Origin of the sequence: Phocaeicola fibrisolvens (assembly GCF_025567125.1) — a bacterium.
In the GTDB taxonomy this organism is placed as follows: domain Bacteria; phylum Bacteroidota; class Bacteroidia; order Bacteroidales; family Bacteroidaceae; genus Phocaeicola; species Phocaeicola fibrisolvens.
Window position 1 is genome coordinate 1 of sequence record NZ_JAOQJI010000014.1, and the last position, 57,671, is coordinate 57,671.

Consider the following 57,671-nt stretch of genomic DNA (forward strand, 5'->3'; position numbering starts at 1 on the left):
ATTCAAATCCGTTCTCCCCAAAATTACTCATAACAAATTGAATCTCAATAATTTCAAAGAACTACTATGATTTTTTAGTGGACACTAATGATTTCGGATTGCAATTATAGGGAGGTTCTACTGACTGGTAGGTCTCTTTCAGTTCCTCTATCTCTTCCGGGTGACACTTGATTGTGCACCGGTCGAACTGATCTATGTCGAAATAGCAAAACATTTTTCCGTTTACGTAGAAAGCGAGGAAAGAATGCTTTCCGTGAAAGAATTTCTCGAAAGGCGTTTTTTCCTCACTTCCCGGGAGGGAAAGGCAATAAGTTCGGAATCCTTCTATGTCCATATTTTTTGAGGATTTTCCGTTAATTCAGGTTACACAATGTTTTTGGCTTGGTTGAAGTCGTGATCCATGGGGCGGATAAACGACCAGGTGGAATGGATTACATGCCACTTGCCGTTCTCTTCCTTCTGGAACACTTCAATGCAATCATAGGCCATGTTGATTAGGTTCGTGTCGGCAAAAAGCTGGTAGGTCAGTACGGCCATGTCTTTGCCAATCTGCACACGTGGCACACGAAAATCGTAGCTTGGGGCGAACAGTTTGCCGTTGATGGTCTTCAGAAACTGGGCGATGGTTTCGTGGTCGTCAATCCGTTTGTCCGACACGCTGTCGAAATAAGTGAAGCTGCGTTTGGACCATAACTGCTCGTATCTGTAGTTATTCATCAAGGAATGGTGCCATAACCTGTGCTTATGTGAAAGGCTTGAGGAGGTTTACAAAAAACAGAGGCCACGACCTCCACGGTCGCGGCCTCTTTCTCAAACAACCAATAAGAAATAAGAGATAATCCTTTAGGGTGTGGATTATCTGATGAACAGCAGTTCTCTATATTTAGGAAGTGTCCACATCTGGTCGTCGACAATCAGTTCAAGCTTGTCGATGTGGTAACGAATCTGTTCCAGCATCGGAGTAATCTTGTCGTGATATTCAACGGCTTTCGCACGTTCGTCAGTAATCTTGTTGGCTACTTTACGTGCTTCTACCATTGTGTCTACGTGTTCCTTGATGTAAGAAGTGTGTTCTGAAATCTTACGGATGATAGCCAGGTTCTCGGCAGACAGCTTTTCGGCTTCTTCTGCAGGGAAAATCTGTTTCATCTTGTAGACATTGTCAATCAGTTTGCTCTGGTATTCAATGGCTACCGGAACTACGTGGTTCATTACCAGGTCGCCCAAAACGCGGGCTTCAATCTGGATTTTCTTGGTATAGGTTTCCCATTTCACTTCGTTGCGGGCTTCCAGTTCCTTGCGGGTCATGACGCCGGCAGATTCGAACATGCGTACGCTGTCTTCTGTCAGATACTGGTCGAAGATGACCGGACAGCTGGTTTCGCAGTCCAGTCCACGGCGTGCTGCTTCTTCTTTCCATTCATCGCTGTATCCGTTGCCGTCGAAGCGGATAGGCTTGCTCAGTTTGATGTATTTGCGTACTACCTGAATGATGGCTGAAATCTTCGGTTCGCCTTTTTCAATCAGTTCGTCTACTTCTTTCTTGAATTCTGTGAGCTGTTCGGCTACGGCTGTGTTCAGGGCGATCATGGCGCTGGCGCAGTTGGCTTCTGAACCTACGGCACGGAATTCAAAACGGTTACCTGTGAAAGCGAATGGAGAAGTACGGTTACGGTCGGTGTTATCAATCAACAGTTCCGGAATCTGCGGAATGTCGAGTTTCATACCGTGTTTGCCGCCCAAAGAAATCAATTCATCGGTTGCACTTTCTTCCATGTGGTCAAGCACTTTGCTCAACTGGCTTCCCAGGAATGAAGAGATGATGGCGGGAGGTGCTTCGTTGGCTCCCAGACGGTGTGCGTTGGTAGCGCTCATGATGGAAGCTTTCAGCAAACCGTTGTGACGATATACAGCCATCAATGTGTTGACGATGAATGTAATGAAGCGCAGGTTCTCTTCCGGAGTCTTGCCCGGAGCCATCAGCAGCGTACCGGTATCTGTACCGAGTGACCAGTTGTTGTGCTTACCGGAACCGTTGACACCTTTGAACGGTTTTTCGTGCAACAGTACGCGGAATCCGTGTGTGCGGGCTACTTTCCGCATCAAGGACATGATGAGCATGTTATGGTCTACGGCCAAGTTACATTCTTCGAAGATAGGAGCCAATTCGAACTGGTTCGGAGCTACCTCATTGTGGCGTGTCTTTACCGGAATGCCCAGTTCAAGAGCCTGGATTTCGAGGTCTTTCATGAAAGCAGCTACACGAGTCGGGATGGCACCGAAATAGTGGTCTTCCAGCTGCTGGTTTTTAGATGCTTCGTGACCCATCAGCGTACGTCCTGTCAGCAACAGGTCCGGACGTGCGGCATACAAACCTTCGTCTACCAGGAAGTATTCCTGTTCCCATCCCAAGTAAGCCATCACTTTCTTCACATTCGGGTCGAAATAGTGGCAAACGTCTACTGCCGCTTTGTTGACTGCACGGAGGGCTTTCAGAAGCGGAGCCTTGTAGTCGAGTGATTCACCAGTATAGGCAATGAAGATTGTCGGGATGCACAAGGTGTCGTCTACTACGAACACAGGTGAGGAAGGATCCCATGCGCTGTATCCGCGGGCCTCGAAGGTGTTACGGATTCCGCCGTTTGGGAAAGATGAAGCATCCGGTTCCTGCTGTACAAGGAGCTTTCCGGAGAATTCTTCCATCATACCACCTTTTCCATCGTGTTCTACGAATGCATCGTGTTTCTCGGCTGTTCCTTCTGTCAGTGGCTGGAACCAGTGGGTATAATGGGTGGCTCCCAGTTCTCCAGCCCATCGTTTCATTCCGGCGGCCACTTCATCGGCAATGTCCCTGTCCATTGGTGCCCCGTTGTCCATGGCATCCACCAGTCGGGCATAAACGGTGCTGGGCAGATACTTGAACATTTTTTCACGGTTGAACACGTATTTCCCGAAATATTCACTCGGACGGCCGTCAGGTACAGCCACGGGTTGCGGCTTGGCCTGAAACGCTTTTTCAACGACATTGAATCTTAAACTTGTCATCATACTTCAATTTTTTCATTAGTTGTTATTCAGTTATTCTGTTATTTGTCTTTTTGTGTTGCCGGAAAAGCCTGACAGTTGCTTTTCCGGCAGCAAAGAATCATTATCGGTTGTAGGCTGATTCCCCATGCTCATAAATATCCAGCCCTTCTTCCTCTACCCGTTTGTCTACCCGGATGCCTATCATCCTGTCTGTGACCTTGAACAGCAGATAAGTCATGACTGCGCTGAATACGATGGAAATCAAGGTAGCTGCCACTTGTATCCACAGCTGGTGCCAGTCACCGTAAAGGGCTCCTTCCGCCCCTTCTTCGCCTGTAATGAAACGGGTGGCGAAGACACCGGTCAGGATAGAACCGATGATACCGCCCACTCCGTGCACACCGAAAGCATCGAGAGTGTCATCGTATTTCAGCTTTGGCTTGATGACGGCTACCATGTAGAAACAGACTATCGGGGTTATCAGTCCGATGAAGAAGGCTCCCAGAATACCGGTGCTTCCGGCAGCGGGTGTGATGGCTACCAGTCCTGATACTGCACCCGTACAGGCACCTACGGTAGTCGGCTTCTTGTTGTAAATCCAGTCGATAGCCATCCAGGTAAGCGCAGCCACACAGGTAGCCAGGTGTGTCACCAGAAAGGCATTGGCGGCGATACCGTCGGCACAAAGGCCGCTTCCGGCATTGAAGCCAAACCATCCCAGCCACAGAAAGGCGGTTCCCATAAAGACGAAGGTGATGTTGTGCGGAGCCATGGGATGTCCAATCTTATAATCGCGCCGTTTCCCTATCAGTATGGCCATGACCAGGGCTGCGATGCCGGCATTGATGTGTACCACGGTTCCACCGGCAAAGTCGATGGCACCCATCTGCTGGAGAAAACCTCCTCCCCATACCCAGTGGGCCATCGGTATGTACACCAGGATGCTCCAAAGCACTGTAAACATCAGGAAACCGGCAAACTTGACCCGTTCCGCAAAAGCTCCCAGAATCAAGGCGGGAGTAATGACGGCAAACATACACTGGAAGAGTACGAACATCAGTTCCGGAATCCGGCCTGTAGTCAGGCTGGAAGTAGTGATTCCTTGCAGGAAGAGCTTGTCGAAACCACCGATGAAATGTCTCCAGACGCTGTCAGTCTCCATCAGGCTGCTGCCAAATACGAAACTGTAGCCGAACGCTACCCAGAGTATGCTGACTGCTCCTACGATGAGCAGACTCTGCATGATGATGCTCAAGACATTTTTCTGTCTGACCAGTCCGCCATAGAACAAGGCAATGCCCGGAATAGTCATCAATAGAACGAGCAGGGTGGCCACGATTATCCAGGCCGTATTCCCTGAATCCAGTATCATAGTTGTATTCATATATCAATTCGTTTTAGTTGTAAATGTATTGTATAGTAGCTTGTAAAACTTTTATTTCTCCTGTTCGGCATTGTAGAGGGCGATGTCGCCCCGTTCTCCGGTGCGGATGCGGATGGAATCTTCCACGGGGATGATGAAAATACGACCGTCGCCGATTTCACCGGTGTAGGCCGATTTCAGGATGGCCTGTACGGTTTTCTCCACATTCTTCTCACGCACCACAATGGAAATCAGGATACGTTCAATGGAACTGGTGTCATACACCACCCCACGATAGATACGTCCTTCACGGGTCTTCCCGATACCTCTTACTTCATAGTAGGAGAACCATTCGATGTCGGCGGCCAGCAGTGCCTCCTTCACTTCTTCGAACTTGGTCCTACGGATGATTGCTTCAATTTTCTTCATAATAACGTTGTATTTGTATTTTGTATTGTTGTTCTATTATCCTGTTTGAATCTTTTTTCCTTAAGCTTTAGCTAATACCTTGTCTCTCTTTTTTCCTAATCGTATGTTTCTATATTATTAAAAACTGAGTCCGAATACAAAATAGGCACCTTCAGTAGCCGGATTCCAAGTGGCTTGGGCAAATACCGGAAGTGAGAAGGAGTCGGTAAACTTGATTTCCTTCGTGGCTGTCAGGCTGATGTGGGATACCTCAAATCCGGTAGCCCCGTTGTTGTAGAAGCTGGTTTCCCATGGAGTAGCTCCGATTTCTGCCGACCATTCCAGGCCTCCCAGCTTGAAGGGAGCGGCGATGCTGAAGTAGGAAGAATAGGCCCGGTCGCCATTGGCTTTTACTCCGTCGGCCCCTGCAAAGTTGGTGTACCAGTTGACGGCCAGTACGCCAAAATCGTATCCCATCTGAGCTTCGTAAACGTGTGTTGTGTTGTGTGCGCCGTAGTGAAAATACTGCGGTCCGTTGTTGAACCAATAATCAGTAACCGATACACTGAATCCTCCGGTGCTGTAGCCTAAAGTCAGGTCGAATTCTTTGGTATCTTCTTTATCGATTCCCACAGAACCCCATCCTGAAAGGCTAAATCCTTTGTAGGACACGGAGGCAGAAGGCTGAATGCTGACATTTCCTAAGTCTTGTCCACGCCAGATATATCCGCTGACAAGGTCAGCACCGATGCTGGCTTCTACTTTGTCTTGAGCCATCGAAATGGCTGGAGCTCCCGCTAATGTGAGCAGTGCGACTCCGGTGAGATACATTCTTTTCATTTGCTTTCGTGTTTTTAGTTAATGTTTCTGTTTACTGTCTCTTTTATTCGCAATATCGTTTTGTCGTTTGTTTTTGTATTTTGCTTTCTTTTTGTTTTTCGATATGCAAATGTACTTCCTTTTAGACGTATATTTTAATAAATAACTCTCTTTTTTGTGTTATATTTTTTGCTGTGTCGGTTTTCTCTGTTTTTATGGGTATAATGTTTTAAATTGAAATATTTTATCCCTTGTTTGGTTTCATTTGTTTAATGTCATTTTTCTGTTCCAATTAAAAAATACCACGAAGGAATTGTTTTTGGCTGTGGAGAGCTGTGTCTCCAGCTGTTTTTTCTGTACTTTTGTGGCGTTTTAATCATACAATTTTATGTCGTCATCTATCTATTTGTTCAATCCGGACTATGATATGGCCATGGCCAATTTTACTCCCTATTATAAAGCACCGGCAGAAATTGTCCGTATGGCTGCCGATTTCTCCGTACTTCCGGTATGGTTTGCCGAGCCTGGATGTGGAATAAAGGTCGACCAGTTGGAACGGGTGGAGCTTCTTGCCCGCCAGTTGTCTGAGACCTGTCAGGAGGAAGAGGGGCGTTGTAAATGGCGGCAGTTTGTTTTTTCATTCAGTTGGACGGAGAAATGGGTATCAGCTTCTTTTCTTCCGTGGGGATGGACGCCTTGTCTGGTTCATCGCTTACGGTTGGAGGGAGTGGAAGAGCAGTTTCTTCCTTCTCTGGAGCGGCTGCGTCAGATTCGTTATCTGTCTTCCCGTCAGCGTTGTCTGGAGGTGTTTCCGGCTTTTTCTGGTTGGGAGGGAGTTTGTGGTGAGATGAAAGCCTGTCAAAGCCTTTGTGAGGTAGAAGATTTTATCAAAGAAAGGAAACAGGTGATATTGAAGGCTCCCTGGTCGGGAAGTGGACGAGGACTGTGGAAGGTCTCTTCTGAAAGTTGGAATACGCAGCTGGCCGGATGGGCTTCCCGTATTATGAAGGTACAGGGAGTCTTAATGGCTGAACCGATTTATGACAAGGTGGCTGATTTTGCTATGGAGTTTTTGATGACAGAAGAAGGGGAGTTTCGCTTTGTCGGGTATTCTTATTTTGATACGGATGTGCATGGCAATTATAAGGCAAATCGTTTGATGAGTAATGCAGCGATAGAAGAAGAACTTTCACATTTTGTTTCTTTGGAACTGCTTTGGCAGGTGAGGAGTTGTTTGGAAGAGGTCTTGAAAAAAATGTTGGGGAAAAGTTACCAAGGCTATTTGGGGGTAGACATGATGGTATGTCGTATAGGGCACGGCTATCGGATACATCCTTGTGTGGAAATTAATTTGAGGATGAATATGGGGGTGCTCTCCCGAATTCTGTATGACAGGTTTGTACATCCTTTGTCGGAAGGAGAATATGTGGTAGAGCATTACACTCGTGAGGAAGAAGCATTCTCCTTTCATCGGGAAATGATGGAAAAATATCCGTTGAAGTGGAAGAATGGAAGAATTTCAGCCGGCTACCTGCCTTTGACTCCGGTGCGTGAGGATACTCGGTTTCAGGCCTATCTGAAGGTTCATGAATAGGTTTTCTGCATAAAAAAAGTCCGGAAGGATTTCCGGACTTTTTCTTATTCTATGTGTGAAAGTGATTAGAAGAAGAGATAGCGTTTGTCTTCTACTTTTGCTTTCTGATACAAATCATTAATCAACTGGCTTCCCACAATACGTACGGCCATGTTGTTCAAAGTAGCTTCTTCTTGTTTTGCGTCGAACTTCTCATTGCCCTTATCTTTGGCATATACCTGAATCATGTATACTCCAGCATTACCCTTGATGGGGGCGCTTACCTGATTGACTGCAGTCTTGGAAGCTACGGCACCGATAACCGGTTCGCTGGCGCGTGTCACTGAAATATAAGCCGGTGCGCTGAATGTAACGTGTTTTACAGAATCGCTCACTGCATCTTTCATACCTTTTACCTGAGCGATAGAGTTGTATTTCTTCATTTCGGCCATGAGCTTGTCGGCTTTCTTGTCGCGGCGGATTTCACTTCTCAGCATTTCTGCCACTGAATTGACGTCGCGGTAACCTGCTTCGTGAATCTTGTCAAGAGCGACTACCATCAGGTGGTCGTTTTCACCACATTCATACAGCGGAGAAACTTCACCCGGTTTGGCGGCAAAAATCCATTTCAAGGCTTCACGAGTAGAACGTACGCCACCCACGTAGTGTTCTGCACTGGAAAGATCGGTACGCGGAGTCAGCGTGTAGCCGCTTTCTTCTGCATTCTTGACCATAGAATCGATTGTAGTGTTCTGTGCTACGAACTGACTGAATTTGTTGTAAGCCGCATTGTAGGTTTCTTTGCTGAATTCAACCGGACGTTTTACTACAGCGACTTTATATTTGGTCTGCATGCTCTTCTTGTTCATTACCTGCAGAATCAGGTTAGCCTGTCCTATGTTGACGTTTGTCAGTTCATCTACCGGCTGGTTAAGCAGTGTATTGATGAACTTGCTGTTGTCAGTGTCCAGTTCGGCACCTTCCCAGCTTTGTGAATTCACCCATGTGGCTTCGCCTGTCTGTCCGTAGATTTTGGCTACAGCGGCAAAGTCAGCTCCACCTTTCAGTGCATTGTAGATACTGTCGGCCAATGTCTTGGTCTTTTCTTCTGTGTCGGCATATACCTGAATCTGGCGGAACTGGATAGAATCAGGAGAAGAAACTTTAGCCAGTACCTTGAAGGCATTGTAAGAATCGTCGGTCTGATTATAATAAGGACCATACACTTCGTTTACACCTGTTGAGTCAAGGCGTGAAGCAACGTCGGTCGGGAATACAGATTTGCTGACAGGTACGTCTGAGTAGTTTACAGAAGAACCTGTAGAACGAACGAAGGTACCGAAGTCGGATGTGGTAGTGGCCAGCTGGTTGCTGTATTCTGTCACTTCTTTTTCAACGGCTTTGCGGTCTGCATCCGACGGAACGACTTTTACATCGATGTAACGGATGTCACGAGTCTCTACCAGCTGTTTGAACTGTTCTTTCTTTTCGTTGTAGCGGTCCTTGATTTCGCTGTCAGAAACCTGAATGGTTGAATCGTTGATAGAACTGTAAGGAATACCGGCCAGCAGCAAATCGCTCTGTTCTGTACGAGCTTTGAAAGCGTCTTCAGCAGATACCGGGTTTGAGATCAGAGATTTTGTAACCAAGTTCTGGTATTTCTGAGCCAGTGTACTTTCGGCCAGAGTCTTTTCTACAAACTTCCAGAAAGCACCCATCTTCTGGTAATATTCCACGTATTGTGCCGGCATCTTGCTGGCATCCAGGTTTGCATAGTCTACCAGGAATTTTTTCAGCATATCTTTATCGAACATGCCAGTCTGAGGATTCCGGAACGGAGTCTGCATCAGCAAGGGGTGAGTACCTTGTTCGATGATGGCCTGAATTTCTGCATCTGTTACTTTCAGACCCAGTTTTTTAGCCTGTTCAGCAATCAGTTTGTTGTTGACGTAGCTCTGCCATACCTGATCTTTGACGTTGTTCAACTGATCCTCTGTGAGAGAATTCAGTCCGTTGGTCAGTTTGATGACTTCACTGAGCTCATCTACCATTTTCTGATAATCTTGTGCACTGAGAACTTCCCCGTTCACTTCTCCTACGTCTTGTTTGCCTTGATGCGGCTGGAGCACTTTCCAAGCGTCTCCTGCGATGAATGCAAAAAGGGCAAGACCGATAACGATGACCAACAAGGGTCCTTTGCTTCGAATTTTTTGTAAAGTTGCCATTTAAAGTTATTATTTTTTTGTTTATTGTTTTTATCTTTCTGTTATTAGCGCACGAAGATACAAAAAATACTGTTTAGTCGCTATTTTCTGTCAAAAAAATGCTTATTTCTGCACGAAGAGCTTGACCAGTTCGATTCTGGTTGCACTCACTTTGATGATTTTGAAAGTGAATTGGTCGGTTTTTATCACTTCATTCACTTTCGGAATGCTTTGACATTCGTTTAGGATGAGGCCTCCGATGGTCTGGTAGTCATCGCTTTCCGGGAGGTTGAGATTGAAGGTTTCGTTGGCTTTCTCAATTTCCATCCGTCCGGAGAGGATGTATTCGTTGTCGCTGATTTTTCGCGCTATAACGGAGTTGGTGTCGTGTTCGTCTTCAATGTCTCCCAGAATTTCTTCGATGAGGTCTTCCAGTGCGACGATGCCCGATACTCCTCCGAATTCATCTACAACCACAGCCAGGGAGCGTTTCTGTTGTTTGAAAATCCGCATGAGTTTATGGGCTGCCATTGTTTCCGGCACGAAGGGAATTGTACGGATGTTGTTCTGCCATTCATCGGCTCCTTTGAACATTTCTGAAGAATGGATGTAGCCGATAATGTTGTCGATATTGTCTTTGTAAACAATCACTTTGCTGATACCGTTCTCGATGAAAACCTTTTTCAATTCATCCAGTGGAGTGTCTACCTCTACCGCAATGATTTCGGTACGCGGTATCATACAGTCGCGGATTTTTACATTGGAAAAGTCGAGGGCGTTGCGGAATATCTTGATTTCATTGTCAATTTCGTTTCCTTCTTTAGCTTCCTCAATGCTGCTTTGGATGAAATAGTCCAAATCGACTTTTGTAAAAGCTTTTTCCCGGTCTTCTTTGTTGGTCCGGATACCTACCATGTGCAGAATCCCAGTGGAGAGCCAGGAAGAAAAACGGCTGATGGGGTAGAGTAGGATGTAGCATGCAAAAGTTGGCAGGCAGAATATTTTCAAGGTCGCATTCGGGTTGATCTTGAAAAGAGTTTTGGGCATAAATTCCCCTGTCACAAGTATGATAAGGGTTGAAACGATGGTTTCGATGGGTACCAGAATGGCTTGGTTGGTAATGACCCCTGCCAGGATATATTGTTCAATCAGCTGGGCCATCAGAATACCATAGATTACCAAGGCGATGTTGTTGCCCACCAGCATGGTGGAGATGAAATTATTGGAGTGACGGTAAAATACCGAAAGGATGTGAGATGAGACATTGTTCGTTTTCTCCATCTCGAAACGCAGTTTGTTGGAAGAAACGAAGGCTATTTCCATTCCTGAAAAAAAGGCGGAAAAAACCATGGATATAAGTAGTTGAATGATAAGTCCCATAGTGATTGATTATTTCTATCTGGGAGTTTGGGTACTGTCTGCCGGAGCTGGGTTGTCTTCGACTGTGAAAATACCCGTATTGTTGTAGATTTGATATTCTGTCATTTGTTGGTTGGACTCAAAACCATATCCCGTCAAGACTTTGTCTACCTGCTCGATGCGGATAAACTTGTCGGAATAGATTTTTTCCTTGTCCTGATCCCAAAACATCAGTTGGGTGTCGAATTTGTCACCTCGCTGGCTTTGGATATGTACATTTCCACGCAGTTCCCACAATTTCTTGGGCTCATAGTAATAAGCCGTATCTGCCTTGATGCTGGCATCTACATGAAAAATGCTGTCAAACTTTTCAAGATAAATGCCTTTTTCAAAAGCCCAGAAAGGAGGATTGCGATGGCTGTAGATTAGCCACTCAGCAGTAATGATTTTGTAGCGTATCATGCCGGAGTCGGAAATGAGTGTCGTTACACCTATGGTACGCATGTCCGGCAAGGAATCGCTTTCCTTCACGGCAGAAGCCAATTGCTGCTCTTTTTTTCCGCAGGACGGAAAAAAAAGAAACATAACAGTTACCCAAACGGTAACTGTTATGCTTATAGATAGTTTGTATAGGTTCTGTTTTTGTCTGCTTGACATACAATTATCTGATGGTTGTAGTTTCACCGATCCATCCGCCGATTGTGACAGAGTTACCCTTCTTCAATCCCAGGAAGAAGAGGTCTTCATCTTTCGGAGTGTGTCCGGCATACGTGTTGATCAACTTCTGAGCTTCTTCAGCTACACTTGGATCTACGCTCTTTGCACGCTGCAGTTTATCGATGGCTGCAAAGTAAGTACATTTGTTCAATGCAGCTTCGTCGCTCCAGTTAGGACTGGATGCATACATTTGTGCAATCAGAATATAAGCCTTACCATATTTGCTGTTGAATGAGAGCGCTTTGTTGGCATACTGTTTAGCCTTGCTCAACTGTTTCTTACTGAACAATACGACAGCTGCACTGTATGCATAGTCTGCCTTTTTGTCAGCATCTTCTTCCAAGCTGATGGCCTGATCGAAGTACTGTACACTCTTGTCCAAGTCGCCTTTCTTATAATACATATAAGCACATCCGGCAGCAGTTGCGGCAGTCGGTTCAATGGCATGAGCAGCTTCAGATGCTACGAAATAAGCTTCTTCTTCCGTACATTTCAGCATCTGCATGACATTGATAACCTGTTTCAAGTATTCAAGATTTGTCTTGTTCTGGCTTACTTTCGGGCCATAGATAGCTTGCAGGTTTTCACAGCTGGCAGCACCACTGTTGATGAAGTAAGCGTCTACATTGTCTTTTGCTGTTTTCAGCAGTTTTTTGTCTCTTTCTTTTGTTGCAGCTTTCAGCGCTTCATCGGCGTAGCCAGAAGTGGTCAGATAATCCTGGATAAACTGTTCTTTGTGTGCGTCATCTATTTTCAGTTTTCTAGATGAAACATCCATCAAATCCTGAAACATGAAATAGTCGGATGCTGCTTTTTCCAAATCTACAGCTTCTTTGGCCATTTCATAAGCTTTGTTTACGTCCAGGTTAGCTCCCGAGAAAACGATATAATCGTGAGCTTTCATGCCCAGGATAGAACCTTTTGTCATCGGAGTTTTTACCAGTTGGTTCAGTCCGTCAAGGTATTTGATACGCTGGTCGTGTACGGCCATCAGTTCGTCCAAATACTTCTTCTGTTGTGCGGCATCCTTGGAACTGGCAATTAATGCGCGTAAAATCTTGGCTCCATTTGTATAAGTACTAACCTGAGCCAGAGGGGCTTCCGTGAATACGGCCATCCACGGTTTGTATGCGTCAACAAAGTTGTCAGTTTTTACATATTCACTGTAAATACTGATGTTCTGTAAGCAACGGAGACTGTCTTCGCCATGTCCGAAACGTGATCCGTCTTCTACTCCTTTCTGTGCGAAAGTAGCTGTTGCGCTCAATGATAAAGCACACAGCATGGTAAACATTTTCATTTTCATCGTATGTAAGATTAGTTGTTCATTGTGTTTATTTTTCTCATTAATTTACTCTCCACTTCATGAACCAGTGTTCATTGAAAGTCAATCCGATTTTCAGTACAAAACGGTTTTCAGAAAGCATGTCACTTACGTCAGTGGCTGCATGAACATATTGTCCTGTAATGCTCAATACGGTATTCCGCTGGTAGAGTTTTAACGGCAAGCCCAATCCGAAGTTGACTCCGTATTCCTTAGGGCCTTCTATCATGTTCTGAGAATTAGCCGACATCGGTATCCGCAGATTGGAATTCGTATAGTAAAGTCCTGCTCTGTAGCGGATGCGGCTGAAATAATTCCGTCCGAATTCTTTCGGCATGAATTCCGCTCCCAAAGAGACTTTGGAACGGTTCTGATACATATCTGTGCGGTTGTTGTATTTCACTCCTTCCCATTTCTGGAATGTGTAATCCATTTCAACGGTTAAATTTTTCTTGTGCTTCCACGCAAGTCCGACACCATATATATGAGGTATACCGTAAGAATCATTGATTTGTTCTTCATTTACAACCGAGTAGCTGGTTCCATTCGTAATCTGTGTGCCTTGCGTGTCATGACCGTTAAGCACGTGTCCTAAGCTGTATGTAACTCCCAGAGTCAGCCAGTCTTCCTTTCGGATGGGTTGCGTATATTGGATGCCAAAAGTGGCATTATAACTGCTTACCGACAGGCTGTTGTATGTAATAGTTTGGTCACCTCCGTTGCTGAGGGTGGCGGCAGTCTGGTAATTCAATTTGCCATACAAGTATCCGAAGTTGGCTCCGATGGAGAGGTTGTCAAGAATCTTGAATCCAAGTCCGCCAAAGATTTGTTGTAATCCTCCGTCTCCATAAAAATTATTGGAAATGGTGACGTCGTTGTTGTTTCCTATTTCTTTGGTGCGGGTGAAATTGTATCCCACTGTCGAGAAAGGAGTATATCCGATTGTCATGGCCAGTTTGGGATGCAGTCTGAATTGCATGGCTAGATAGTCAAAGCTGGAGTTTTTGGCATTCGATTTGTATTTTCCTTCCTGAAAGTTCGAACTTTTCAATGACATTCCGGCATCAAAAATGAAAGAGAGAGAGTCTACGGCTGTATAAGACGCAGGGTTCATGGCATTTATATGTTCGCTGGTGCGGAGGGCATAGCCTACTCCTCCCATGGCGGCATTGTTTGTGAAGCTCTGATCAAACATGTCACCCAGTCCATAACGCGTGTAAGGTGAGTTTGTGCTTATTTGCGCACATACGACTGTAGAGCTTGCTAGGAGCCAAGAACCAATGAGTATCTTTTTACTTGACATTATAATTCAATATTCTATTTAAACCTTTCAATACTAAAAATCTATCTGCAAAGATGATACTTTTTAAATTTGTATCAAAAGAAAATTTATCTCCTCCAGTTAAAAAAACCAAAAGGTCGGGATATTTCTTTTGCAGAAGAGTGATATAGCCAATTATTTCAAATTCTATTCCTTTGATGACTCCAGAGCGGATTGCAGTTTCTGTATCGTAGCCGAATTCTGGAGTTTCCCCTTTCCTTTCGATGAGAGGGAGTTTGTCGCAGCAGGCATTTAGGGTCTTGAACCGGGTGTAGATGCCCGGTGAAATGTTGCCTCCCAGATAATTTCCTTCTGCATCGATGAATTCATAGGTGAGGGCAGTACCTGCATCTACTACAAGCAAATTCCTTCCCGGCGACAGATAATTGGCTCCGACAACAGCAGCCAGACGGTCCATTCCCAAGGTCTCAGGAGTTTTGTATAAATTACGGATGGGGACAGGGGTCAAATGGTTAAGTTCAATGATTTCAAATGGAACTCCAGCCAGTTGACGGCGGATGGTATTGCTGAGAGTAATGACCGATGCGATGATTCCTCTTTGAATGGGGTATTTGTTGCATAACATCGACAGCCAGTCCAAGGAATGATTGGATCCCCTTAAAACTTCCACCACCTTATCACCATCGAATACTGCCAGTTTTGCTACAGTATTGCCGATATCAATTACTAAATTCACTTTTTCCTCGTTTATTTTGTTTGCAAAGTAACGTAAAATTTAAATATCTCCACTCATAAAACTGATTATTTATTTCGTTCTTGTGGGAGAATCAATGTATTTTTGCATGCGGAAAAAGGATATTATGAATTATTCAGACTTTGGAAGGTAGGCTTCCGGATGCTGGACAGATGATTATATGAATTATGAAACGGAAATTTATCTTTCTTTTGTGGATTTTGGGTGTGGTGTGTACTGTTCTGCCTGTAAAGGCTACGGAATCGGGCCGGCAAAGTATGGTAGAATCTTTTCGGGCGGACAGCATCCAGTTCAGTTTGCTGACTTGTGCACCGGGAAATGAAATCTATGAACTTTTCGGGCACACTGCAATTCGTTACCAGAATTTCTCTCGTGGGGTCGACCTGGTTTTTAATTATGGGATGTTCAGTTTCAATACTCCTAATTTTGTTTATCGTTTCATAAAGGGAGAGACAGATTATCAGTTGGGCATTATGCCTTATCCTTATTTTGAATCGGAATATGCATTGAGAGGATCCTCGGTTTATCAACAGGTATTGAATTTGAGGCAGCCGGAGAAATTGAAGTTGCTAGAGTTGCTGGAAGAAAATTATCTTCCGGAAAACCGAATATATCGTTACAATTATTTTTATGACAACTGTACCACCCGGGCGCGCGACCAAATAGAAAATAGTATTCAAGGGAAAGTCATCTACCCTTCCGTCGATTGGATAAAGACATTCCGGGGGATTGTGCATGAGTTTACCCAGGACTCTCCGTGGGATCAGCTGGGTATTGACTTGTGCCTGGGAGCCGAAGCCGATAAGCCGGTGGATATCCGGAAGCAGATGTTTTCTCCTTTTTATATGCGCTATTTTGCGGAGGGGGCATATATACAAGAAGCCAATGGAGAACGGCGTCCACTGGTCTTGCGGGAGGATAAAATCGTGGATGTGGAACCGTCCGTGGCTTCTTCTTATTGGATTACTCCGATGGGGGCTGCCATCCTGTTCTTAATCCTTAATGTGGTAATAGGTTATGTGCAATGGAAACGAAAGTCTGTTTTCTGGGGATGGGACATTGTATTGTATGCGGCACAAGGGATAGCGGGCTGCATCATTGCTTTTCTTTTTTTCGTATCCTCTCATCCGACCGTGGGGACAAACTGGCTGCTGATTTTGTTTAATCCTGTTCCGTTATTATACCTTCCTTTTATGGTGTATAGGGATATAAAACATAAAAAAGACGCATATCACCTCTGTAATCTGGTGTATTTAACACTTTTTATGCTGTTTGTTCCGTTTTCACCACAAGATTTTAATTTAACAGTATTACCTTTGGCACTCGGTTTGCTGGTAAATGCTGCAAGCCATGTATTAGTATTGAATAAAAAATAATGAAAGAACGCATACTGACATCTTTATTGACCGTATTTGTCATTACGGGAATGCAGTCTCAGACTCCCTCTGCGGCTCCGCGTCTGGTGGTAGGATTAACAATCGACCAGTTACGGGCAGATTACATTGAGGCTTTTTCTGCATTGTATGGGGAAAGAGGCTTTAAGCGTTTATGGAAAGAGGGACGTATATATGCCGATGCAGAGTATGATTTCATTAATGTAGACCGTTCTTCGGCTACAGCTTCTATCTACACCGGAACTACACCTTATTATAATGGAATTCCTGCCAATCGGTGGATGGACCGGAACACTTTGCGAATTGTGAAATCGGTAGACGACCCGAACTTTATGGGCGTTTATACTTCAGAAAGTTCTTCAGCCAAGTTGTTGCAATGTTCTACCTTGTCGGATGAATTAAAGGTGGCCACTCAAGGAAGGGCTGAAGTATATTCTATTGCACCTACACGTGAAATGGCTGTACTTGCAGCCGGTCATGCGGCCGATGGAGCCTTCTGGTTGAACGATGAAACCGGTAAATGGGGTGGAACGACTTATTATGGTGACTTTCCTGCATGGGTAAGCAGCTATAATGACAAGGAGGGGCTCGATTTTCGGATTAACAGTGTAGAATGGCTTCCCTATCTTCCGGTTACTTCTTATCAATATATCACTACGGAGAATAAACAGCTCAACTTTAAACATAACTTTTCGGATGAGCGTCTGGAAAAATATAAAAAGTTTAAGACGAGTCCCTATGTGAATGATGAAGTGAACCGACTGGTAAATGCCTGTTTGAGTGGTACGCAGGTAGGCCGGGATGGAGTGCCGGATTTGTTGACATTGTCTTATTATGCCGGAAATTATGACCATAAACCCAATTCGGAGTATGGCATGGAAATTCAGGATATGTATGTCCGTTTGGACAACAGTTTGGGTGATTTGCTGGATCTGATTGATCGAAAGGTCGGACTTCGTAATACGCTGTTTTTCATTACTTCAACTGGATATACCGATCCTGAACCCGCCGATCCTGTACAGTATAAGATTCCAGGTGGAGAATTTTATATCAAGCGATGTGCTGCATTGCTGAATATGTATTTGATGGCGATTTATGGTCAGGGTCAGTATGTGGAAACTTATTATGACCGCCAGATTTACTTGAATCATAAGTTGATTGAAGAGCGGAAGCTGAATTTGGTGGAAGTAATGACGCGTGCCTCAGAATTTGTTGTGCAGATGAGTGGGGTACAGAATGCTTATTCTGCTCAGCGTTTGTTGCTGGGGGCGTGGACTCCGAAAATTGAAAAGATTCGAAACACCTATAATCCGAACTGTTCAGGGGATATTTACGTAGAGGTGATGCCTGGATGGTCGGTGGTAAATGAATATTCCCAAAAAGTGGAGGTCGTTCGTGAAGCTTATGTCTCATCGCCTCTGATTTTCATGGGATATGACGTAAAGCCTGAAATTCTTTATTCTCCAGTAAAAATAACGTCAATCGTTCCTACGGTGGCTCATTTTATGCGAATAAGGGCGCCGAATGCTTGCTCTACAGCTCCAATGATTAATATTCGTAAATAAATATGATGACGAAGGGGGCGGATAACTCGCAATTTGGTTATCTTTGCACCGTTGAGATTAAAAAAACTTCATTTGAAAATAATAAAAAGAAATATACAATGGGATTTAATGAATTTATAAGCAAGCTGTTCGGCAACAAAGCAACTCGTGACATGAAAGAAATTCAGCCGTGGGTGGAAAAAGTAAAAGCCGTTTACCCGGAGATTTCCAAGTTGACAAACGACGAACTTCGTGCGAAGACAGAAGAATTGAAAAAATACATCAAGGATTCTGCCGCAGAAGAAAACAAGAAGATAGAGGACTTGAAGGCCACTATCGAAGCCACTGACTTGGAAAAGCGTGAAGCGATTTTCTCTCAGATTGATAAGCTGGAGAAGGAAGTGCTGGATAAATATGAAAAGGCATTGAATGAAATCCTTCCCACTGCGTTTGCTATTGTGAAGGATACAGCTCGCCGTTTGGCCGAAAACGAGGAACTGGAAGTGACCGCAACAGATTTCGACCGTGAACTGGCGGCTCAGGGACGTGACTTTGTCCGTATTGAAGGCGACAAGGCCATCTGGAAGAATCATTGGAAAGCAGGTGGAAATGAAATGACCTGGAACATGATTCACTACGATGTGCAGTTGTTTGGTGGAGTCGTTCTGCATCAGGGTAAGATTGCGGAAATGGCTACTGGTGAAGGTAAGACCTTGGTGGCTACTCTTCCGGTATTCTTGAATGCACTGACAGGAAATGGCGTACATGTGGTTACAGTCAATGATTACCTGGCTAAGCGTGACTCTGAATGGATGGGCCCGTTGTATATGTTCCATGGACTGAGCGTGGATTGTATCGATAAGCATCAGCCTAACTCTGAAGCACGTCGTCGTGCGTATATGGCAGATATCACTTTCGGTACCAACAACGAGTTTGGTTTCGATTATCTGCGTGATAACATGGCGATTTCTCCGAAAGACTTGGTGCAGCGTAAACATAATTATGCCATTGTCGATGAGGTCGACTCTGTGTTGATTGATGATGCCCGTACCCCGTTGATTATTTCAGGTCCGGTACCTAAAGGCGACCAGCAGTTGTTCGAAGTACTTCGTCCGCTGGTAGAACGTCTGGTGGAAGCTCAGCGTAAACTGGCGACTCAATATCTGGCCGATGCAAAGCGGTTGATTGCTTCCGATAAGAAAGAAGATCAGGAGGCTGGTTTCCTGGCATTGTTCCGTAGCCATAAGGCATTGCCGAAGAATAAGCCGCTGATTAAGTTCCTGAGTGAACCGGGTATCAAGGCTGGTATGTTGAAGACGGAAGAAATCTACATGGAGCAGAACAACAAGCGTATGCCGGAAGCGGTAGAGCCGTTGTATTTCGTCATTGATGAAAAACTGAAGAGTGTAGATTTGACTGATAAGGGTGTAGACTTGATTACGGGTAACTCACAAGACCCGACCCTGTTTGTTCTTCCGGACATCGCTGCTCAGCTGTCTGAACTGGAAAATCAGAAAGGTCTTTCTGATGAAGAACGTCTGGCTAAGAAAGACGAACTGATGACCAATTATGCCATCAAGGCAGAACGCGTGCATACCATCAATCAGTTGTTGAAAGCTTACACTATGTTCGAAAAGGATACCGATTATGTGGTGATGGACGGACAAGTGAAGATTGTGGACGAACAGACTGGACGTATCATGGAAGGTCGTCGTTGGAGCGACGGTCTGCATCAGGCTGTGGAAGCGAAGGAAGGAGTGAAGGTGGAAGCTGCTACTCAGACATTTGCTACCATTACATTGCAGAACTACTTCCGTATGTACCACAAGTTGTCGGGTATGACCGGTACGGCCGAAACAGAAGCTGGTGAGTTCTGGGATATCTATAAATTGGATGTCGTGGTAATTCCGACAAACCGTCCGATTGCCCGTATTGATATGAACGACCGCGTTTATAAAACCAAACGTGAGAAATATAAAGCCGTTATCGAGGAAATCGAGAAGATGGTACAGGCTGGTCGTCCGGTACTGGTAGGTACGACTTCTGTCGAAATCTCTGAAATGTTGAGTAAGATGCTGACCATGCGTAAGATTCCGCACAACGTATTGAATGCGAAACTGCATCAGAAAGAAGCGGAAATTGTCGCAAAAGCCGGTCAGAGCTCTACAGTAACCATTGCCACTAACATGGCCGGTCGTGGTACCGATATCAAGTTGAGTCCGGAAGTGAAAGCTGCGGGTGGTTTGGCCATCATCGGTACGGAACGTCACGAGTCACGTCGTGTAGACCGTCAGTTGCGTGGTCGTGCCGGACGTCAGGGAGACCCGGGATCTTCTGTATTCTTCGTGTCACTGGAAGACGACCTGATGCGTTTGTTCTCATCCGACCGTATTGCGAAAGTAATGGATAAGCTGGGCTTCAAGGAGGGCGAAATGATTGAACACAAGATGATTTCCAACTCTATCGAGCGTGCCCAGAAGAAGGTAGAAGAAAACAACTTCGGTATCCGTAAGCGTTTGCTGGAATACGATGACGTGATGAACAAGCAGCGTACGGTAGTATATACCAAACGTCGTCATGCCTTAATGGGAGAACGTATCGGAATGGATATTGTAGACATGATTTGGGATCGTTGCTGCAATGCGGTACAGCAGCCTACTTATGAGGATGCGCAGATGGAGATTCTGCAGGTACTGGCTATGGAAACTCCGTTTACAGAAGAGGACTTCCGTTCGAAGAAGAAGGATGACCTGGCAGAACAGACGTTCCAAAATGCCATGGCACTCTTCAAACGTAAAACGGAACGCATGGCTCAGATTGCCAATCCGGTCATCAAGCAGGTATATGAGGCACAAGGTCACATGTATGAGAACATCATGATTCCTATCACCGACGGCAAGCGGATGTATAATATCTCTGTAAATCTGAAAGCTGCTTACGAAAGTGAATCAAAGGAAATCGTGAAAGCTTTTGAAAAAGCGATTCTGCTGCATACGATTGACGATGCATGGAAAGAAAACTTGCGTGAGTTGGATGAACTGAAACACTCTGTACAGAATGCTAGCTACGAACAGAAAGATCCGCTGTTGATTTTCAAACTCGAATCTGTTAATCTGTTTGACAACATGGTCAATAAGATTAATAACAATACCATCTCTGTATTGATGCGTGGACAGATTCCGGTACAGGAACCGGAACAGGTGCGCGAAGCAGCTCCTGAACCTCAGACTCCCCGTCAGCAATACCGTGAGGAAAAGCAGGATTTGAACGATCCGGATCAGAGTGAAGCAGCCGGACGTGATACCCGCGAACAGAAACAGGAGCCTTATCGTGCGGAAAAAACAGTAGGGCGGAATGATCCATGTCCTTGTGGTAGCGGTTTGAAATACAAAAACTGTCACGGGAAAAATGCTTGATTGAGTATTGAATTCCATTAATACGCACGGGTTCTGTCGTTTTTACAGATTTTATTCATTAATTTAGAATAATCTGTAGGCACGATGGAACCCGTGTCTTTTTTATTTATTACTTTTGTTTTCAAACCAAAAACGTTGCAGATTTATGAAAAAATATAGATGGATTGGAATGTTGCTGGTAGCAGCTGTGATGGTTTCATGCGGAGGGGTGCAGCCTTTTGCTTTCGATCAACTTTATCCGGCAGAGGCTACTTTTCCTGAACAAGTGCGTACGGTAGCGGTGGTGAATCATGCTCCATCTATCCCTTCTCCGAAGAAGACTTTGCTTACCTTGGGTCGGATTGACGGAGATGGGAAGGTACTGGCGGAGGGCCTGGCCGGAGGTTTGGCCGACAGTCGCTATTTCAATCAGGTAATTATTTCCGATTCAGTGCTTGCACAGGAACAGAGTGGAGGAGAGTTGCTTCCCAGGTCTGTGGTCGACAGTCTGAGTCAGGTTCTGGGAGCTGATATGATTGTCTCAATCGACCGCATTCAGTTGTTGACCGAAAAAAAAGAAATTTATTATCCGGGGTTTGTCCCTATGACTGCACTCAGTTTGAAGATTCGTCCGGTGGTACGTGCTTATATTCCGTCTCGCTTGATGCCTGTGGTGACGTTGAATAAAGTCGACAGTTTGTTGTGGGATTTGAGCCCTTTGTTGTCAGACTACGACGTGGTGAACGATGCTTCCACTCATGCAGCTTATACACTGGTCAACCAGTTGGTACCCCATTGGAAGAATGTGGAGCGTATTTATTTTGACGGTGGCAATCCGGATATGCGTGATGCGGCGGTTTCTTTGCGGGAAGGAGACTGGGAAGAGGCCGGTCGTATCTGGAAGAATCTGTATGATTCGGTCAAGAAAGGAAAATTGAAATCACGTGCGGCCTTCAATATGGCCTTGGCATGTGAGGTGCAGGGACAGATGCAAGAAGCGGTTTCCTGGATAGAGAAAGCCCAAAAAAGTGCTTCTCCGGGTTCGTCTGAAGAACGTGCGGCGGTATTTTACTCCACTGTTTTGAAGGACCGGGCTAAGGATTGTCAGCTTCTGAACCTGCAAATGGGGCGTTTTAGCTACAAATTCAATTAATATTTTCTTGTTCGATTTATTTTTTTTGTACATTTGAGTACAGATAAAAGATATAGCCTATGGAAATGAGTGAACAATCACGTGTTGCAATAACTTCTGCTCTGAAAGAAGCTCTTTGCCGATATGTATCGGGAGGAGAGGAGTCTGTCGTTACAGACATTCATCTGCAACCGAATTCGGAAAGTGGAGAGCTGGTGATTTACGACGATGACGACAAGGTGCTTGCACGTACAATCATCAATGAATGGGTGGAGTATGATAGTGATGACTTCTATGCTGTAGTCGAACCGATTCTCCGTGCCGAACTGGAAGCCTTGAAGGCAACAGGTCTTCTGGAAAAGCTAAGTCTGATGAAGCCTTATTCATTTGTATTGGTGGATGAGGAAAAGGAAACGGTGGCCGAGCTGCTGCTGGTGGACGATGAAGAAACCTTGTTGCTGAATGATGAATTGCTGAAAGGACTGGACGAAGAACTGGATGCATTCTTGAAAGACTTGCTGGAACGTTAATCGTGGAATAATGGGAGAACGGATTACATTTCGTCGCAACGAAGGTTTGCGGAGCATACATCCTCATTGGAGAGGGAATCCAACTGTGAACGGAAAATTCTTTAACCGCCAGCATCGTTGGAAGCCCGGTGTAGGGAGTGTGCTGAAATGGCGTTTTTCTCCCAATCCTCAGCGGAAGGAAAAGCGGACCATCAAGTGGAATCCGAAAGTACATTATCTCACTTCTTTGGAAAGAGTGGTGGGTAACTCCTTAATCTGGCTGGGGCATAATTCTTTTTTTTTGCAACTGGGCGGCAAGCGTCTGATGATTGATCCCGTATACGGGAGTATTCCGTTTGTCAAACGGCGCAGTCAGTTTCCGGCCGATCCTTCTATCTTTCGGGACATTGATTACCTGCTGATTAGCCATGACCATTTTGACCACTTGGACAAGCCTAGCGTAGCCCGTCTGGTGGCTGATAATCCTCGTCTGAAGTTGTTTTGTGGACTGAATACCGGGGCCCTGATTAAAGGCTGGTTCCCTTCTCTTGAAGTGATTGAGGCAGCCTGGTATGAACAATATGTCGACGGAGATCTCCGTCTCACTTTTCTTCCCGCTCAGCATTGGAGCAAACGTGGAGTGAGCGACGGAGGGGAGCGTTTGTGGGGATCGTTCATGATTCAGGGAGGTGGCATTACCATCTACAACAGTGGAGATACCGGCTATGCACATCATTTTAAAGAAATTGCAGGTTTCTTTCCTCATATAGACTATTGTATGATTGGAATAGGGGCCTATAAGCCGCGCTGGTTCATGAAGCCCAATCATATCTCTCCGTATGATGCCCTGACTGCTTCGGCCGATTTGGGTGCACGGGTGACCATCCCCATGCACTATGGTACGTTCGACCTTTCGGACGAACCGTTGTTCGACCCGCCTCATGTGTTTGCCGCAGAAGCCAAGAAACGCGGCATGGCAGTCATCCTTCCTGAATTGGGAGAGATTGTGAAGTTACAGCCTCTTCGTTGAAGAGCGTATACAAAGACATAAAAAAAGTCCGGAAACCAACTTTTCTGAACAGGTCAGAAAACTGATTTCCGGACTTTCTATATGAGTCTGTTTGTTTCAAATCAATAATAATCCGCCGGTCATCGGCAGCGGGTTACTTCGTGTGAGTGTTTTCACTCAACATGACGTACCCCCAGATCATCGGATCTGCATTTGCAATTTTGTTTAGAATCTTTGTTACCTTTTTCATAACTATTACCCTTTCATTTGCTTTTTGGTTAGTACCTATATAATAATTCTAGTTTAGTTTTTCCGGGTGCTCTTCACAGAGGACCTTTCGAAGCTTTGTCTTTTGTTTTTGTTATCCTTAATCTTTTTATCCTTTCCTTCCGGTACCCTTTCGGGTTCCTTCGTTCGTTTTATTACACTGCAAAGGTAATGCCTTTTTTTTGAAAAACATGTTTTAAAGCATATAATTTTATTTTCCTCTTGTTTTATTGATGTAAATCAACCTAGGTAGTTGGTGCTGACAAATTGTCACTTTTGCCTGTCAGTATGGACTGACAGAATTGCGTTTTTAGCCTAAGAGCACAATGAAAATGGCAGTTTGACGGGAGTATAGACTTCTTGGAGGGGTTTATTCCGTTGCTTCTGCCTTTTCATCTCTTGTCAGTTCTCAATTTATCTTGGGAAAATGATAGGATTTTGTCTTTCTTCTGTTACAAAAGATATAGTTTTACGTTTACCTTTTTGAAAACAACTTGTACGACCGATTTAAGAAGCATGAGCAAAGAGACACTGACATCGACCTTCACTGATTTGAGAAAGAATTTTCTCAGATTGGCAATGCGTTTTCTTCCCAATAGAGAGGATGCCGATGACGCATTGCAGGAGGCTTTCTTCCGCTTGTGGAAACATGCAGACCGGATTGACTCGCGCGAAGAGGCAGAAGCTCTTACGGTTGCTACGGTGAAGAACCTGTGCATTGACGTCCTGCGTAAAAAGGAGCATCTGCCTACGGTGGAACTGGACGAACGCCGGGACGAATCTGTGACTGATTCGGCTGACGAGATTCTGGAGAAAGAAGAACGTTTCCGTGCGGTGGAACGTATCATTGCACAGAGGTTGACACCGCTTCAGCAACAGATTTTGCGGATGAAAGAGTATGAAGGGAGAAAATACAATGAAATAGCCGATATACTGGGTATGCAAGAACCGGCAGTACGTATGCAACTGTCGAGGGCGAGAAAGGAAATCAGAGAATGTTATTTAAAACAGATGGAACGATGAAAAAATACGAACGTACTATCCCACAATGGAAAGAACTGGCCAGACGTTATTTCGAGGCTGAAACAACAGAGGCCGAGGAGGAAGCGCTGGCACGCTTTCTGGCTACTCCTGCCGCGCAAGTCAAGGAATTCGATGAACTTCGTGCCGTGATGGGGTATGCCGCTACCGGACGTGCCCTATATGGCAGGCGGCGCACACGAGGCATGCGGTTGCGGTATTATGCGGCGGCAGCAGTGGCAGGTCTCATCGTACTGACCACTGCCTGGCAGTTGACGGAAAGTGCAGATGTATGTGTGGCTTACATCAACGGACAGCGCTGTACCGACAAGGAAGTGGTGCTTTCCGAAGCCCTGAAGTCGATAGAAAAGGTGAGTCACCGCTCTTCCGAAGAAACAGTTCAGAGTCAGTTGTCGGATATATTCCAGACGCTGGAAGAGGGAGAAACGGAATCGGTTGACAAGGAATGAATAGAATAATAGGAGAAGACGATATGATAAGACGAAGGATTATACTATGGATGTGCCTGCTGGCTGTGCTGCCCGTGTGTGCACAGAAAGGAATGCATGTGGAAGACTTGTTTGGGAGTCGCTTCAAGCACGATAAACAGGCCGTGGAGGTCCTTATCAAAGGAAGGGAATTGAAAAAATATCATCTTACACTTTTCCGCAGCCTGACGATAACCGATGAACCGGTTGTGTCGGAAGAGATAGAGGCATTGGTAGGCTTGGATGCCCAAACCGCAGTCGACAAGGAAGTGGGTAAGGTCGGGAAGAGGCTGTACTACGGTTTCTACTGCTTTCCGGCACAGGACGATAACTACCGCTATCTGTTTTATCGGAATGCTGCGGTAGCTCCTGGCAGCAGCAAGAAGATGGAGGTGACCGTGGTGTATATGGAAGGAAAAATCACGCTGGAAGAGTTGAAACGGATGTTTAAATAAAGAAAAACAAACAAAATACGATAAGAAACATGAAAAAATGATTTTGCTGGTGGTCACCTTGCTGACCGCAGTGGGCGGATACGCCGAGACCGAAGATTCGCTGAAGGTGGAAAATGTGATGTGTATACAGAAACCTGAGCAGGTGAAGATTACCGAATCGGGCAGTCGTTTCACAGTAGAAGTGGAGGGGAAGGAAGATAATCCGAATTTCCGTTATGTCCGTGAGGTGGAGATGTCTTCCTCAGACGTGTCGGTGACAAAGGAACGTAGCGGCAACTGGGACTTCCACATTCCGTTCAGAAAGCGGACGTCGGAACGGAGGCATCACCAGAACCAGCTGGTGTTGAAAAACCTGAAGATAGGACTTTCCTGCGTACAGGGTGCTCCCGAGAACATGGATGTCAGCATGGGGTCGTCGTGGGAAATTACCACTCCTACCTTAGGATGGGAGTGTTATCCGTGGGCTACGGAGACTTCTTTTTCCATTGGAGTGGCCTGCAGCTGGCGTAATTACCGGATGACCGGCAAGCAGCGTTTTATAAAAGAGGAGGGACGAGACATGACTGTGGGACCTTATCCTAAAGGGGCCGATATTCAGTTCTCGCGTATCAAAGTGTTCAGTTGGGCTGTTCCGGTGATGCTGACTCATAAGACAAAGCGTAATTTCAATTTCAGTTTGGGAGCCATTGTCAACTTCAACACGCATGCCAGCCTGAAAACGCGGTATAAGTTGGATGGAAAGGAGTATAAACAGACCGACAGCAATATCCACCAGACTCCGGTGACCGTTGACTTTCAGGCATCCCTCGGCTATAAAGCCATCGGCTTTTATGTGAAATACAGTCCTTGCAAAGTGCTTGATTCTACCTACGGCCCAGAATTCAGTGCGTTGTCCGTGGGTATCGTCTTGTTCTGAACCGATGAAAGTAAGCCCCGTTCTGAGCTGCCGTTACCAGTTTTGTCTTGCGTAACGGTTGTTCAGGACGGGGCGTGTTTTATAGAAACTGCGCGTTAGCGTTTCAATGCCGCAATGCTTTCTTTCAAAGCGGCAATCTTGGTTTCAGCGTCAGCTTGTTTCTTGCGTTCCATTTCGATGACGTTGGCCGGAGCCTTGCTGACAAACTTTTCGTTGCTCAGCTTTTTCAATACGCTCTGCAGGAATCCTTCCTGGTATTTCAGGTCAGCTTCCAGCTTCTTCAGCTCTTCTTCCACGTTAATCAGGTTGCCCAGAGGTACGGCATATTCAGTAGTACCTACCATGAAGGCGGCTGCTCCGTCCGACTTGCTGGCTACCTGCTTGATTCCCGACAAGTTGCAGAGTTTGGCAATGACAGAAGTGAACTCGGCTACCGGATTTTCTCCGATAACTTCCAATGTCAGAGCTTCTTTCTGTGCGATGTTCTTCTGCAAACGGATGGTACGGATACCACTGATGACTTCCTTCACGGCTTCAAAGCGGGCAATCAGGGCCTCGTCGTACGGCATGTCTTTTACGAGGGTCTGCGTCATGATGCTTTCGCCCGGCTGACGGTCGTAAATGTGCTGCCACAATTCCTCCGTGATGAACGGCATGAACGGATGCAGAAGTTTCAGCAAGGTTTCGAAGAAGGCCAGGGTCTTTTCGTAAGTGGTCTTGTCGATGGGCTGTCCGTAAGCCGGTTTCACCATTTCCAGGTACCAGCTGGAGAATTCGTCCCAGAACAGTTTGTATACAGCCATCAGGGCCTCGCTCAGACGGTATTTGCCAAACAGGTCATTGACTTCCTCTGCGGTCTTCGCCAGCATGGAGTCGAACCATTCGGTCGCAAGTTTTGCATATTCCGGCTGTTCGATGTCGGCCACCTGCCAGCCTTTTACCAGACGGAAGGCGTTCCATATCTTGTTGTTGAAGTTACGTCCTTGTTCGCACAGGGCCTCGTCGAAGAGGATGTCGTTTCCGGCAGGAGCTGCCAGCATCATTCCCATACGTACGCCATCGGCACCATATTGGTCAATCAGTTCCAAGGGGTCGGGAGAGTTACCGAGTGACTTGGACATCTTGCGGCCCAGCTTGTCGCGCACGATACCGGTGAAATATACGTTGCGGAACGGCATGTCGCCCATGTATTCGTAACCGGCCATGATCATACGGGCTACCCAGAAGAAGATGATATCCGGTCCGGTTACCAAGTCGGAAGTCGGGTAGTAGTATTTGATTTCCTCGTTGCCCGGGTTGTTGATGCCGTCGAACAACGAAATCGGCCACAACCAGGAAGAGAACCAAGTGTCGAGGCAGTCATCCTCCTGACGCAGGTCTTCCAGTTTCAGGTTGGCATCGCCCGTCTTTTCTTTGGCCAGTTCCAGTGCCTGTTCCGGTGTTTCGGCTACCACGAAGCCGCCTTTCGGCAGGTAGTAGGCCGGGATACGGTGTCCCCACCACAGCTGACGGCTGATACACCAGTCCTTGATGTTTTCCAGCCAGTTGCGGTAAGTGTTCTTGTATTTGGCAGGGTAGAACTTCAGTTCGTCGTTCATTACCGGCGGCAAAGCCATGTCGGCAAAGTGCTGCATCTTCAGGAACCACTGCATGGACAGTTTCGGTTCGATGGCCACGTTGGTACGTTCAGAGAAACCTACCTTATTGGTATAGGCTTCCACCTTTTCCAGCAGTCCGGCAGCATCCAGGTCTTTTTCAATCTGCGCGCGCACGTCGAAGCGGTCCATGCCTACATACAGGCCGGCAGCTTCGCTCAGTGTACCGTTGTCGTTGAAGATGTCGATGGAAGGCAGGTTGTATTTTTCTCCCAGCATGTAGTCGTTCACGTCGTGTGCCGGAGTCACTTTCAAGCATCCGGTACCGAATTCAATGTCTACGTAGCTGTCTTCAATTACCGGAATGACACGTCCTACCAGCGGCACGATGACCTTCTTGCCTTTCAGCCACTGGTTCTTCGGGTCTTCCGGGTTGATACACATGGCCGTATCACCCATGATGGTTTCCGGACGGGTGGTAGCAACTACGGCATAACGGCGTCCCTGTGCATCGCGGTGTACTACTTCGCCTTCAGCGCCTGTTTCGCCGCTCATGTCATCATCGGCAATATAATAGCGCAGGTAATACAGCTTGCTGTGTTCCTCTTTGTAGATAACCTCTTCGTCTGAAAGGGCAGTCAGTGCTTTCGGGTCCCAGTTCACCATACGTACGCCGCGGTAAATCAGTCCCTTGTTATACAAATCCACGAATACCTTGATGACACTCTTGCTGCGGGTTTCATCCATGGTGAAGGCCGTGCGGTCCCAGTCGCACGATGCACCCAGCTTGCGGAGCTGTTTCAGGATGATGCCTCCGTGTTCTTCGGTCCATGCCCAGGCATGTTTCAGGAACTCTTCTCGGGTAAGGTCTGTCTTTTTGATGCCCTGTTGTGCCAGACGGTTTACCACTTTTGCTTCCGTAGCAATGGAAGCGTGGTCCGTACCCGGTACCCAGCATGCATTTTTTCCCATCATGCGGGCACGTCTTACAAGAATATCCTGAATGGTATTGTTCAGCATGTGTCCCATGTGGAGTACTCCGGTCACGTTAGGAGGAGGAATGACGACGGTGTAAGGTTCACGTCCGTCGGGTTTAGAACTGAAAAGTTTGTGGTCCAACCAGTATTGGTACCATTTTCCCTCCACGTCAGCGGGATTGTACTTACTTGCTAATTCCATGGTTATAATTATCTTTATTATATGTATATGTTTATCGTAATAATCGGGTGCAAAAATAATAAAACTCATTGGATTTTAGGGGAGGTTCGCTCGAAAACTTCATGAGGCGTTGTCCGATGTGGCCGGGTAGTCAGTTTCAGGCCTTTTAAGTTGTGTGATTTATTGGGGGGTATCCGTCATTTTTGCGTACCTTTGTGCCGGAATATTTATTAAATCAATCAAGGAAAATGAGAAAAATAGCTTTACCGACTAGGAACGGAGTGGTGGATGACCATTTCGGGCATTGTGAATTTTATACGATTTTTACGGTGAATGAGGATAACTGCATCACTCGTACACAGGTACTTCCTTCTCCGCAGGGGTGTGGCTGCAAATCGGACATTGCTTCCAGATTACAGGAAGACGGAGTTACCGTGATGTTGGCTGGAAACATGGGAGCCGGTGCATTGGCCAAGCTGTCGGCTTGTGGCATTACGGTAATCCGGGGTTGTCAGGGTTCGGTGATGCAGGTGGCTGAGGATTATCTGGCTGGAAAGATACAGGATTCCGGAGTGGGATGCGACCATCACCATGAGGATGGAACACATCAGTGTTCACACCATTAATTCCTTTTCCTTTTATATCTAGAGTGAAATGAAAGGGTATTATCTCTGTCCCACACTGTGAAATACAAAAACCACACTGTGGAATATATATTTCACACTGTGAAATACAAATTTCACAATGTGGGACAGAAAATTCCCGCTGAGGCTTGAAAGAAAAGAATGAAGCATTTAAAAGAATGAGAGGTCAGTCCTTCATTCAATAAAATTCGTATCTTTGTGATTGATTTTCAAGCATACTTTTATGAATAGGATTATTTTCTTGTTGCTGGCAGCCGTTTTAGGGGGAATGACGCTGACGGGCAACGCACAGACACAGATTGCGTTTATATCGGACGCACATATTCAGGACATTGACGGGCATCCCGAACGGGTACGTTCCATGGAGGTACAGGTACAGTCTACCCGTTTGTTCAACGAAAATTATTATGCATTTCTGACTGCGTTGGACGACGTAGCCCGGAGAAACATCCGCTTGGTGGTCTTGTCGGGCGACCTGACCGACAATGGGCAGTTTTTCAACCAGCAAAAGGTGAAAGAGATTCTCGACGGTTATACTCGTCGGAAGGGAATGCGGTTTTTTGTCACTACCGGCAATCATGATCCGGCACTTCCGTTTGGACTGAAACAGAAGAATGCGAACTATCTGGCTGCCGACGGCACTCGGGTGACGCGGGAAGATTCGTGTGCCGGTTATGCCGACCAGATGAAGTGTTACGCCACATTCGGCTTTTTCCCGCAAAAGGAATACCGATATTGGGAAACCCCATTCACTTCCTATACGTATGAAAAATACAGTTATAAAGAGGCGCAGAAGGAAGGGGGGCTCGAAAGGAGAACCTATACTTTGTGCGATTCGCTGACTGCAATAGATGCCAGTTATCTGGTGGAGCCGATAGACGGACTCTGGTTGCTGGCTATCGACGGGGGAGCCTATCTGCCGAAAGAAATGAAAGAAGGAAAGATGGTGTACCAAGGTTCCAGTATAGGATATAATAATGTATTGGCACATAAAGCCTTTTTATTGCCGTGGGTACGGAAGGTAGTGGCCGAAGCCCGGCGATTGCATAAAACGCTGGTCACCTTTTCACATTATCCGCTGGTGGATTTCAACGACGGCGTGTCGGACTACGTGAAGAAGATATGGGGCAACCGTCGTTTCGACTTGGACCGTGTGCCGGAAGCGGAGGTGAGCGAAGCTTTTCTGGAAGCGGGTATCCGCCTGCATTTTGCCGGACACATGCACGTGAATGACACGGGTATCTGGGAAGGAAAGGATGGAAAAAAACTTTATAACATACAGATACCTTCGCTGGCCACCTATATGCCGGCCTACAAAATTCTGACTATTGAGCATCCGGAAGAGTTCCGGGTGGAAACGGTGACGCTCGATTCGGTGGCAGGATTCGCTCAGTTGTTTCCCTTATACCAGGCTGAATACCGTTCGGATTCCTTGAAAGGCCATGTGCCGGTGTGGAACAAGGAAATTCTTTCTTCCCGCACGTATCGTGAATTTTGCGATTACCAGTTCCGTGACTTGGTACGTGTGCGTTTCATTCCGCGCGATTTGCCGGAAAGCTGGAAGCCTTACCTGAAGTTTACGGGGGCTCGCTTGCTGCAGGAAGTGGCCGGGGAGGACAAATCGGCGGAGGCCGAGTGGACGCGATGGTGCATGGAAGACATGATTCTCGACCTTTATCGCTTGCGTTATGCCGACCAGCTTGCTTTGAGGGATATTCCTTCAGAGCGTTTGGCTGCCTATCGTTATTTGTTTGATTGTGTGCAGCGTTTTGAGTTTTCTTCGCCGGTAGTGGGGTATGTAAAAGACTTAGCCGTACTTTTTCAGGCTTTCTTGCATGGAGAGCCTTGCCTGAATTTCAAGATTGACTTGAAAAATGAGGAAATAGTGTCGGAATGAGTGCTGTCTGATTTTATCATTGAATTCATTTGTTCTTGTGCTGAGGGATGACGGGTAGTGATTCGTCAGTCATTCGATAAGTGTGGTAAATACAATTTTAATGGTTTGGAAATATCTCTGCAACAACGTCGGTCTACTTTTGTCCTCGAAAAATAGATATTTCTAACTAAAAATTTGTATTATGCTTAATGTACAATCAGAGAGGAAAAGAACATGGATGCAAGGCCTGTGCCTTGTGTTGTTTTTATTGAGTAGTACCTTGGCATTTGCTCAGAACCAAGTGAGAGGTGTAGTAACCGACAAATTGGGTGAGCCTTTGATTGGGGTGAATGTACTTGAAAAAGGAACGACCAATGGTACGGTGACGGATATTGACGGAAAATATACAGTGAATGTGCCGAAGGGCAAAACGCTGGTATTTTCTTTTATCGGCTTTGCCACTCAAGAAATAAAAGTCGATTCAAAAGTGTTGAATGTCACTTTGAGTGAAGATACCGAGACACTGGATGAAGTGGTGGTGGTCGGTTATGGTAGCATGACGCGTAAGGACGTGACCAGTTCCATTACTACGGTGAAAGCAGAAGACCTGAATGTGGGAGTATATACTTCCCCGGCCCAGTTGCTGCAAGGAAAAGTGCCGGGACTGACTATTGCCAACACGAGTGACCCGAACGGTTCGGCATCTATCTCCCTGCGTGGTGCTTCTTCACTTCGTAGTGGTGAAGCCATGGAGCCGTATTATGTGATTGACGGTGTGCCGGGTGTGAGTCTTTCGTTGGTTGCACCGGAAGACATCGAGAGTATCGATGTGTTGCGTGATGCCTCGGCTACAGCCATTTACGGTTCGAAGGCTGCCAACGGAGTAATCATCGTCACAACCAAAAAAGGAAACAAGAACGGAAAAACCAATGTGAACTACAGTGGGTATGTGGCATGGGACAAAACCATGAAAACATTGGATATGATGACTGCCGATGAAGTGTTGGCCTATGCAGAGGCAAATGATCTGGATTTATCCAGCTATTATGATGTAAACAACCCGGCAAATACCGACTGGCAGCGTGAAGTGCTTCGCACGGGGTTCAGCCATAATCACAACATCTCCATCAATGGAGGCAATGACAAGACTTCTTACAATGCTTCCTTGAACTTTCTTGATCGTCAGGGAACAGTACGCGGTACGGGAATGGATCGTCTGACTGCCCGTTCTTTCTTGCAGAGCAAGGCTTTTGATAACCGGCTCGACTTTTCTATCAGTTTGAATGCCAGTGTGTCAAACAACGAAAACGGTCCGACAAACAATGAAGGACGCAGCGTGCTGGATGCCATGAACTATTATCTGCCATTGAATCCGGTCAAGAATGACGACGGTTCCTGGTATGGCAGAACCACGTCCCAATATTATAACCCGGCTTCACTCATCAACGAAGACCGTTATAAGACGACGCAAAAGCTGTTGCAAGGGGTGGCCAAGGCGACGGTACATATCCTTGACGGACTGGACTGGAATTTAAACCTGTCGTACCAGAATGAGCAGTATATCTACAACAACTATCATTCTTCGAAATCACAGATTGTGGATTATGCTTCACGTAACGGACAGGCCGATCGCAGTACGGTGGAAAACATCAAGAAACAGATGGAAACATACATCAACTGGGACCATACGTTCAATGAGGCGCATAAAGTAGGCGTCATGTTGGGATATTCCTGGGAACAGTCTGATAACAATGATGGTTTCGGTTTGGTGGCATATAATTTCTATAACGATGACCTGTCATACTATAACATGGCATTGGCCAATAAGATCTCACTGGATGACATCAGTAACCTGAATAGCGGCTATCTGTTGTCTACCTTGCGTATGATTTCATATTACGGACGTGTCAATTACAGCTATAAGAGCAAGTATCTGTTGCAAGCTACGGTACGTCGTGACGGCTCTTCAGCCTTTGGCGTGAACAACCGTTGGGGTACGTTCCCTTCCGTATCTGCTTCTTGGCGAATCATCGAGGAAGATTTTATGAAAGACCAGCACGTATTTGATGATTTGAAGTTGCGTGTCGGTTATGGAGTCAGCGGTAACTCATTGGGCTTTGATGCGTTTTATTCACGTCAGGTATACGGTTCTACCGGTTGGTTTACTCCTTCCAGTGGAGGGAACTACCGGGTTTTAGGAGCGACGCGTAATGCCAATCCGGATTTGAAATGGGAAAAGACGGGTATGCTGAATGTCGGTTTGGATTTTGGATTCTTCAAGAACCGTCTGACCGGTACCATTGAATATTATGACAAGCGTACCAGTGATTTGATTTATAACTATAAAGTTTCCACCTTGCTTTATCCGTACAGCGAAATGTGGGCCAATGTGGGAGATATCAGCAACAAGGGTTTTGAAATTACCTTGAATGCAGTTCCGGTACAGACAAAAGATTTCACTTGGACTACGACGCTGAACTTGTCACACAACAAAAATAAAGTGGAGTCTTTGTCTAATTCAGAATATTCGGTGAAATACATTGAGATGGCCGACCCGAACATCAACAGTTATTCGAACCAGCATGTACAGCGCCTGATGGAAGGGGCTCCTATCGGTCAGTTCTATTTGTGGGAATGGGCCGGATACGATGAAAATGGCATGTCTGTATTCAATGACTATGACGAGAACGGCAACCTGGTAGGTACGACCGATGCACCGGATGACGGAGACCGTCGGATGGCAGGCTCTGCACAGCCTAAGCTGACTTATGGATGGAACAATGAATTCACGTGGAAAAAATGGTCGTTGAGTGCATTCTTCCAAGGCGTGGCTGGCAATAAGATTTTCAATGCAATTCGTGCTTCCTACAGCGATCCTTCTCTGTTGAGCAGTTTTGGAAAGAACATTCTGGCTGAGGTAGCTACGGAACAGCACGCCAATGATTCACGTGCGCAAGCTCCTTCTACCCGTTATTTGGAAAATGGTTCTTACTTGCGTCTGTCTACGTTGACATTGGGATACAATTTCGGAAAACTGGGCAATTATGTGAACAATCTGCGGGTATATGCTACTTGCAACAATGTGTTCACCCTGACAGGTTATAAAGGTATAGACCCAGAAGTGAACCTGGGAGGACTGGAACCTGGTATGGATATGCGCTCTAGCAACTACCCTAGAACCAGAAGCTTTATGGTAGGTGTCAATATGAACTTCTAATTTGCAAAGGAGAGAAAATCTTATGAAAACCAACACTATACTTACTTGTGCCTTACTGGCACTTACCACGATTAGTTGTAATGACTTGGATGTGGACATCAAATCTCAATATACGGAATATCCGGTTGATTCCGATATTGCCCTTGAGGCAAGAATCAGCAATGCTTATTATGCTTTTCGCGCTCCGTTGAACCGCCGTTACGATGAACTGCTTTCACTTAGTTCAGATGAATATTCAGCAGTTTGTTTCAATGGCGGATGGCTGGATGGTCGTCAGTATTCCAATTGTTCCACTCACTCCTGGGAAGCTTCTGCCAACAACAACCAGTTGAATGTATACAGTGACATTTTGGCGGGAATCACCAATTGCAATCAGTTGTTGCAGGATTTGGGAGACACTAATCCGGAAGTCTCTAATCCGGTACGTGCGGCACGTGCGTTCTATACTTTCCTTCTGATGGATAATTTCGGCGATACGCCGATTGTGGATTACAAGCTGACACAAGGTTCAAAGACCATCAACCGCTCTCCGCGTGCAGATGTGGCCCGCTGGATTGAATCTGAGTTGCTGGATGTGCGGGATAAATGTCCGAGTGAGGTAAATGAGGCCACTTACGGTACACCTACCTGTTGGATGGTGGATGCGTTGTTGGCAAAATTGTATATCAACTGGAATGTGTATACACAGGATGTGACCAGTGCCTCTTGGAATCCCAATGCGTCGAATGAAAAATTGGACGACTGTATTGCGGCCTGCGACCGTATCATCAACTCTGGGCTATTTAACCTGAACGATGACTACAAGGAAAAATTCATGTACAACAACGGACCTCAAATCAAGGATTTTATTTATGCGGTTCCTTATGAAGCAACTCTGAACCAGGGCATGTGTTACGCTCGTTACCGTACATGGCGGTATGGAGGTGCCAATGGTTTCTATACTACTGTGCTGACTCCTAGCTGTGGGGGTAACTTCGCCATGAATCCGGAATTTGCCGATTTGTTCTGTTTGCCAGGCGACCGTCGTAACGATGTGGTGGTGGGTGACCCTTCACAAGAAACGACGCCTGTGTATGAGTATGACCCGGTGACGGGAGAGGTGACGACTACTCCGCACATGTATGAAGGTAAACAGGTCGTTTTCACGAAACACATCACGTTGATTCGTGAAGATGGAGACTTGGATGTGGGGGCAGACGGTACGCAACAGGGTTACCGTTCCATTAAGTTCTATCCGGACCCGAACGACTACAATGTATATGAACGTAATCAGGACAATGATATTCCAATTTTCCGTTATGCAGATATCCTTCTGACAAAATGTGAAGCGATTACCCGGGGAGGTACAGCCACTTTGGGGGATACTCCGAAGAGTTTGTTCAACCAGATTCGTACGTATGTGTCTCCTAACCGGGACGGTTCGTTGAATATTGACCATAATCCATCATTGCAAGAGATTCTGGATGAACGGGGACGTGAGTTCCTGGACGAGCATTGGCGTCGTAACGATTTGATTCGTTTTGGAGATTATGAACGTGCCTGGGGATTTAAATACATTAATCCCGATAACGCACAGTTGACCAGACGTATTTTCCCGTTGAGTCAGGATGTGTTGAACAGTAATACGAACTGGCAACAGAATGAGGGATATTAAAAGTTTATAAGGCTAAATTTTTATTCTTTTCAAAAACGGTTGTTTTTTAATTGTATAGCTTCGTGTACAGAATAAGTTTGTAATCAGACTCCTTTTTTATGTACACGGAGCTTTTTTATATCCTTTTAATCGGTTCGGGGAATTCGTTCTGTCTTTTTATTTCCTGGAAAATGAAACTGAATAAATTAAAATTTAGTAAATTAGCCGTCGATTTGGAGTATAAATGAAAAACAAAAAACTAAAAAAGCATGAACACATTTTTCAGGCTGCTTGCCTTTGTTACTGTAATTTGCCTGGTGGGTACGAGTGATGCGAAATCAGCCAGGCAGGGCGCTTCTACTATGAAGAATATTGAAGTAGTAGTGCATCGTGGAGCCAATTATCTGGCTCCGGAAAATACCGTTCCTTCTGCGCTGAAAGCACTTGAACATGGAGCTACCTGGGTAGAACTGGATGTAAGAAAAAGCAAGGACGGCATTTTATATAATTTGCATGATGAAACTTTGGACCGGACAACCAACGGACATGGACCTATCCAGCTGGCTACTTCCTCTGAGATAGACCGCCTGGATGCCGGCGCATGGTTTAGTCCTGCTTTTCGAGGGGTGAAAGTTCCTCGCATTGAAACCATGTTGGATACGTTGAAGGGGAAAGCGCATGTCTTCTTTGATGTGAAGAAAGGGACTCCAGTATCAGAACTGGTGAAACTGGTACGGCAGAAAGGATTTGAGCAGCAGAGTTTCTTCTGGTTTGCCGATGCGCAAATGTTGTCCGATTTCGTCAAGCTGGCTCCTGAAATGAAAATCAAAGTCAACGCTTCCGATGTGGCTGGGCTTAAGAAATGGCAAGAGGTTTGTCGGCCGGCGTATGTGGAAGTTGATCCGGAGAAAATAACCAAGGAGTTTACGAATTACTGCCGTAAGAACGGTATTCTTATCATGGCGGCCATACAGAACGGAAACGAAGAAGCCTATAAAAAGGCTGTTCAGGTACGACCGGATTTGGTGAATATTGACCAGCCGGAACTTTGGCAGCGGGTAGTGGCCGAAAGTAACGGAAAATATGTGTACGACTTGTCTCATTACGTTGACCCGCGCATCGGGTCGGAAGGACTGGGGCGTGTGTTTGTCGGACCGTCGTGTCCGTTTGGAATGGTGAAACCTTCGCCGGATTGTACGCCTTCGCCCAACAGCGGGTGGCTGCCGATGCCGGAACGGGTGGATGGCTTTGCACAGGTGCACGTCAGCGGTACGGGTGGCGGACCGAAATACGGTAATGTGCTGGTGATGCCGTTCGGTGACGGTATGGACCGTGTAAGCCATATTGATTACCGTGACTACGAAACGATTCAGCTGGGATATTATGATACCCGTTTCAAACAGAGTGGCATCCGTACGGAAATCACTACTTCGAACCGGGCTTCTTTCTATCGTTTCACGTATCCGGAGGATTCCTTGAAATCGTTGGCGGTGGATGCCGGTTTCTTTTTGGGAGAAAGCCCGATACCCGACGAGCGGGAAGCACAGCAGTTTGTCGGTTCCGAAATACAGGTGTTGTCCGACCATGAGGTGGCTGGTTATACTCGTATCCGTGGCGGATGGAACAATGGAAAGGCATATACGGTGTATTTCTATGCGGAAACCGACCGTCCGTTTGTGCAGTCACTCACGTGGAAAGGCAACCGCATCAGCGACGCACAGTCGCAGTATGATTCAGCGGAAAAAACCGGGGCTTTGCTGCGTTTTGCGAAATCCGACAAGGTGGTACAACTGAAAGTGGGTATTTCTTTCCTGAGCAGCCAGAAGGCCAAGTTCAATGCCCACTCAGAAATTCCTCACTGGTCGTTCGAAGAGGTGCACAACGGCTTGCTGGCGCAGTGGGAAAAGTTGTTCCAGAAAATAGAAATCGACCCGTCTGCTCCGGCAGCGAAGAAACGGATGTTCTACACTGCTTTGTATCACACCATGCTGATGCCGGTAGACCGTTCGGGGGAAAACCCGCTCTGGAGTGATCCGGAACCTTATTATGATGATTTTTATGCCATTTGGGATACGTATCGCAGCTCGTTTCCGTTGATTACCTTGATTGACCCACAACGTCAGGTGGATATCGTACGTTCTCTGATTAATATTTACAAACGTGACGGTTACATGCCCGATTCTCGTAGCGGAAACAGCAACGGACGTACGCAGGGAGGTTCCAATGCGGAAATCGTGATTGCCGATGCCTTTGCGAAAGGATTGAAAGGGATTGATTACGAACTGGGCTTACAGGCCATGCTGAAGGATGCCACAGTCCCTCCTGGCGACAACGAAGAAGCCGAAGGACGTGGGGGACTGATTCCTTACCTGGAATTGGGCTACATTCCTCACGGTATTGACCGGGCCGGCAACCGTACCATCGAATATTCTTATTGTGATTATGCCATTGCACAGGTGGCCAAGGGGTTGGGAAAGGAAGACTTGTATCAGCAATATATGAAACAGTCTGAGAACTGGAAGAACCTGTGGCGCAGTGATTACGAGCATGCAGGTGCCAAAGGTTTCATCATGCCGCGCGACAAGGAAGGCAACTGGCTGGATTCCATCCCATTCGGACACTCTACCCGTGTGCAGCCGAAATTCAAGTATACACCGGTTATTTTCGAAGGGCCGTGGTACACCAAGTGGTGGAGCATGTTCTTCTATGAAGCCAGCTCTTGGGAATATTCCTTGAGTATCCCGCACGACGTGCCGGGCTTGATTGAAAAATGCGGGGGAGCTGAAGCGTTTGAGAAGCGTCTGGATATCTTCTTCGACAAAGGCTTCTTCAATGTCAACAATGAACCTTCGTTCCTGACTTCTTGTCTGTATCACTGGCTCGGAAAGCCTTGGCGTACGAGCGACCGTATCCGCGAAATCATTGCGAAGAATTACAACGACGGTCCGATAGGGTTGCCGGGTAACGACGATTCGGGTGCCATGTCATCCTGGCTGGCTTTCCACATGGTGGGCTTGTATCCCAATGCCGGACAGGATTACTACCTGATTCACACGCCGCTGCTGGCCTCTGCTACTTTCCATCTCGAAGGTGGTAAATACTTTAAGATTATCGCAGAGGGACTTTCTGACAAGAATTGCTACATCCAGAGCGTGACACTGAACGGAAAGGATTATCCGTATTCTACACTGCGTCATAAGGATGTCATTGCCGGTGGCGAACTGGTACTGAAAATGGGAAAGAAACCCGGAAACTGGGGAAAGGAAATGGGACTGGATAAATAGAGGAACGCGTATGAAAAAGAAATATCTTATCGGTTTTTTTGCGGCATGCCTGCTGGGTACGGGCATGCTGCCGGCACAGACCGTCGTGTCGGACACATTGAAGTTCGTGTTTAAGTTGCACGGACAGACCCGCCGTTATCAGGTGGTTTTCTGTGAACAGGATGGCGGCTTACGGATGAAGTGGGGTATAGAACGCAACCTGCATTGGCAGTCGGGCAGTTACACCATGACTCCGAAAGCCCTGGAAAGCGGAAGTCAGCTGTGTTTCTTGCAGCCGGATGATGGAAGTCACTTGCAGCTGTCGGATGCGGAAACTGTGTATGTGCTGTCGCAGAAAGCCTTGAAACAGTTGAAGGAGACGGGAAGCATGGACTTTAACCACACAACCTATGACCGGGTGGAAGATGCGTCGGAGAAGAATGCCGGACGTCCGTTGCTCCACGTGGTCGACCGTTACGAGGGCGGAGAAATGTGGATATGGGACAATCCGTCGTTGCCCATCATCTGGCGGATGGCAAACAATCCGCTGGAAGTGAACTGGCAGGTGGAAGTGATGAAAAAGTGATGAAATAGAATATATCGCAGATTTTGTTTTTTTGTCGTACCTTTGCAGGGCAAAAACAGAAAGGATTTAAATCATGCATACAAGAGAAGAAAAATTGGAAGCGTTCGGACGTCTGCTCGACGTGCTGGACGAGTTGAGGGTGAAATGTCCGTGGGACCGCAAACAGACGAACGAAAGTTTGCGTCCGAACACCATTGAAGAGGTGTATGAACTCTGTGATGCCCTGATGAAGGACGACAAGAAAAACATCTGCAAGGAATTGGGCGATGTGTTGCTTCACGTGGTGTTCTATGCCAAGATTGGCAGTGAGACCGGTGATTTTGACATCAAGGACGTGTGCGACAAGTTGTGCGACAAACTGATATTCCGTCATCCGCATGTCTTTGGAGAAGTGAAGGCAGAAACCGCAGAGCAGGTGTCTGAGAACTGGGAGCAAATCAAACTGAAGGAAAAAGACGGCAACAAGTCGGTCTTGAGCGGTGTGCCCGAGGCTCTTCCTTCCTTGATAAAGGCCTATCGTATTCAGGACAAGGCTCGCAACGTAGGCTTCGATTGGGAAGAACGTGAGCAGGTGTGGAACAAGGTAAAAGAGGAAATTGGAGAGTTCGAGACAGAAGTAGGACAGATGGACAAGGACAAGGCAGAAGCCGAGTTCGGCGATGTGATGTTCAGCCTGATCAATGCAGCCCGGCTCTATAAGATAAATCCAGACAATGCGCTGGAGCGGACCAACCAGAAGTTTATCCGTCGTTTCAATTACTTGGAAGCACATACCATCAAGGAAGGGAAGAATCTGAACGATATGTCGCTGGAAGAGATGGATGCCATCTGGAACGAGGCAAAGGCAAAAGGTCTCTGATTGGAGGTATATGCCGGCTGTGTGTTTCAAAGTGTCGTTCGGTGGGCGTAAATGTTTCTTTCTGGAAAAATATCTTCCTAAAAGCGTGACATATAGAAAGATTTGTCTACCTTTGCGGAACATGAACAACAAATTTGTAGAAAGAAAATGGTGAACAAAGCTATTATTACAGTGGTAGGAAAGGATACCGTGGGTATCATTGCTCAGGTATGTACCTATCTGGCAGAAAACAAAGTGAATATTCTGGATATCTCTCAGACCATCGTGCAGGAATATTTTACGATGATGATGATTGTGGATATGACCAAACTGGAAAAACCTTTTGAAGAGGTCGTTACCGAACTGACCAATGTCGGTGCGGAAATCGGGGTACAGATTAAGTGCCAGCGCGAGGAAATCTTTGACAAAATGCATCGTATCTAACGAAAAGGAGAAACGGTATGATCAATATAACAGAGGTACTGGAAACCAATAAGATGATAGAGCAGGAAAACCTGGATGTGCGTACCATTACGATGGGTATCAACCTGTTGGACTGTGCGGACAGTAACTTGGAGGTGCTTTGTCAGAATATATACAACAAAATTATCGGACTGGCAAAAGACCTGGTGAAGACGGGAGAGGACATTTCCAAGGAATTTGGAATTCCTATCGTGAACAAGCGTATTTCCATCACACCGATAGCCTTGGTAGGAGGTACGGCTTGCAAGACGCCGGATGATTATGTGCAGATTGCCAAAACTTTGGACAAGGTGGCCGGAGAACTGGGGGTCAACTTTATCGGCGGTTATTCTGCGATAGTTTCCAAAGGAATGAGCCGCAGCGACGAGTTGCTGATTCGTTCCATCCCGAAAGCTCTGGCTTGTACGGAGCGCATCTGTAGTTCCGTGAACGTAGGTTCCACCAAGACGGGCATCAACATGGATGCGGTGAAACTGATGGGCGAAATCATCAAGGAAACGGCCGAAATGACCAAGGAACGCGATTCGTTGGGTTGTGCCAAACTGGTGGTGCTCTGTAATGCCCCTGATGACAACCCCTTCATGGCGGGAGCCTTCCATGGTGTATCCGAGCCGGATGCAGTGATTAACGTGGGTGTCAGCGGTCCGGGCGTGGTGAAATATGCCTTGGAGCAAATCCGCGGAAAGAGTTTCGAAGTGCTTTGTGAAACCATCAAGCGCACGGCGTTCAAGATTACGCGTGTGGGACAGCTGGTGGCTCAGGAGGCTTCACGCCGTCTGAATGTGCCGTTCGGTATCATCGACCTATCACTGGCTCCGACGCCGGCGGTGGGCGATAGTGTGGCTGAAATCCTGCAGGAAATCGGACTGGAATATCCGGGAGCTCCGGGAACGACGGCAGCCTTGGCCTTGCTGAACGACCAGGTGAAGAAGGGAGGCGTGATGGCGTCTTCGTATGTGGGCGGACTCAGTGGTGCCTTCATTCCAGTCAGTGAAGACCAGGGAATGATTGATGCCGTAGAAGCGGGTGCCCTGACGATTGAGAAACTGGAGGCCATGACTTGTGTCTGCTCTGTAGGTCTGGATATGATTGCCATTCCGGGAAGCACGTCTGCTGCTACCATTTCGGGGGTAATCGCCGACGAGGCAGCCATTGGAATGGTGAACCAGAAGACCACGGCAGTACGTGTGATTCCGGTTATCGGCAAGGAAGTGGGCGAAACAGTGGAATTCGGTGGCTTGCTGGGACATGCTCCGGTCATGCCAGTCAACCGTTACAGCTGTGAGGCTTTCGTGAACCGTGGCGGACGGATTCCGGCACCGATTCACAGCTTTAAGAACTGATATTGACATCGAACATAGTATAGAAAAGAGGGAGGCTCAGCCGGTTGGACAACCGTTGAGCCTCCCTTTCTCTTATAACCTTAATACGATGGTAATTGTATTTACTCTTTTTATATAACAACTTGAGGCGGAAAATGTTTTGCTGGAGGACGGAAAAAGTGCTAGGACACTGCCGGATTTGTGCTATCTTTGCGGCAGAAATATTTTGACCTGTATGACAGATTATTTGAATGAACTGAATGACAGTCAGCGCGAGGCGGTGATGTACAACGACGGACCCTCCCTGGTGATTGCCGGAGCCGGTTCCGGAAAGACGCGCGTGCTGACCTACAAGATAGCCTATCTGCTGGACAACGGGTATGAGCCGTGGTCTATTCTGGCATTGACCTTTACCAACAAGGCGGCCCGCGAGATGAAGGAGCGTATTGCCCGCCAGGTGGGGCCGGAGCGGGCCCGTTATCTCTGGATGGGGACTTTCCATTCCATTTTTTCCCGTATTCTGCGGGCAGAGGCCGATGCGCTGGGCTTTACGTCCAACTTCACGATTTACGACGCGACGGATTCCAAGAGTCTGGTGAAGGCCATTATCAAGGAAATGAATCTGGACGACAAGGTGTACAAGCCGGGCATGGTGCAGGGACGCATCAGTCAGGCCAAGAACCACCTGGTGCTGCCGGAGGCATACGCGGCGAATGCAGAGCTGGTGGAGGCGGACCAGGCGGCAAAGGTGCCGTTGGTGCGGGAAATTTATGCGCGCTACTGGAACCGCTGCCGGCAGAGTGATGCCATGGACTTCGACGACCTGCTGCTTTATACCTATTTATTGTTTCATACGCGTCCGGACATCTGCGACAAGTATGCGGCACGTTTCCGTTATATTCTGGTGGACGAGTACCAGGACACGAACTTTGCCCAGCACAGCATTGTGCTCCAGCTTACGCAGAAACAGCAGTTCGTGTGTGTGGTGGGCGACGATGCACAGAGCATCTATTCCTTCCGTGGGGCCAACATCGACAACATCCTGAATTTTACCCGTACCTATAAAGATGCCCGTCTGTTCAAGTTGGAACAGAATTACCGTTCCACGCAGACCATTGTCAATGCGGCCAACAGCCTGATTGCGAAAAACCGTGACCAGATTCGGAAGGATGTCTTTTCGGAAAAAGACAAAGGGGAGCCTATCGGGGTGTTTGCAGCCTACAGCGACGTGGAAGAAGGAGAGATTGTGGTCAATAAGATTGTGCAGTTGCATGCGAAGGAAGACTATGCCTATCACGACTGTGCCATCCTTTACCGTACGAATGCCCAGAGCCGTATCTTCGAAGAGGCGTTGCGCAAGCGCGGTATTCCGTACCGTATCTATGGGGGACTGTCGTTCTACCAGCGCAAGGAAGTGAAAGACGTCGTGGCTTATTTCCGGATGGTGGTGAATCCGAACGATGAAGAGGCTTTCAAGCGGGTCATCAATTATCCGGCGCGCGGTATCGGGAATACGACGCTGGGTAAACTGGCGGAGGCTGCCAGCCGTTTTCAGGTGAGTCTGTGGAAGGTGTTGTGCGAACCGCTGAGCTACGGACTGACATTGAACAAGGGTACCCACGCCAAATTGCAGGGCTTCCGTGACCTGATTGCGGAGTTTGTGAAGATGGCCCAGGAGAAGGATGCCTATACGGTAGGTATGGAACTGGTGCGCCGTTCGGGCATCATGGCAGAAGTGTATCAGGACCGCTCGCCCGAGAATCTGAGCCGACAGGAAAACATCGAGGAACTGGTGAACGGTATGCGTGATTTCTGTGAAGGACGGCAGGAAGAGGGGAATCCTCATCTGCTGCTGGCCGATTACCTGTCGGAGATTGCCCTGCTCACTGATCAGGATGAGGACAAGGGAGAAACGCAGTCGAAGGTGACACTGATGACCATCCATTCGGCCAAGGGACTGGAGTTCCGCAATGTGTTTGTGGTGGGGATGGAAGAGAACCTGTTCCCCAGTCCGCTGTCGTCGGCTTCCTATCGGGCGTTGGAAGAAGAACGCCGCCTGTTTTATGTGGCCGTCACCCGGGCGGAAGACCACTGCTACCTGTCGTATGCCAAGAGCCGTTTCAAGTATGGCAAGATGGAATTCTGCAATCCGAGCCGTTTCCTGAAGGACATCGACGTGCGTTACCTGAAACTGCCGCAGGAGGAACTGATGGCCGGGCGCATCGAGGAAAAGGCCAGCCGTTTCCGGAAGGAGGCCAGTCGCGCTTCCTACGAACGCGAGCCCCGTGAAAGTGGACCGTCGATGTTCGACGGAGGTCCGATGCCGGAAGAACCCCATCGTTTTGTGCCTCCTCGCACGTTGCGGCGGATTCCCGAGGCAGCCCCATCGGCTACGCCGTCACGTCCGTCGGCAGGGGGACTGTCGGCCGGCATGTGGATAGAACACGAACGCTTCGGCAAGGGAGAAGTGACCAAGGTGGAAGGCAGCGGAGACAACTGCAAGGCGACGGTGCAGTTCCAGCATGCCGGGGTGAAGCAGCTCTTGCTGAAGTTTGCCCGTTTTAAAGTAATCGATGAAACAAAATAAATAAGAAAGACAATGATAAAAGACTGGGACAAGATACCCTCTCCGTGCTATGTCATGGAGGAGGAGTTGCTGAGAAAGAATCTCACACTGATCAAGCACGTGGCCGATACGGCAGGGGTGGAAATCATTCTGGCGTTTAAAGCTTTCGCCATGTGGAAATCGTTCCCGATTTTCCGGGAATACATCCGTTACACCACGGCCAGTTCCGAATACGAGGCTCGTCTGGCTTTCGAGGAGTTTGGCAGCAAGGCCCACACGTATTCACCCGCCTATACGGCACAGAATTTTCCGGCTTTCCTGAAATACAGCAGTCACATCACCTTCAACTCGCTGTCGCAGTACGAACGGTTCTATCCGATGGCCAAGGCGAATCCGGAACCAGTGTCCTGCGGTATCCGCGTCAATCCCGAATATTCGGAAGTGGAGGTGGAACTGTATAATCCGTGTGCGCCGGGCACCCGTTTTGGGGTAACGGCCGACCAGTTGCCGGAGCAGTTGCCGGAAGGAATTGAAGGGTTCCACTGTCATTGCCATTGCGAGTCGAGTTCCTACGAACTGGAACGCACGCTTCAGCACATTGAAGAAAAGTTCAGTCGCTGGTTTCCGCAGTTGAAATGGCTGAATCTGGGAGGAGGCCATCTGATGACACGGGCCGATTACGACGTGGACCATCTGATTCGCTTGCTGCAAGGACTGAAGTCGCGCTATCCACATTTGCAGATTATCCTGGAACCGGGCTCAGCTTTCACCTGGCAGACTGGTCCGCTGGTGGCTTCGGTGGTCGACGTGGTGGAAAACCGGGGCATACGGACAGCCATTCTTGATGTCAGCTTCACCTGCCACATGCCCGACTGTCTGGAGATGCCTTATCAGCCGCGGGTGCGTGATGCCGAGTCATTGCCTGCCGATGCAGTGAAAACCGCTCCGAAAGAAGCGCATGTGTACCGGTTGGGCGGCAACAGTTGCCTGAGTGGTGACTACATGGGCAGTTGGAAGTTCGACCACGAGCTGCAGGTAGGCGAGCGGGTTGTGTTTGAAGACATGATTCACTATACCATGGTCAAGACGAACATGTTCAACGGCATCCATCATCCGTCGATTGCCATTCTGCATACCGACGGCGAACTGGAAGTGTATCGCACTTTCCACTACGAGGATTATCGCGACCGCATGTGTTGAGAGGACTGTAAAAAAACACTTAGACGTTTGTGGGAAAACGCTTAGGCATTTGAAGTAAAACATCTAAGCGTTTCAATCAAAACTCTTAGGCGTTTGAAGGAAAACTCTTAGGCGTTTCCCTTCAAACGCCTTTACGTTTTTTAGTGAGCGTCTTAACTCTTCTTTTTCTCTACAGAAGTCTTCTGATGTCTTCATTTTCAGATTTTTCTGCATGCGGAAACCGCCTGAAGCGCAGGATGGCTCATGTGGCCGCTGAAGAAAAATGTCACTTTTTTCAAAAAAAGATGCCCGATAGTTTTGGTAGTTTCAAAAAAACGACTACCTTTGCACTCGCAATCGGGAAAAATGATGAACGGTTGCAGAAATGATGCGGAAATAGCTCAGTTGGTAGAGCATAACCTTGCCAAGGTTAGGGTCGCGAGTTCGAGTCTCGTTTTCCGCTCAGCGAAAAAGAAAAGAGTTGCGCTAAGCAAATGCCCAGGTGGCGGAATGGTAGACGCGCACGTTTCAGGTGCGTGTGTCGAGAGGCATGCAGGTTCGAGTCCTGTTCTGGGCACCATAACAATTCTTTTCTTTTTCTTTTTGGAGGAATGGCGGAATTGGTAGACGCGCCACTTTGAGGGGGTGGTGACAGTTTATGTCGTGTGAGTTCGAGTCTCATTTCCTTCACATAAAATTGCGGAAATAGCTCAGTTGGTAGAGCATAACCTTGCCAAGGTTAGGGTCGCGAGTTCGAGTCTCGTTTTCCGCTCAAGCGTTTTTTTGATGCGCGAAGGTCGAAAGGCCGTAATGCCCAGGTGGCGGAATGGTAGACGCGCACGTTTCAGGTGCGTGTGTCGAGAGGCATGCAGGTTCGAGTCCTGTTCTGGGCACTACACATTGCGGAAATAGCTCAGTTGGTAGAGCATAACCTTGCCAAGGTTAGGGTCGCGAGTTCGAGTCTCGTTTTCCGCTCCAATTTGTTTACTGAAAATTTGCGGAAATAGCTCAGTTGGTAGAGCATAACCTTGCCAAGGTTAGGGTCGCGAGTTCGAGTCTCGTTTTCCGCTCGGAGGAGAAGACAGCGCCAGTTGTTTTCTCTTTTTTTATGTGTTTTTCCTGTGTGGATTTTTTTTGAATATCTCTTGCGGGGATTATAAGGAATTTGATATATTTGCGCCTGCAATCAGAAAAAGGAAAAAGTCATGAAAACGTATGATATTTATTTCTCGGACGGAAGTTCGAGCGACAATAAGGGGTTTTCCATCAAGACACCCGAAAAGGCTATCCACATGGCAGAGGATATGCTGGTAAAAGGCAACAGTTACATTGATGATTATGCCGGAGGGACAATTTCGGTCGTAGCTTCCGATGGAGAAGTGGTGTGGAGCAGTCCGATACCTCCCAAAGGAAAGTAAAAGCACGTATTAGTATATCATTAAAAACCATAAGATTTATGTTTTCTGGAATAGTAGAAGAATATGCGGAAGTGGTCAAGGTGGTAAAGGATCAGGAAAACCTGCACCTGACACTGAAATGTTCGTTTGTAGACGAGTTGAAAATAGACCAGAGTGTGTCCCACAACGGGGTGTGCCTGACAGTGGTGAGCATTCAGGACGGCACTTATACGGTGACGGCCATGAAGGAAACCATCGAACGTTCCAATATCGGCCTGCTGGTTCCGGGGGATAAGGTGAACGTGGAACGCAGCATGATGATGAACGGACGGCTGGACGGACACATCGTGCAGGGGCATGTAGACCAGACGGCGGTTTGTACGGCCATCGACGATGCACAGGGAAGCTGGTATTTCACGTTCAAGTACGACTTTGACAAGGAAATGGCAAAACGCGGCTATTTTACGGTGGACAAAGGTTCTGTCACGGTGAACGGGGTGAGCCTGACTGTCTGCAATCCGACGGCCGACAGTTTCCAGGTGGCCATCATTCCTTACACGTATGAGCATACCAACTTCCATACCATTAAGGTGGGTAGTGTGGTGAACATCGAATTTGACATTATCGGGAAGTATTTGAGCCGCATGATGCAGCTCACGAAGTAATGGCCGGTTGTGTCCGGCTCTCAGGCGCAGTTCTCAGGGGAATCTGGGAGCTGCGCCTGTTTTTTTACAGGTCCTTCAGCAGGATGTGACTGTTCTTTTCCGTATATTCTTTGCGGGCTTCTATCAGGGCCTGCCAGGCGGCTGAATAATGTCCCGGGTCGACTTTGAAATCTTCTGCTCCGTTGGCATCCAGTTGGCTGAGCAGGGTTCCCACGCTCAGTCGGTTGATGTCAATGCCCGGAAGATAGCGTGGTTCGCGTGATTTCTCTTCTCCACCGGCGTCTGCTTCGTAAATCAGCCGTATGTCTTGTAATTCATACAAAATGCTCTTTGTCAGCCGGATAGGAATCTTGTGTTCCTTGCTGAGGGCTTCTGCCGTGTAAGGACGGCCGCCTGTGGCAAACCGCTTGCAGATGGAACTCAGGATGATGGTGCAGAAGAAATCGTGAAAGCGGCGGCTGATGTGGGCCGTTTCCTTTCCGAAGTTGAAGGTGGAAATGTTTTGGCTGATGTAGCTCATCTCGGCTCCGAACAGGCAGATGCTCCAGGAAATCTGTGCCCATAACAGGAACATCGGAATGGCCGCGAAACTTCCGTAGATGGCGTTGTAGTTGGAGACCCATATCTGGCTGTTGATGTAAACATACTGGAAGGCCTGGAAAGCACTTCCGGCCAGTATGCCGGGCAGCCAGGCATGGGTGAGCTTGACTTTCGTGTTGGGCATGAAGGTGTAGAGCCCGATGAACATTCCCCAGATAAGCGCGTAGGGGATGAGGCGGACAAAGAATTTCAATACCGGAGCCAGTACCATGAAGTTTTGCATTTCCTTGACATAGGTGGTCATGAAGATGGTCAGACCGCTGGATACTACCAGCAGTATCGGGAGCAACAGAATCATGGAAAAGTAGTCGGTTATCTGGCGGAACACGCTGCGGGGTTTCTTTACTTGCCAGATGGCGTTGAAACTGCGTTCGATGTTGTCAATCAGCAGCAGGATGGTGCCTAGCAGCATGATGAGGCCAATGCCGATGAAGATACCGCTTTGTGCATGCTCCAGGTAGGAATTGATCCAACTGATAATCAGTTCGGCCTGCGAACCGGTCATCCCGCTTCGGAACTGCGACTCGACCATTGCGTCGAATCCGAATCCCCGGGCGATGGCGAACAGCAAGGCCAGGATGGGGATGATAGAGAGCAGGGTACTGTAGGTCAGTGCAGAGGCACGCACTACAATACGGTCGTTGATGAACTGGATGATGGAGAGATAGACTATTTTAAGGCAAGTGTAGGCCTTCCACTGAAGGTGGGTGACTTCATCTTCTCGGATGCGCCATATACCGTCGTCCAGAAAATGAATCAGCGCTTTTATTCGGGCGTTCATGGTCAGCGTGTTTAAGTGAAAAAAGAAAGCAGCCGGTCTATAAGCCGGGTTCTGTCACCCTGCAGGTGCAGGGGAGCCTGTCATTTATCTACGCCTGCCGTCACCGACAGGCTCTAGCGGTCCACCCTCCGACGTGGGGCGAGCAACCCTCGTTAATGCCGGTTTACATGACCTTACAACTCCTAAGATGCACAGCCCGCATATCGCTATACGGCTGGTAGGCTCTTACCCTACCTTCTCACCCTTACCTCCGGGTGGAGGCGGTTCTTTTCTTCTGCATTACTCTGCCTTTGCAGGCGGCTTTCTGTTAGGAAGTAGGATGCTCTGCGTTGCCCGGACTTTCCTCTTCTACCTATTATATAGTATCAGCGACAGACCGATCGACTGCTTTCTCTTTGCAAAGGTACGCAAATAAACGGAATTTGTGCTATAATTGACGGGATTCTTTTGAATCGGGCGGAAGGATGACTTTCTGACTGACAGGACGATTTGGCAGAGGTGTCATGATTTCACTGGTAATGAATGTAAATTTGTCAGATAGGGCAGTTAACTGCGGTTAATGCCTTTCTTTCCATTGTTAAAAGACGGAAAAAAGAATGGGGGAAGAGTACACTCGTATGGAATTTGTTCTACTTTAGCAAATGAAAAGTTAAAACAAAGTCGAAATTAACATTTTAAACAATAGAAGATATGAAAACAACAACTAAGTTTGCGATAGGTTCAGTAGCAGTCATTGCACTGAGTGCCGGAGTGGCCGGAGTTACTGCGTATGCCATGATGGAGAAAAATCAGGCAAACGCGTCTTTTTATGAAGCTTTTGACACTGCGTCTCCTTTGCGTACGGCAGCGTTCGATGCATCCAGCATGCAGCCGGTCGATTTGACGAAAGCGGCAGAAAGCACGTTGAACTCCGTGGTACATATCATGTCTATTCAGCGTAGTAAGATTCAGACAATTCAGGGTCAGCCCGATATATTCGATTTCTTCTTCGGTGACGGAAGAGGACGTCAGCAGCAAGTACAGACTCCGGAACAGAGAGGTTTCGGTTCGGGTGTCATCATCTCCAAGGATGGTTACATCGTGACCAACAACCACGTGATTGACGGAGCCGATGAAATCAACGTGAAGTTGCACGACGGACGCGAGATGAAAGGTCGTGTCATCGGTACAGACCCGACTTCCGACTTGGCACTGGTCAAGATCGAAGGAGATGATTTCCCGGCTATCGTGGTCGGCAACTCCGACAACCTGAAAGTAGGTGAGTGGGTATTGGCAGTCGGTAACCCGTTCAACCTGGGTTCTACAGTGACAGCCGGTGTGGTCAGTGCGAAGTCTCGTGGACTGGGTGCCAACCAGGTAGAATCCTTCATTCAGACCGATGCCGCCATCAACCAGGGTAACAGTGGTGGTGCGCTGGTCAATGCCAAGGGTGAGCTGGTAGGTATCAACGCCATGCTGTATTCTCCGACAGGAGCCTACTCCGGTTATGGTTTCGCCATTCCGGTAAGCATCATGACCAAGGTGGTAACCGACTTGAAGCAATATGGTACCGTACAGCGTGCATTGCTGGGTATCGGCGGTCGTGACATGGGTAACGAAGTTTATCCGGATGAAATCCGCAAGGAACAGAAGGAACTGGGTGCTACCGAAGGAGTACAGGTGGTAGAAATCACAGACGGTGGCTCAGCCGACGGAATCTTGCAGAAGAACGATGTTATCCTGAAGCTGAACGACACCAAGGTGAAGACGATGGCCGACCTGCAAGGTATGCTGGCTAAGTATCGTCCGGGTGACAAAGTGAAAGTTACCGTATTGCGTGACAAGAAAGAAAAGACCTTTACCATTACCTTGAAGAATTCTCAGGGAACTACCAAGGTGGTAAAACAGGCCGATATGGAAATCTTGGGTGCTGCCTTCCGTGCCGTGCCGAAAGAGCTGAAGGAACAGTTGAACTTGGGTTACGGAGTGGAAGTAACCGGTGTCAGCGACGGAAGAATGAAAGACAGCGGTATTCGCAAGGGATTCATCATCCTGAAAGCCAACGGAAAGCAGTTGCGCAGCGTGCAGGATCTGGAGAACGTGATGAAAACCGCTTCTCAGTCAGCCGATCAGGTACTGTTCATGACCGGTGTATATCCTTCTGGTAAACGTGCAAACTATGCAGTCGACTTGTCACAGGCCGAATAAACGCATGATTAAGGTAGAAAGATTTTAGCTACGTGAAGGCACTTCGGAATTCCGAAGTGCCTTCTTTGGTGCTTTTTATAAGAGTAGACTGTCCGTAGGGGAATGAACAATCGGGCAGTCTTCTCTGTTCCTTTTTTGGCAGGAGATTGACAAAAAGAGAGTGTCTGTGCAACTTTAAGAAAATTATAGATTCTTTCTTCGGAAAATCGCTGTCAGAATAAAAAATATTTTGTACTTTTGTGCCCAAATCATTTTATATAGAATGAGACAGTTAAAGATTACTAAAAGTATCACTAACCGAGAGAGCGCTTCTTTGGATAAGTATTTGCAGGAAATCGGTCGTGAAGATTTGATTACTGTAGAAGAGGAGGTAGAACTCGCTCAACGTATCCGTAAAGGTGACCGTGCGGCATTAGAGAAACTTACACGTGCCAACCTACGATTTGTGGTGTCTGTAGCCAAACAGTATCAGAACCAGGGTTTGAGCTTGCCGGATTTGATTAATGAAGGTAACCTGGGATTGATTAAGGCCGCTGAAAAGTTTGATGAAACCCGTGGTTTCAAATTCATCAGTTACGCCGTTTGGTGGATTCGTCAGTCTATTTTGCAGGCACTGGCAGAACAGTCACGTATCGTGCGTTTGCCGTTGAACCAGGTTGGTTCACTGAATAAAATCAGCAAGGCATTCTCTAAGTTCGAACAGGAAAACGAACGTCGTCCGTCGCCGGAGGAACTGGCTGATGAGCTGGAAATCCCGGTAGACAAGATTTCGGATACGCTGAAGGTTTCCGGTCGCCACATTTCCGTGGATGCTCCTTTTGTGGAAGGAGAGGACAACAGTCTGCTGGATGTGCTGGTGAACGATGATTCTCCGATGGCCGACCGCTCTTTGGTGAATGAATCACTTTCGAGGGAAATTGACAGGGCACTTTCTACGTTGACCGAAAGGGAGAAGGATATCATCCAGATGTTTTTCGGTATTAACACGCAGGAAATGACGTTGGAAGAAATCGGCGACAAGTTTGGGCTCACCCGTGAGCGTGTTCGCCAGATTAAGGAAAAGGCTATTAGACGATTAAGACAAAATTCTCGTAGTAAGCTGCTCAAATCTTATTTGGGATAAGGTAGAGATTGATTTCCGAAAAAAACAGGAGAGATGTATGAAGACAGGCTCAGTCTTGATACATCTCTTTTTGTGTGTATAAAGGCTTTTTGTTTGTTAATTTAATAGGTCTTCTTTCGGTTTTTACGCATAATTGTGTACTTTTGCCCCCATAAATTGATGAATTATGCGTTACACAAAATTTTTCTGTTTCTTGTTTATGATGGTATTGGCTGTTTCTGCATTCAGCAAGCAGCCGAAAGATAAAAATAAATATGGTGTCTATCTGGCTGGTGTTTCGGCTTCTTTTACAGATTCGCTGGTTTATTTCACAGGTGTACAGTACTTGGACAGTGCGTCAGTAGATGGTAAAGGATTGCTGGTGGGACGTGCGCTGTATAGCATCCAGTTGAAAGACTATCTGGAACAGAAGCAGAATGGGAAGAACCGTACTTGTTTCATTTTCTTTAGCCGGAAGAAAAAAAATGTGCAGAAGGAATTGAAAAAGATGAAGGAAAGATACGCTAAGGGCAGTTCGCTGGTTTTGCAGGATGTAAATGCAGAGTTTAAGTTTGAAAAGCCTGATTTTGAATGAGAACAATGAAGAAGTGGATTTATTGTCTGCTGGTCGTCTTTTTGGCGGCGTGTTCCAATGAAATACCGGAGCAACAGCCGGCCAAGCGTTCCGGACGCACGGTACTGGCCTATCTGATATCGAATAATCAGGCGGGATCGCTCGATACTTATTTGCAGAATAATGTGGTAGACATGTATGAGGCTTTGGGGAATATGAAAGAGTCTTGTACGTTGTTGGTGTATTACCGGCCATACACAGGGGATGAACCGTTAGGGTATCCGACATTGATGAGTTTTTATGCCGACGGACGTGGAAATATCAATGGCTCGGCCGCTTTGACAGGGACTAATCTGACTTTTTCTGCTATCTGTCAGGTGGCGGAGAAGAAACAATATACGATGAGCGGCCAGATTGCGACCGATCCGACAGTGATGGAAGAAGTCTTTAAAGACATGCAAGCTGTGGCCCCGTCAGAGAGTTATGGCGTGATTTTCGGTTCGCATGGCACGGGGTGGATGAAAGGAAACTCCGTACGGACCAAGGCTTTCGGAGATGACAATGGGTATCATATCAATATCCCGGACCTGGCCAATGTCTTGAAGAACAGTTTCACGGATAAACTTGATTTTGTGCTGTTTGATGCCTGCATGATGGGGACGGCAGAAGTGTGCTACGAACTGAAGGAGGTAACTTCACACTGTGTAGCTTCGGTGATGGAAACACCTGTATACGGATTTCCTTATGCACAGATTCTTCCTTATCTGTATGTAGATAACGTGGATTACTCGACGGTATGTCATGAGTTTATTTCTTTTAATAAGACGAAAGACTTGTGGGGAACTTGTGCGGCTGTCGACTGTAGTCAGATGGAGAACCTGGCCGAGGCGGTGAAGAGTAAGCTGACGGAATGGGAAGATGCCTTGCCTTCTGTATCCATGGAGAACGTGCAGCAGTATGGAGTGGGAAGTTACCGGTATTTTTCATACGATGTGCTCGATTTCTTCCGGGAACTGGGACGGAAAAGCGGAGTGGCTGATACGGACCTGAATACGGAAATTGCGTCGGTGCAGACTGCGTTGAATCAAGCGGTGGTTGCCAAGGAATGTCTGGCGGGACCGGAGTATGAGTTTGATGGGCTAACGATAGATGATACCCGTTTTTGTGGAATCGGTATGTATATTCCGGAAGCATACAATCCCTATGTGACAAGTAAGACTTCCTGGAATACGTATTACGAAAGCTCCATCGCGTGGTACCGTGCCGCAGGTTGGGATACTTTGAACTAACTGATAATAGCTGACTTCTTGACTCTTTGTGTAAACTTTCTATAGGGTAAATGTGTTTTTATTGTTTTAAGACAGATTTATAAGTATGTGGAATTTCATCAAAGAGCTACGACGTAAGGACCATCCGCGTTACTTGGGTGGTCTTGATTTCTTTAAATACATCGGTCCGGGCTTGCTCGTGACCGTCGGTTTCATCGACCCGGGCAACTGGGCTTCGAATTTTGCGGCAGGGGCCGATTTCGGCTATTCCCTGCTGTGGGTCATCACTTTGTCGACAATCATGCTGATTGTGTTGCAGCACAATGTGGCACATTTGGGTATCGTTACCGGGCTTTGCCTGAGCGAGGCGGCCACGAAATACACCCCCAAATGGGTGTCGCGTCCTGTGCTGGGTACGGCGGTACTGGCCTCCATCTCCACTTCCCTCGCCGAAATTCTGGGAGGGGCCATTGCCTTGGAAATGCTGTTTCACATTCCCATCATCTGGGGAGCCCTGTTGACGACGGTGTTTGTTGTCATCATGCTTTTTTCCAATTCTTATAAACGGATTGAGCGGGCCATCATTGCCTTTGTGTCCGTCATCGGACTGTCTTTTTTGTACGAACTGTTTCTGGTAGAGATTGATTGGCCGTTGGCGGCCCGTTCGTGGGTAGTGCCTTCCCTTCCTCAAGGAAGTCTGCTTGTCATTATGAGCGTATTGGGAGCAGTGGTCATGCCTCACAATTTGTTCTTGCATTCGGAGGTGGTGCAGAGCCGGGAATACAACAAGCAGGACGATGCTTCCATCCGCAAACTGCTGAAATATGAATTTTATGATACCCTGTTCTCCATGGGAGTGGGCTGGGCCATCAACAGTGCGATGATTCTGCTGGCGGCAGCCACTTTCTTCACCCATGGAATAGAGGTGGAAGAATTGCAACAGGCCAAGAGTCTGTTGGAACCTTTGCTGGGCAGTCAGGCGGCCCTGGTGTTTGCCTTGGCCCTGCTGATGGCTGGTATCTCGTCGACGGTGACGAGCGGCATGGCGGCAGGTTCCATCTTTGCCGGGATGTTCGGAGAGTCGTATCACGTGAAGGACATCCATTCGCGGGTGGGCATTCTGCTTTCCCTGGGAGTAGCCCTGGTGGTGATTCTGTTCATTGACAACCCGTTTCAGGGATTGATTCTCTCGCAGATGGTGCTGAGCATCCAGTTGCCGTTCACCATTTTCCTGCAAGTGTGGCTGACTTCCTCCCGACGCGTAATGGGGCCGTATGCCAATTCCCGCTGGAGTACGTGGGTACTCTATGCCATGGCTGTGGTGGTGTCTGTGCTGAACCTTGCACTGCTGTTTTCGTAAATGTTTGTCAGGCTTCGTGCGGAGTGACTTCCGTCATTTTCTTTTTGAAATGATACATCAGCATGAGGGCGGCTACCGCAAAGGCCAGTCCGTCGGACAGCGGCATGCTGAACCATACCCCTTTCAGTCCGTAGACAGGCGGCAGCCAGGCCAGTCCCGGAAGCAGGAAGAGCAGCTGGCGGGAGAGAGACAGGAAGATGGAAATCCGAGCCTTTCCGATGGACTGGAAAAACTGGGTGATGACAATCTGTGCCCCCACGACTGGGAAGGCCAGGATACCAATTCGCAAGGCGAGGATGGCGTCGTCCATCAATTCCTGGCTGTCGGTAAACATTCCTACGAAGAGTCCGGGGAACAGTTCTCCTACGGCAAATCCCACGGTGGTGATGATACAGGCCGCCGTAATACCCAGTTTCAA

At 47.3% G+C, this 57,671-nt stretch carries 44 protein-coding genes, 7 tRNA genes and 1 other RNA gene (1 of these 52 running past the window's edge); 36 read left to right on the plus strand and 16 right to left on the minus strand.

Going from position 1 to position 57,671, the window contains the following annotated elements:
- Positions 1-64: 64 nt before the first annotated feature.
- The 6 genes from OCV81_RS07800 to OCV81_RS07825 all read right to left on the minus strand — a co-directional run bounded on the left by OCV81_RS07800 (position 65) and on the right by OCV81_RS07825 (position 5,638).
- Positions 65-334: an MmcQ/YjbR family DNA-binding protein gene (locus OCV81_RS07800; protein ID WP_148329545.1), complete on the minus strand. Its 270-nt coding sequence runs from the start codon at positions 332-334 to the stop codon at positions 65-67.
- Between the two features lie 29 nt (positions 335-363).
- Positions 364-717, minus strand: coding sequence for a nuclear transport factor 2 family protein (locus OCV81_RS07805; RefSeq protein WP_239464719.1), 354 nt, complete (start codon positions 715-717; stop codon positions 364-366).
- A gap of 138 nt (positions 718-855) precedes the next feature.
- Entirely contained in the window at positions 856-3,045 is a 2,190-nt protein-coding gene (locus tag OCV81_RS07810; RefSeq protein WP_148329588.1) for a glutamine synthetase III family protein, read from the minus strand.
- Between the two features lie 103 nt (positions 3,046-3,148).
- On the minus strand, positions 3,149-4,411 hold the full coding sequence (locus OCV81_RS07815) for an ammonium transporter (protein WP_148329546.1): 1,263 nt from the start codon (positions 4,409-4,411) through the stop codon (positions 3,149-3,151).
- Positions 4,412-4,462: 51 nt separating this feature from the next.
- Positions 4,463-4,819, minus strand: a complete 357-nt coding sequence (locus tag OCV81_RS07820; protein WP_148329547.1) for a P-II family nitrogen regulator — start codon at positions 4,817-4,819, stop codon at positions 4,463-4,465.
- Between the two features lie 117 nt (positions 4,820-4,936).
- Positions 4,937-5,638: a hypothetical protein gene (locus OCV81_RS07825; RefSeq protein WP_148329548.1), complete on the minus strand. Its 702-nt coding sequence runs from the start codon at positions 5,636-5,638 to the stop codon at positions 4,937-4,939.
- A gap of 367 nt (positions 5,639-6,005) precedes the next feature.
- Between OCV81_RS07825 and OCV81_RS07830 the strand changes: the two genes are divergently transcribed.
- A complete protein-coding gene (locus OCV81_RS07830) occupies positions 6,006-7,211 on the plus strand; it encodes a hypothetical protein (protein ID WP_148329549.1) in 1,206 nt (401 codons plus the stop codon).
- A 65-nt stretch (positions 7,212-7,276) separates the two neighbouring features.
- Here OCV81_RS07830 and OCV81_RS07835 read toward each other — a convergent pair whose 3' ends face one another.
- The 6 genes from OCV81_RS07835 to OCV81_RS07860 all read right to left on the minus strand — a co-directional run bounded on the left by OCV81_RS07835 (position 7,277) and on the right by OCV81_RS07860 (position 14,812).
- Positions 7,277-9,415, minus strand: a complete 2,139-nt coding sequence (locus OCV81_RS07835; RefSeq protein ID WP_148329550.1) for a peptidylprolyl isomerase — start codon at positions 9,413-9,415, stop codon at positions 7,277-7,279.
- 102 nt (positions 9,416-9,517) lie between these two features.
- Positions 9,518-10,774 (minus strand): hemolysin family protein, encoded by a 1,257-nt coding sequence (locus tag OCV81_RS07840; RefSeq protein ID WP_148329551.1) that lies wholly within the window; start codon positions 10,772-10,774, stop codon positions 9,518-9,520.
- Between the two features lie 15 nt (positions 10,775-10,789).
- Complete coding sequence (lptC, locus tag OCV81_RS07845; protein ID WP_148329552.1) at positions 10,790-11,410, minus strand: LPS export ABC transporter periplasmic protein LptC; 621 nt, start codon at positions 11,408-11,410, stop codon at positions 10,790-10,792.
- 4 nt (positions 11,411-11,414) lie between these two features.
- Positions 11,415-12,776 (minus strand): tetratricopeptide repeat protein, encoded by a 1,362-nt coding sequence (locus OCV81_RS07850; RefSeq protein ID WP_148329553.1) that lies wholly within the window; start codon positions 12,774-12,776, stop codon positions 11,415-11,417.
- A 40-nt stretch (positions 12,777-12,816) separates the two neighbouring features.
- Positions 12,817-13,989: a hypothetical protein gene (locus OCV81_RS07855; protein WP_262640277.1), complete on the minus strand. Its 1,173-nt coding sequence runs from the start codon at positions 13,987-13,989 to the stop codon at positions 12,817-12,819.
- A 97-nt stretch (positions 13,990-14,086) separates the two neighbouring features.
- Entirely contained in the window at positions 14,087-14,812 is a 726-nt protein-coding gene (locus OCV81_RS07860) for a type III pantothenate kinase (protein ID WP_022354051.1), read from the minus strand.
- 185 nt (positions 14,813-14,997) lie between these two features.
- Between OCV81_RS07860 and lnb the strand changes: the two genes are divergently transcribed.
- From lnb to OCV81_RS07910, 10 genes are all read left to right on the plus strand, one after another.
- A complete protein-coding gene (lnb, locus tag OCV81_RS07865; RefSeq protein WP_148329555.1) occupies positions 14,998-16,206 on the plus strand; it encodes a lipoprotein N-acyltransferase Lnb in 1,209 nt (402 codons plus the stop codon).
- The gene (locus tag OCV81_RS07870) at positions 16,206-17,789 is read left to right on the plus strand and encodes an alkaline phosphatase family protein (protein WP_148329556.1); all 1,584 of its coding nucleotides are present in this window, start codon (positions 16,206-16,208) and stop codon (positions 17,787-17,789) included. Before lnb ends, OCV81_RS07870 begins: the two co-directional genes overlap by 1 nt.
- 98 nt (positions 17,790-17,887) lie before the next feature.
- On the plus strand, positions 17,888-21,184 hold the full coding sequence (gene secA, locus OCV81_RS07875) for a preprotein translocase subunit SecA (RefSeq protein WP_148329557.1): 3,297 nt from the start codon (positions 17,888-17,890) through the stop codon (positions 21,182-21,184).
- A 145-nt stretch (positions 21,185-21,329) separates the two neighbouring features.
- Positions 21,330-22,316 (plus strand): DUF6340 family protein, encoded by a 987-nt coding sequence (locus tag OCV81_RS07880; RefSeq protein ID WP_148329558.1) that lies wholly within the window; start codon positions 21,330-21,332, stop codon positions 22,314-22,316.
- 59 nt (positions 22,317-22,375) lie between these two features.
- A complete protein-coding gene (locus tag OCV81_RS07885; protein WP_148329559.1) occupies positions 22,376-22,825 on the plus strand; it encodes a hypothetical protein in 450 nt (149 codons plus the stop codon).
- Positions 22,826-22,835: 10 nt separating this feature from the next.
- Entirely contained in the window at positions 22,836-23,834 is a 999-nt protein-coding gene (locus OCV81_RS07890; RefSeq protein WP_148329560.1) for an MBL fold metallo-hydrolase, read from the plus strand.
- 762 nt (positions 23,835-24,596) lie between these two features.
- Positions 24,597-25,103: an RNA polymerase sigma factor gene (locus OCV81_RS07895; protein WP_148329561.1), complete on the plus strand. Its 507-nt coding sequence runs from the start codon at positions 24,597-24,599 to the stop codon at positions 25,101-25,103.
- On the plus strand, positions 25,100-25,570 hold the full coding sequence (locus tag OCV81_RS07900; protein ID WP_148329562.1) for a hypothetical protein: 471 nt from the start codon (positions 25,100-25,102) through the stop codon (positions 25,568-25,570). The genes OCV81_RS07895 and OCV81_RS07900 overlap by 4 nt, the downstream gene beginning before the upstream one ends.
- A 23-nt stretch (positions 25,571-25,593) precedes the next feature.
- Positions 25,594-26,043 carry a DUF6108 family protein gene (locus OCV81_RS07905; RefSeq protein ID WP_262640278.1) on the plus strand — a complete coding sequence of 150 codons (450 nt, stop codon included), beginning with the start codon at positions 25,594-25,596 and terminating at the stop codon, positions 26,041-26,043.
- Positions 26,044-26,080: 37 nt separating this feature from the next.
- On the plus strand, positions 26,081-26,959 hold the full coding sequence (locus tag OCV81_RS07910) for a hypothetical protein (protein WP_148329563.1): 879 nt from the start codon (positions 26,081-26,083) through the stop codon (positions 26,957-26,959).
- A 95-nt stretch (positions 26,960-27,054) separates the two neighbouring features.
- Here the strand turns inward: OCV81_RS07910 and OCV81_RS07915 are convergent, their stop codons facing one another.
- Positions 27,055-29,733, minus strand: a complete 2,679-nt coding sequence (locus OCV81_RS07915) for a valine--tRNA ligase (protein ID WP_148329564.1) — start codon at positions 29,731-29,733, stop codon at positions 27,055-27,057.
- Positions 29,734-29,960: 227 nt separating this feature from the next.
- Here OCV81_RS07915 and OCV81_RS07920 point away from each other — a divergent pair, with 227 nt between their 5' ends.
- The 20 genes from OCV81_RS07920 (at position 29,961) to OCV81_RS08015 (ending at position 49,381) form a co-directional block, all read left to right on the plus strand.
- On the plus strand, positions 29,961-30,338 hold the full coding sequence (locus OCV81_RS07920; RefSeq protein WP_148329565.1) for a NifB/NifX family molybdenum-iron cluster-binding protein: 378 nt from the start codon (positions 29,961-29,963) through the stop codon (positions 30,336-30,338).
- A gap of 241 nt (positions 30,339-30,579) precedes the next feature.
- Complete coding sequence (locus OCV81_RS07925) at positions 30,580-32,253, plus strand: metallophosphoesterase family protein (protein WP_148329566.1); 1,674 nt, start codon at positions 30,580-30,582, stop codon at positions 32,251-32,253.
- 181 nt (positions 32,254-32,434) lie between these two features.
- Complete coding sequence (locus OCV81_RS07930) at positions 32,435-35,449, plus strand: SusC/RagA family TonB-linked outer membrane protein (RefSeq protein WP_148329567.1); 3,015 nt, start codon at positions 32,435-32,437, stop codon at positions 35,447-35,449.
- 22 nt (positions 35,450-35,471) lie between these two features.
- On the plus strand, positions 35,472-37,103 hold the full coding sequence (locus tag OCV81_RS07935; protein ID WP_148329568.1) for a RagB/SusD family nutrient uptake outer membrane protein: 1,632 nt from the start codon (positions 35,472-35,474) through the stop codon (positions 37,101-37,103).
- Between the two features lie 248 nt (positions 37,104-37,351).
- Positions 37,352-40,366 (plus strand): GH92 family glycosyl hydrolase, encoded by a 3,015-nt coding sequence (locus OCV81_RS07940; protein WP_262640279.1) that lies wholly within the window; start codon positions 37,352-37,354, stop codon positions 40,364-40,366.
- A 10-nt stretch (positions 40,367-40,376) separates the two neighbouring features.
- A complete protein-coding gene (locus OCV81_RS07945) occupies positions 40,377-40,931 on the plus strand; it encodes a hypothetical protein (RefSeq protein ID WP_148329569.1) in 555 nt (184 codons plus the stop codon).
- Positions 40,932-41,004: 73 nt separating this feature from the next.
- On the plus strand, positions 41,005-41,790 hold the full coding sequence (gene mazG, locus OCV81_RS07950; RefSeq protein WP_148329570.1) for a nucleoside triphosphate pyrophosphohydrolase: 786 nt from the start codon (positions 41,005-41,007) through the stop codon (positions 41,788-41,790).
- Between the two features lie 150 nt (positions 41,791-41,940).
- On the plus strand, positions 41,941-42,213 hold the full coding sequence (locus OCV81_RS07955; protein WP_072544009.1) for an ACT domain-containing protein: 273 nt from the start codon (positions 41,941-41,943) through the stop codon (positions 42,211-42,213).
- Between the two features lie 17 nt (positions 42,214-42,230).
- Entirely contained in the window at positions 42,231-43,595 is a 1,365-nt protein-coding gene (locus OCV81_RS07960; RefSeq protein WP_148329571.1) for a PFL family protein, read from the plus strand.
- A 214-nt stretch (positions 43,596-43,809) separates the two neighbouring features.
- A complete protein-coding gene (locus OCV81_RS07965; RefSeq protein WP_148329572.1) occupies positions 43,810-46,161 on the plus strand; it encodes an ATP-dependent helicase in 2,352 nt (783 codons plus the stop codon).
- Between the two features lie 12 nt (positions 46,162-46,173).
- Entirely contained in the window at positions 46,174-47,340 is a 1,167-nt protein-coding gene (nspC, locus tag OCV81_RS07970) for a carboxynorspermidine decarboxylase (RefSeq protein ID WP_022354024.1), read from the plus strand.
- Positions 47,341-47,709: 369 nt separating this feature from the next.
- Positions 47,710-47,782, plus strand: a tRNA-Gly gene (locus OCV81_RS07975).
- A 33-nt stretch (positions 47,783-47,815) separates the two neighbouring features.
- Positions 47,816-47,899, plus strand: a tRNA-Leu gene (locus OCV81_RS07980).
- A 25-nt stretch (positions 47,900-47,924) separates the two neighbouring features.
- Positions 47,925-48,009 (plus strand) — tRNA-Leu (locus OCV81_RS07985).
- 9 nt (positions 48,010-48,018) lie between these two features.
- Positions 48,019-48,091: transfer RNA gene (locus OCV81_RS07990), tRNA-Gly, on the plus strand.
- A 40-nt stretch (positions 48,092-48,131) separates the two neighbouring features.
- Positions 48,132-48,212 (plus strand) — tRNA-Leu (locus OCV81_RS07995).
- Positions 48,213-48,221: 9 nt separating this feature from the next.
- A tRNA-Gly gene (locus OCV81_RS08000) sits at positions 48,222-48,297 on the plus strand.
- A gap of 19 nt (positions 48,298-48,316) precedes the next feature.
- Positions 48,317-48,389, plus strand: a tRNA-Gly gene (locus OCV81_RS08005).
- 135 nt (positions 48,390-48,524) lie between these two features.
- The gene (locus tag OCV81_RS08010; protein ID WP_022354908.1) at positions 48,525-48,737 is read left to right on the plus strand and encodes a hypothetical protein; all 213 of its coding nucleotides are present in this window, start codon (positions 48,525-48,527) and stop codon (positions 48,735-48,737) included.
- A 38-nt stretch (positions 48,738-48,775) separates the two neighbouring features.
- A complete protein-coding gene (locus OCV81_RS08015) occupies positions 48,776-49,381 on the plus strand; it encodes a riboflavin synthase (RefSeq protein ID WP_022354909.1) in 606 nt (201 codons plus the stop codon).
- A gap of 64 nt (positions 49,382-49,445) precedes the next feature.
- Here OCV81_RS08015 and OCV81_RS08020 read toward each other — a convergent pair whose 3' ends face one another.
- Entirely contained in the window at positions 49,446-50,762 is a 1,317-nt protein-coding gene (locus OCV81_RS08020; RefSeq protein ID WP_148329573.1) for a YihY/virulence factor BrkB family protein, read from the minus strand.
- Positions 50,763-50,786: 24 nt separating this feature from the next.
- An RNA gene (gene rnpB / locus OCV81_RS08025) (RNase P RNA component class A) lies at positions 50,787-51,150 on the minus strand.
- A gap of 302 nt (positions 51,151-51,452) precedes the next feature.
- Here rnpB and OCV81_RS08030 point away from each other — a divergent pair.
- The 5 genes from OCV81_RS08030 to OCV81_RS08050 all read left to right on the plus strand — a co-directional run bounded on the left by OCV81_RS08030 (position 51,453) and on the right by OCV81_RS08050 (position 57,253).
- A complete protein-coding gene (locus OCV81_RS08030; RefSeq protein WP_148329574.1) occupies positions 51,453-52,949 on the plus strand; it encodes a trypsin-like peptidase domain-containing protein in 1,497 nt (498 codons plus the stop codon).
- 262 nt (positions 52,950-53,211) lie between these two features.
- The gene (locus OCV81_RS08035; RefSeq protein ID WP_021971286.1) at positions 53,212-54,072 is read left to right on the plus strand and encodes a sigma-70 family RNA polymerase sigma factor; all 861 of its coding nucleotides are present in this window, start codon (positions 53,212-53,214) and stop codon (positions 54,070-54,072) included.
- A gap of 166 nt (positions 54,073-54,238) precedes the next feature.
- Positions 54,239-54,646, plus strand: a complete 408-nt coding sequence (locus OCV81_RS08040) for a hypothetical protein (RefSeq protein ID WP_022354912.1) — start codon at positions 54,239-54,241, stop codon at positions 54,644-54,646.
- Positions 54,643-55,914: a clostripain-related cysteine peptidase gene (locus tag OCV81_RS08045; protein WP_262640280.1), complete on the plus strand. Its 1,272-nt coding sequence runs from the start codon at positions 54,643-54,645 to the stop codon at positions 55,912-55,914. The genes OCV81_RS08040 and OCV81_RS08045 overlap by 4 nt, the downstream gene beginning before the upstream one ends.
- An 85-nt stretch (positions 55,915-55,999) precedes the next feature.
- Positions 56,000-57,253, plus strand: coding sequence for an Nramp family divalent metal transporter (locus OCV81_RS08050; protein WP_022354914.1), 1,254 nt, complete (start codon positions 56,000-56,002; stop codon positions 57,251-57,253).
- A gap of 7 nt (positions 57,254-57,260) precedes the next feature.
- Here OCV81_RS08050 and OCV81_RS08055 read toward each other — a convergent pair whose 3' ends face one another.
- A protein-coding gene (locus tag OCV81_RS08055; protein ID WP_148329575.1) for an MATE family efflux transporter crosses the window boundary here: on the minus strand, positions 57,261-57,671 show its end. It continues 951 nt past the right edge of the window; only the last 411 of its 1,362 coding nucleotides appear in the window; its start codon lies off the right edge, out of view; its stop codon occupies positions 57,261-57,263.

Coding starts and splice junctions, on each gene's coding strand:
- OCV81_RS07800 (WP_148329545.1), bottom strand. CDS start 334: ATGGACATAGAAGGATTCCGAACTTATTGCCTTTCCCTCCCGGGAAGT.
- OCV81_RS07805 (WP_239464719.1), bottom strand. CDS start 717: ATGAATAACTACAGATACGAGCAGTTATGGTCCAAACGCAGCTTCACT.
- OCV81_RS07810 (WP_148329588.1), bottom strand. CDS start 3,045: ATGACAAGTTTAAGATTCAATGTCGTTGAAAAAGCGTTTCAGGCCAAG.
- OCV81_RS07815 (WP_148329546.1), bottom strand. CDS start 4,411: ATGAATACAACTATGATACTGGATTCAGGGAATACGGCCTGGATAATC.
- OCV81_RS07820 (WP_148329547.1), bottom strand. CDS start 4,819: ATGAAGAAAATTGAAGCAATCATCCGTAGGACCAAGTTCGAAGAAGTG.
- OCV81_RS07825 (WP_148329548.1), bottom strand. CDS start 5,638: ATGAAAAGAATGTATCTCACCGGAGTCGCACTGCTCACATTAGCGGGA.
- OCV81_RS07830 (WP_148329549.1), top strand. CDS start 6,006: ATGTCGTCATCTATCTATTTGTTCAATCCGGACTATGATATGGCCATG.
- OCV81_RS07835 (WP_148329550.1), bottom strand. CDS start 9,415: ATGGCAACTTTACAAAAAATTCGAAGCAAAGGACCCTTGTTGGTCATC.
- OCV81_RS07840 (WP_148329551.1), bottom strand. CDS start 10,774: ATGGGACTTATCATTCAACTACTTATATCCATGGTTTTTTCCGCCTTT.
- lptC (WP_148329552.1), bottom strand. CDS start 11,410: ATGTCAAGCAGACAAAAACAGAACCTATACAAACTATCTATAAGCATA.
- OCV81_RS07850 (WP_148329553.1), bottom strand. CDS start 12,776: ATGAAAATGAAAATGTTTACCATGCTGTGTGCTTTATCATTGAGCGCA.
- OCV81_RS07855 (WP_262640277.1), bottom strand. CDS start 13,989: ATGTTTGATCAGAGCTTCACAAACAATGCCGCCATGGGAGGAGTAGGC.
- lnb (WP_148329555.1), top strand. CDS start 14,998: ATGAAACGGAAATTTATCTTTCTTTTGTGGATTTTGGGTGTGGTGTGT.
- OCV81_RS07870 (WP_148329556.1), top strand. CDS start 16,206: ATGAAAGAACGCATACTGACATCTTTATTGACCGTATTTGTCATTACG.
- secA (WP_148329557.1), top strand. CDS start 17,888: ATGGGATTTAATGAATTTATAAGCAAGCTGTTCGGCAACAAAGCAACT.
- OCV81_RS07880 (WP_148329558.1), top strand. CDS start 21,330: ATGAAAAAATATAGATGGATTGGAATGTTGCTGGTAGCAGCTGTGATG.
- OCV81_RS07885 (WP_148329559.1), top strand. CDS start 22,376: ATGGAAATGAGTGAACAATCACGTGTTGCAATAACTTCTGCTCTGAAA.
- OCV81_RS07890 (WP_148329560.1), top strand. CDS start 22,836: ATGGGAGAACGGATTACATTTCGTCGCAACGAAGGTTTGCGGAGCATA.
- OCV81_RS07895 (WP_148329561.1), top strand. CDS start 24,597: ATGAGCAAAGAGACACTGACATCGACCTTCACTGATTTGAGAAAGAAT.
- OCV81_RS07900 (WP_148329562.1), top strand. CDS start 25,100: ATGAAAAAATACGAACGTACTATCCCACAATGGAAAGAACTGGCCAGA.
- OCV81_RS07905 (WP_262640278.1), top strand. CDS start 25,594: ATGATAAGACGAAGGATTATACTATGGATGTGCCTGCTGGCTGTGCTG.
- OCV81_RS07910 (WP_148329563.1), top strand. CDS start 26,081: ATGATTTTGCTGGTGGTCACCTTGCTGACCGCAGTGGGCGGATACGCC.
- OCV81_RS07915 (WP_148329564.1), bottom strand. CDS start 29,733: ATGGAATTAGCAAGTAAGTACAATCCCGCTGACGTGGAGGGAAAATGG.
- OCV81_RS07920 (WP_148329565.1), top strand. CDS start 29,961: ATGAGAAAAATAGCTTTACCGACTAGGAACGGAGTGGTGGATGACCAT.
- OCV81_RS07925 (WP_148329566.1), top strand. CDS start 30,580: ATGAATAGGATTATTTTCTTGTTGCTGGCAGCCGTTTTAGGGGGAATG.
- OCV81_RS07930 (WP_148329567.1), top strand. CDS start 32,435: ATGCTTAATGTACAATCAGAGAGGAAAAGAACATGGATGCAAGGCCTG.
- OCV81_RS07935 (WP_148329568.1), top strand. CDS start 35,472: ATGAAAACCAACACTATACTTACTTGTGCCTTACTGGCACTTACCACG.
- OCV81_RS07940 (WP_262640279.1), top strand. CDS start 37,352: ATGAACACATTTTTCAGGCTGCTTGCCTTTGTTACTGTAATTTGCCTG.
- OCV81_RS07945 (WP_148329569.1), top strand. CDS start 40,377: ATGAAAAAGAAATATCTTATCGGTTTTTTTGCGGCATGCCTGCTGGGT.
- mazG (WP_148329570.1), top strand. CDS start 41,005: ATGCATACAAGAGAAGAAAAATTGGAAGCGTTCGGACGTCTGCTCGAC.
- OCV81_RS07960 (WP_148329571.1), top strand. CDS start 42,231: ATGATCAATATAACAGAGGTACTGGAAACCAATAAGATGATAGAGCAG.
- OCV81_RS07965 (WP_148329572.1), top strand. CDS start 43,810: ATGACAGATTATTTGAATGAACTGAATGACAGTCAGCGCGAGGCGGTG.
- nspC (WP_022354024.1), top strand. CDS start 46,174: ATGATAAAAGACTGGGACAAGATACCCTCTCCGTGCTATGTCATGGAG.
- OCV81_RS08010 (WP_022354908.1), top strand. CDS start 48,525: ATGAAAACGTATGATATTTATTTCTCGGACGGAAGTTCGAGCGACAAT.
- OCV81_RS08015 (WP_022354909.1), top strand. CDS start 48,776: ATGTTTTCTGGAATAGTAGAAGAATATGCGGAAGTGGTCAAGGTGGTA.
- OCV81_RS08020 (WP_148329573.1), bottom strand. CDS start 50,762: ATGAACGCCCGAATAAAAGCGCTGATTCATTTTCTGGACGACGGTATA.
- OCV81_RS08030 (WP_148329574.1), top strand. CDS start 51,453: ATGAAAACAACAACTAAGTTTGCGATAGGTTCAGTAGCAGTCATTGCA.
- OCV81_RS08035 (WP_021971286.1), top strand. CDS start 53,212: ATGAGACAGTTAAAGATTACTAAAAGTATCACTAACCGAGAGAGCGCT.
- OCV81_RS08040 (WP_022354912.1), top strand. CDS start 54,239: ATGCGTTACACAAAATTTTTCTGTTTCTTGTTTATGATGGTATTGGCT.
- OCV81_RS08045 (WP_262640280.1), top strand. CDS start 54,643: ATGAGAACAATGAAGAAGTGGATTTATTGTCTGCTGGTCGTCTTTTTG.
- OCV81_RS08050 (WP_022354914.1), top strand. CDS start 56,000: ATGTGGAATTTCATCAAAGAGCTACGACGTAAGGACCATCCGCGTTAC.